Annotated in this window: 48 protein-coding genes (2 of these 48 cut by a window edge); 23 read left to right on the top strand and 25 right to left on the bottom strand. The window is 63.3% G+C overall.

Annotated elements, in window-relative coordinates; translation table 11 throughout:
- Positions 1-463 carry the 5' portion of an arylesterase gene (locus tag AC07WS_RS13135; protein ID WP_494729506.1) on the bottom strand. It extends 188 nt beyond the left edge of the window, so the window shows 463 of its 651 coding nt (coding positions 1-463); its start codon is at positions 461-463; its stop codon lies off the left edge, out of view.
- 31 nt (positions 464-494) lie between these two features.
- On the opposite strand from AC07WS_RS13135, the gene AC07WS_RS13130 reads away from it, so the two are divergent.
- Complete coding sequence (locus AC07WS_RS13130) at positions 495-1,214, top strand: ABC transporter ATP-binding protein (protein WP_494729521.1); 720 nt, start codon at positions 495-497, stop codon at positions 1,212-1,214.
- 22 nt (positions 1,215-1,236) lie between these two features.
- On the opposite strand, the gene AC07WS_RS13125 is transcribed toward AC07WS_RS13130, so the two are convergent.
- A complete protein-coding gene (locus AC07WS_RS13125; protein ID WP_494729505.1) occupies positions 1,237-2,742 on the bottom strand; it encodes an NAD(P)H-hydrate dehydratase in 1,506 nt (501 codons plus the stop codon).
- A gap of 97 nt (positions 2,743-2,839) precedes the next feature.
- Between AC07WS_RS13125 and AC07WS_RS13120 the strand changes: the two genes are divergently transcribed.
- The 3 genes from AC07WS_RS13120 to AC07WS_RS13110 all read left to right on the top strand — a co-directional run bounded on the left by AC07WS_RS13120 (position 2,840) and on the right by AC07WS_RS13110 (position 7,044).
- Positions 2,840-6,454, top strand: coding sequence for a hydantoinase B/oxoprolinase family protein (locus AC07WS_RS13120; RefSeq protein WP_494729504.1), 3,615 nt, complete (start codon positions 2,840-2,842; stop codon positions 6,452-6,454).
- Positions 6,451-6,783 carry a GNAT family N-acetyltransferase gene (locus AC07WS_RS13115; RefSeq protein ID WP_494729503.1) on the top strand — a complete coding sequence of 111 codons (333 nt, stop codon included), beginning with the start codon at positions 6,451-6,453 and terminating at the stop codon, positions 6,781-6,783. Before AC07WS_RS13120 ends, AC07WS_RS13115 begins: the two co-directional genes overlap by 4 nt.
- Before the next feature lie 117 nt (positions 6,784-6,900).
- Positions 6,901-7,044 (top strand): hypothetical protein, encoded by a 144-nt coding sequence (locus tag AC07WS_RS13110; RefSeq protein ID WP_494729502.1) that lies wholly within the window; start codon positions 6,901-6,903, stop codon positions 7,042-7,044.
- On the opposite strand, the gene AC07WS_RS13105 is transcribed toward AC07WS_RS13110, so the two are convergent.
- Positions 7,045-8,685: a response regulator gene (locus AC07WS_RS13105; protein ID WP_494729501.1), complete on the bottom strand. Its 1,641-nt coding sequence runs from the start codon at positions 8,683-8,685 to the stop codon at positions 7,045-7,047.
- A gap of 268 nt (positions 8,686-8,953) precedes the next feature.
- Between AC07WS_RS13105 and purL the strand changes: the two genes are divergently transcribed.
- The gene (gene purL, locus AC07WS_RS13100) at positions 8,954-13,003 is read left to right on the top strand and encodes a phosphoribosylformylglycinamidine synthase (RefSeq protein WP_494729500.1); all 4,050 of its coding nucleotides are present in this window, start codon (positions 8,954-8,956) and stop codon (positions 13,001-13,003) included.
- A 44-nt stretch (positions 13,004-13,047) separates the two neighbouring features.
- Here purL and AC07WS_RS13095 read toward each other — a convergent pair whose 3' ends face one another.
- The 7 genes from AC07WS_RS13095 to AC07WS_RS13065 form a co-directional block, all read right to left on the bottom strand.
- Positions 13,048-13,824 (bottom strand): DNA alkylation repair protein, encoded by a 777-nt coding sequence (locus AC07WS_RS13095; RefSeq protein WP_494729499.1) that lies wholly within the window; start codon positions 13,822-13,824, stop codon positions 13,048-13,050.
- A 60-nt stretch (positions 13,825-13,884) separates the two neighbouring features.
- Positions 13,885-14,661, bottom strand: coding sequence for a peptidylprolyl isomerase (locus AC07WS_RS13090; RefSeq protein ID WP_494729498.1), 777 nt, complete (start codon positions 14,659-14,661; stop codon positions 13,885-13,887).
- A 103-nt stretch (positions 14,662-14,764) separates the two neighbouring features.
- The gene (locus AC07WS_RS13085) at positions 14,765-15,544 is read right to left on the bottom strand and encodes a peptidylprolyl isomerase (RefSeq protein ID WP_494729497.1); all 780 of its coding nucleotides are present in this window, start codon (positions 15,542-15,544) and stop codon (positions 14,765-14,767) included.
- A gap of 122 nt (positions 15,545-15,666) precedes the next feature.
- Entirely contained in the window at positions 15,667-15,951 is a 285-nt protein-coding gene (locus AC07WS_RS13080; RefSeq protein WP_494729496.1) for a BolA family protein, read from the bottom strand.
- Complete coding sequence (locus AC07WS_RS13075; RefSeq protein ID WP_494729495.1) at positions 15,948-16,577, bottom strand: septation protein A; 630 nt, start codon at positions 16,575-16,577, stop codon at positions 15,948-15,950. Before AC07WS_RS13075 ends, AC07WS_RS13080 begins: the two co-directional genes overlap by 4 nt.
- A gap of 12 nt (positions 16,578-16,589) precedes the next feature.
- Positions 16,590-16,985 carry a peptide-methionine (R)-S-oxide reductase MsrB gene (msrB, locus tag AC07WS_RS13070; protein WP_494729494.1) on the bottom strand — a complete coding sequence of 132 codons (396 nt, stop codon included), beginning with the start codon at positions 16,983-16,985 and terminating at the stop codon, positions 16,590-16,592.
- Positions 16,986-16,999: 14 nt separating this feature from the next.
- Positions 17,000-18,397, bottom strand: a complete 1,398-nt coding sequence (locus tag AC07WS_RS13065) for a protein adenylyltransferase SelO (RefSeq protein ID WP_494729493.1) — start codon at positions 18,395-18,397, stop codon at positions 17,000-17,002.
- Positions 18,398-18,605: 208 nt separating this feature from the next.
- On the opposite strand from AC07WS_RS13065, the gene AC07WS_RS13060 reads away from it, so the two are divergent.
- Positions 18,606-20,252, top strand: coding sequence for a 3-(methylthio)propionyl-CoA ligase (locus tag AC07WS_RS13060; protein ID WP_494729492.1), 1,647 nt, complete (start codon positions 18,606-18,608; stop codon positions 20,250-20,252).
- Positions 20,253-20,259: 7 nt separating this feature from the next.
- On the opposite strand, the gene AC07WS_RS13055 is transcribed toward AC07WS_RS13060, so the two are convergent.
- The 3 genes from AC07WS_RS13055 to AC07WS_RS13045 form a co-directional block, all read right to left on the bottom strand.
- Positions 20,260-21,690 carry an MDR family MFS transporter gene (locus tag AC07WS_RS13055; protein ID WP_494729491.1) on the bottom strand — a complete coding sequence of 477 codons (1,431 nt, stop codon included), beginning with the start codon at positions 21,688-21,690 and terminating at the stop codon, positions 20,260-20,262.
- Entirely contained in the window at positions 21,687-22,136 is a 450-nt protein-coding gene (locus AC07WS_RS13050) for a MarR family winged helix-turn-helix transcriptional regulator (RefSeq protein ID WP_494729490.1), read from the bottom strand. The genes AC07WS_RS13055 and AC07WS_RS13050 overlap by 4 nt, the downstream gene beginning before the upstream one ends.
- A 104-nt stretch (positions 22,137-22,240) precedes the next feature.
- Entirely contained in the window at positions 22,241-22,933 is a 693-nt protein-coding gene (locus AC07WS_RS13045) for a DUF4197 domain-containing protein (protein WP_494729489.1), read from the bottom strand.
- Positions 22,934-23,114: 181 nt separating this feature from the next.
- Here AC07WS_RS13045 and AC07WS_RS13040 point away from each other — a divergent pair, with 181 nt between their 5' ends.
- Positions 23,115-25,202: a 3-hydroxyacyl-CoA dehydrogenase NAD-binding domain-containing protein gene (locus AC07WS_RS13040; RefSeq protein WP_494729488.1), complete on the top strand. Its 2,088-nt coding sequence runs from the start codon at positions 23,115-23,117 to the stop codon at positions 25,200-25,202.
- 143 nt (positions 25,203-25,345) lie between these two features.
- On the opposite strand, the gene AC07WS_RS13035 is transcribed toward AC07WS_RS13040, so the two are convergent.
- Positions 25,346-26,092, bottom strand: coding sequence for an ArsR/SmtB family transcription factor (locus AC07WS_RS13035; protein WP_494729487.1), 747 nt, complete (start codon positions 26,090-26,092; stop codon positions 25,346-25,348).
- A 76-nt stretch (positions 26,093-26,168) separates the two neighbouring features.
- On the opposite strand from AC07WS_RS13035, the gene AC07WS_RS13030 reads away from it, so the two are divergent.
- Complete coding sequence (locus AC07WS_RS13030; RefSeq protein ID WP_494729486.1) at positions 26,169-26,558, top strand: RidA family protein; 390 nt, start codon at positions 26,169-26,171, stop codon at positions 26,556-26,558.
- On the opposite strand, the gene AC07WS_RS13025 is transcribed toward AC07WS_RS13030, so the two are convergent.
- Both AC07WS_RS13025 and purT read right to left on the bottom strand, forming a co-directional pair.
- Positions 26,551-27,339, bottom strand: a complete 789-nt coding sequence (locus tag AC07WS_RS13025; RefSeq protein ID WP_494729485.1) for a substrate-binding periplasmic protein — start codon at positions 27,337-27,339, stop codon at positions 26,551-26,553. The genes AC07WS_RS13030 and AC07WS_RS13025 overlap by 8 nt on opposite strands.
- Positions 27,340-27,376: 37 nt before the next feature.
- A complete protein-coding gene (purT, locus tag AC07WS_RS13020; RefSeq protein ID WP_494729484.1) occupies positions 27,377-28,588 on the bottom strand; it encodes a formate-dependent phosphoribosylglycinamide formyltransferase in 1,212 nt (403 codons plus the stop codon).
- Positions 28,589-28,857: 269 nt separating this feature from the next.
- On the opposite strand from purT, the gene AC07WS_RS13015 reads away from it, so the two are divergent.
- Genes AC07WS_RS13015 through AC07WS_RS13005 form a run of 3 tightly spaced genes read left to right on the top strand, consistent with a single transcriptional unit; the run spans position 28,858 to position 31,201 of the window.
- On the top strand, positions 28,858-29,427 hold the full coding sequence (locus tag AC07WS_RS13015; protein ID WP_494729483.1) for a transcriptional regulator: 570 nt from the start codon (positions 28,858-28,860) through the stop codon (positions 29,425-29,427).
- Positions 29,424-30,458, top strand: coding sequence for a sensor histidine kinase (locus tag AC07WS_RS13010; RefSeq protein WP_494729482.1), 1,035 nt, complete (start codon positions 29,424-29,426; stop codon positions 30,456-30,458). Before AC07WS_RS13015 ends, AC07WS_RS13010 begins: the two co-directional genes overlap by 4 nt.
- A complete protein-coding gene (locus AC07WS_RS13005) occupies positions 30,455-31,201 on the top strand; it encodes a LytR/AlgR family response regulator transcription factor (RefSeq protein WP_494729481.1) in 747 nt (248 codons plus the stop codon). The genes AC07WS_RS13010 and AC07WS_RS13005 overlap by 4 nt, the downstream gene beginning before the upstream one ends.
- Positions 31,202-31,206: 5 nt before the next feature.
- Here AC07WS_RS13005 and AC07WS_RS13000 read toward each other — a convergent pair whose 3' ends face one another.
- Entirely contained in the window at positions 31,207-31,953 is a 747-nt protein-coding gene (locus AC07WS_RS13000; protein ID WP_494729480.1) for a DUF481 domain-containing protein, read from the bottom strand.
- A gap of 55 nt (positions 31,954-32,008) precedes the next feature.
- Complete coding sequence (locus tag AC07WS_RS12995) at positions 32,009-32,917, bottom strand: LysR family transcriptional regulator (RefSeq protein ID WP_494729479.1); 909 nt, start codon at positions 32,915-32,917, stop codon at positions 32,009-32,011.
- Between the two features lie 131 nt (positions 32,918-33,048).
- Between AC07WS_RS12995 and gcl the strand changes: the two genes are divergently transcribed.
- From gcl to AC07WS_RS12965, 6 genes are read left to right on the top strand one after another with little or no spacing between them, the layout of a single operon-like run.
- Positions 33,049-34,824, top strand: a complete 1,776-nt coding sequence (gene gcl, locus AC07WS_RS12990; protein WP_494729478.1) for a glyoxylate carboligase — start codon at positions 33,049-33,051, stop codon at positions 34,822-34,824.
- Between the two features lie 12 nt (positions 34,825-34,836).
- Positions 34,837-35,616: a hydroxypyruvate isomerase gene (gene hyi / locus AC07WS_RS12985; protein ID WP_494729477.1), complete on the top strand. Its 780-nt coding sequence runs from the start codon at positions 34,837-34,839 to the stop codon at positions 35,614-35,616.
- Positions 35,617-35,638: 22 nt separating this feature from the next.
- Entirely contained in the window at positions 35,639-36,529 is an 891-nt protein-coding gene (locus tag AC07WS_RS12980) for a 2-hydroxy-3-oxopropionate reductase (RefSeq protein WP_494729520.1), read from the top strand.
- A complete protein-coding gene (locus AC07WS_RS12975) occupies positions 36,529-37,797 on the top strand; it encodes a glycerate kinase type-2 family protein (RefSeq protein WP_494729476.1) in 1,269 nt (422 codons plus the stop codon). Before AC07WS_RS12980 ends, AC07WS_RS12975 begins: the two co-directional genes overlap by 1 nt.
- A 15-nt stretch (positions 37,798-37,812) precedes the next feature.
- On the top strand, positions 37,813-39,252 hold the full coding sequence (gene pyk, locus AC07WS_RS12970; protein WP_494729475.1) for a pyruvate kinase: 1,440 nt from the start codon (positions 37,813-37,815) through the stop codon (positions 39,250-39,252).
- A complete protein-coding gene (locus AC07WS_RS12965) occupies positions 39,249-40,103 on the top strand; it encodes an urea transporter (protein WP_494729474.1) in 855 nt (284 codons plus the stop codon). Before pyk ends, AC07WS_RS12965 begins: the two co-directional genes overlap by 4 nt.
- Here the strand turns inward: AC07WS_RS12965 and AC07WS_RS12960 are convergent.
- A complete protein-coding gene (locus AC07WS_RS12960; RefSeq protein WP_494729473.1) occupies positions 40,069-40,989 on the bottom strand; it encodes a LysR family transcriptional regulator in 921 nt (306 codons plus the stop codon). The genes AC07WS_RS12965 and AC07WS_RS12960 overlap by 35 nt on opposite strands.
- Positions 40,990-41,084: 95 nt before the next feature.
- Here AC07WS_RS12960 and AC07WS_RS12955 point away from each other — a divergent pair, with 95 nt between their 5' ends.
- Positions 41,085-42,035, top strand: coding sequence for an NAD-dependent epimerase/dehydratase family protein (locus tag AC07WS_RS12955; protein ID WP_494729472.1), 951 nt, complete (start codon positions 41,085-41,087; stop codon positions 42,033-42,035).
- Here the strand turns inward: AC07WS_RS12955 and guaD are convergent.
- The 6 genes from guaD to AC07WS_RS12925 all read right to left on the bottom strand — a co-directional run bounded on the left by guaD (position 42,032) and on the right by AC07WS_RS12925 (position 51,397).
- Positions 42,032-43,357: a guanine deaminase gene (guaD, locus tag AC07WS_RS12950; RefSeq protein ID WP_494729471.1), complete on the bottom strand. Its 1,326-nt coding sequence runs from the start codon at positions 43,355-43,357 to the stop codon at positions 42,032-42,034. The two genes, AC07WS_RS12955 and guaD, sit on opposite strands and share 4 nt — an antisense overlap.
- A 241-nt stretch (positions 43,358-43,598) precedes the next feature.
- Positions 43,599-44,699, bottom strand: a complete 1,101-nt coding sequence (gene xdhC, locus AC07WS_RS12945; protein ID WP_494729470.1) for a xanthine dehydrogenase accessory protein XdhC — start codon at positions 44,697-44,699, stop codon at positions 43,599-43,601.
- Positions 44,700-44,701: 2 nt separating this feature from the next.
- Positions 44,702-47,059: a xanthine dehydrogenase molybdopterin binding subunit gene (gene xdhB, locus AC07WS_RS12940; RefSeq protein ID WP_494729469.1), complete on the bottom strand. Its 2,358-nt coding sequence runs from the start codon at positions 47,057-47,059 to the stop codon at positions 44,702-44,704.
- Positions 47,056-48,546: a xanthine dehydrogenase small subunit gene (xdhA, locus tag AC07WS_RS12935; protein WP_494729468.1), complete on the bottom strand. Its 1,491-nt coding sequence runs from the start codon at positions 48,544-48,546 to the stop codon at positions 47,056-47,058. The genes xdhB and xdhA overlap by 4 nt, the downstream gene beginning before the upstream one ends.
- A gap of 13 nt (positions 48,547-48,559) precedes the next feature.
- Positions 48,560-50,314: an allantoate amidohydrolase gene (locus AC07WS_RS12930; protein ID WP_494729467.1), complete on the bottom strand. Its 1,755-nt coding sequence runs from the start codon at positions 50,312-50,314 to the stop codon at positions 48,560-48,562.
- A 144-nt stretch (positions 50,315-50,458) separates the two neighbouring features.
- Positions 50,459-51,397, bottom strand: coding sequence for a LysR family transcriptional regulator (locus tag AC07WS_RS12925; protein ID WP_494729466.1), 939 nt, complete (start codon positions 51,395-51,397; stop codon positions 50,459-50,461).
- Between the two features lie 222 nt (positions 51,398-51,619).
- Here AC07WS_RS12925 and AC07WS_RS12920 point away from each other — a divergent pair, with 222 nt between their 5' ends.
- The 5 genes from AC07WS_RS12920 to AC07WS_RS12900 form a co-directional block, all read left to right on the top strand.
- Positions 51,620-52,858: a urate hydroxylase PuuD gene (locus AC07WS_RS12920; RefSeq protein ID WP_494729465.1), complete on the top strand. Its 1,239-nt coding sequence runs from the start codon at positions 51,620-51,622 to the stop codon at positions 52,856-52,858.
- Between the two features lie 12 nt (positions 52,859-52,870).
- Positions 52,871-54,496: an HAL/PAL/TAL family ammonia-lyase gene (locus tag AC07WS_RS12915; protein WP_494729464.1), complete on the top strand. Its 1,626-nt coding sequence runs from the start codon at positions 52,871-52,873 to the stop codon at positions 54,494-54,496.
- Between the two features lie 212 nt (positions 54,497-54,708).
- Entirely contained in the window at positions 54,709-56,010 is a 1,302-nt protein-coding gene (locus AC07WS_RS12910; RefSeq protein ID WP_494729463.1) for an NCS2 family permease, read from the top strand.
- A gap of 88 nt (positions 56,011-56,098) precedes the next feature.
- Positions 56,099-56,959 (top strand): outer envelope protein, encoded by an 861-nt coding sequence (locus AC07WS_RS12905; RefSeq protein ID WP_494729462.1) that lies wholly within the window; start codon positions 56,099-56,101, stop codon positions 56,957-56,959.
- A gap of 136 nt (positions 56,960-57,095) precedes the next feature.
- Positions 57,096-57,671, top strand: partial view of a creatininase family protein gene (locus tag AC07WS_RS12900; RefSeq protein ID WP_494729461.1) — the 5' portion only. It continues 333 nt past the right edge of the window; only the first 576 of its 909 coding nucleotides appear in the window; its start codon is at positions 57,096-57,098; the stop codon falls past the right edge of the window.

The following is a 57,671-nucleotide window of genomic DNA, read 5'->3' as shown; positions in this document are numbered from 1 at the left end:
TGTCGGCGTAATCGCGCCCGTAGTTGGGCGGCATGCGCATGCCGATCAACATGACTTTGGCGTCGGCCTTGGCTGCGGCATCGGCCATCGCGCGCAGATTGGTCTGGGCGGCGGCCACCGGCAGGCCGCGCAGGCCGTCGTTGGCGCCCAGCTCGATCACCACCAGCGCCGGCTTATACTTCTCCAGCAGCGCCGGCAAGCGGGTGCGGCCGCCGCTGGTGGTCTCGCCGCTGACGCTGGCGTTGACCACGTTGGCGTCGATTTTCTGGTCCTTGAGCTTTTGCTCGGCCAGCGCGACCCAGCCGGCGCCGCGCGCCAGGCCGTATTCGGCGGACAAGCTGTCGCCGAGCACCAGCACGGTTTTTGGTGCAGAATAGGCGCTCGCAGCCGCCGATACCAGCAGCAGCGCGGCCAAAGCCTGTACACTCAGTTTTTTTGATAAACCATTTAACACGTTCAGCATGCCTGATTTCCCTAAAGCGTCTTCCAATTTCATGCCGGATGGACCGGGCTTGGCGTCCAGCGCCGCCGCCGCGCCGCTGGCCGGCGCGCAGCCGGCCATCGTCGTCACCGGCCTGGCCAAGCGCGTGGCCGACGCCAGCGGCGAGCTGACGATTTTGCACGAGGTGGATTTTACCGTGCAAAAAGCCGAGACGCTCGCCATTGTAGGCGCTTCCGGCTCGGGCAAGTCGACTTTGCTTGGCCTGCTGGCCGGGCTGGATACGCCCAGCGCCGGCCGCGTGATGCTCGACGGCGTCGATATCTACGCGCTGGACGAGGATGGCCGCGCCGCGCTGCGCAAGGAAAAGCTGGGCTTTGTGTTCCAGTCCTTCCAGCTGCTGGCGCATTTGACGGCGCTGGAAAACGTCATGCTGCCGCTGGAACTGCGCGGCGCCACGCATGCGCGCGAACGGGCGGAGATCATGCTGGAACGGGTGGGGCTGGCCACGCGCCTGAAGCACTATCCCAAGTACCTGTCCGGCGGCGAGCAGCAGCGCGTGGCGCTGGCGCGCGCCTTCGTCACGGAACCGCCGCTGCTGTTCGCCGACGAACCGACCGGCAGCCTGGACGCCGCCACCGGCGAAGCGGTCATCAAACTGATGTTCGACCTGAATCGCCAGCACGGCTCGACGCTGGTGCTGGTCACGCACGACCAGGCGATGGCGGCGCGCTGCGCCCGCACCATCACGATAGCTGCGGGGCGCTTGGTTTGAACGTTTGAACGGCTTCGCGCGCTCAGCGGCCGTGGTGCTGGACCATGCGGTTCAGCGCCACGCGGATCGCCGGTAGCAGTTCGCCGGCGGTCAGGCCGATAGGGCCGCATCCTTCGGTCACCAGTACGTCGGCCGCCATGCCATGCAGCCAGACGCCGGCCAGCGCGGCCTCCCACAGCGGCCAGCCTTGCGCCAGCAGGCTGCCGCACAAGCCCGACAACACGTCGCCGGTGCCGGCCGTGGCCAGCGCGGGATTGCCGGTGGTGTTGATGACGGCGTCCCCGTTCGGCGCGGCGATCACGGTGCCGGAACCTTTGAGCACGACATAGGCGTTCATGCTGGCCGCCAGCGTGCGGGCGGCGCCGATGCGGTCGGCCTGTACTTCGGCGATGGTGGAGCCCAGCAAGCGCGCGGCTTCCAGCGGATGCGGCGTCAATATGCAGGCGGCGGGCCGCTGTGCCAGCGCGGTGCGCAGCGCCGGATTGGCAGCGAGCAGATTGAGCGCGTCGGCGTCGGCCAGCAGCGCGCTGTCGCTGGCGATGGCGCGCGCCAGCAGTTCGGAGGCGTGGCGCGATGCGCCCAGGCCGGGGCCTACGACCAGCGTGGCCTCGCTCAGATCGAAATCGTCGGCGACGCGGCACATCAGCTCCGGCTGGCCGCTGTCGCAAGGCAGCGCATCTTCGACAAACAGCGCGTAGACCCGGCCCGCGCCGCTGTTGAGCGCAGCGCGCGCGGCCAACAGCGGCGCGCCGCTCATGCCGCGTGCGCCGCCGATCACCGCCACGCTGCCGTAGCTGCCCTTGTGCGTATTGTGGCGCCGCGTGCGAAGATGGCGCGAGAAGAACTTGACGTCGTTCAGATGCAGCCGCGCCGGCGCGAACAGGCTGATGTCGATGTCGAGGCGCGACACGTCCACCAATCCCGCATAATCGCGGCCGTCGCAGGTGTGCAGGCCCGGCTTGTTGCCGATGAAGGTGATGGTGTGGGTGGCGTGGATCGCCACGCCGTCCGGGCCGACGACCGCGCCGGTGTCGGCATCGAGGCCGCTCGGCAGGTCCAGCGCCAGCACCGAGCATTTGAGGCCGTTGACGGCTTCCGCCAAATCGCGCAGCGCCCCGGTCAGCGGGCGTTGCAGGCCGATGCCGAACAGGCCGTCCACCACAAGTGTCCATTCGGTGCCGGCCACCATCGCCAGATCGAGATCGGCGAAGCGGGCGTCGCTGGTCTGCGCGCGCCGCATCGCGGCTTCGCGTTCGGCCGACTGTGCCGATTGCGGCGCAAAATGCAGGATCGTCACCTGTGCGCCGGCGTAGGCCAGGTGGGCCGCCGTTTCCAGCGCGTCGCCGCCGTTGTTGCCGGGGCCGGCCAATATCAACACCTTGGCCTTGGAGGTGGAGAAGGGCAGCAGATCCAGCGCGGCGTTGGCGCCAGCCTGGCCGGCCCGCTGCATCAGCACACCGGCCGGCAGCGTGGCCGCGGCGGCTTGTTCGATGGCGCGTATCTCGGCGCTGGAATAGAGTGGATTCATGGTGTAATTTTAGCATCTAAATTATGTTGTAAGCCCGCTGTCCCGTGCGCGGCCGAGACACTACAATATACGCTTCAGTGATCGCAGCGAGGCTTGCATGGATTGGCAGTTCTGGATAGACCGGGGTGGAACGTTTACCGACATCGTGGCTCGTCCGCCCGATGGGCGGCTACGTACGCTCAAGCTGTTGTCGGAGAATCCAGAGCAGTACCCGGATGCGGCCATCGCCGGCATCCGCCAGTTGATGGGCGTCGCCAAGGGCAAGCAGATTCCGGTGGCGCAGATTGGCGCCGTCAAGATGGGTACCACCGTGGCCACCAACGCGCTGTTGGAGCGCAAGGGCGAGCCGACCGCGCTGGCCATCACGCGCGGCTTCCGCGATGCGCTGCGCATCGCTTACCAAAACCGCCCGCGCCTGTTCGACCGCCACATCCTGCTGCCCGAACTGCTATACAGCCATGTGATTGAAATCGATGAGCGCATGGGCGCGCACGGCGACACCGTGGCCGCGCTGGACATGGAAACGGCCCGCGCCGGCCTGGCGCAGGCCTACGACATGGGCCTGCGCTCGCTGGCCATCGTCTTCATGCACGGCTACCGCTATCACGCGCACGAGGTCAAGGTGGCGGAGATGGCGCGGTTAATGGGGTTCACGCAGGTCTCGGTCTCGCACGAAGTCAGCCCGATGATGAAGCTGGTCGCGCGCGGCGACACCACCGTGGTGGATGCCTATCTGTCGCCCATCCTGCGGCGCTATGTCGACCAGGTGGCGAAGGAGATGCCGGGTGTGAACCTGCAGTTCATGCAGTCCAGCGGCGGCCTGACCGACGCGCGCGCCTTCCAGGGCAAGGACAGCATCCTGAGCGGCCCGGCCGGCGGCATAGTCGGCATGGTCCGTGCCAGCAAGCTGGCCGGTTTCGACAAGGTGATCGGCTTCGACATGGGCGGCACTTCGACCGACGTCTCGCATTTCTCCGGCGAGTTCGAGCGCGTGTTCGAAACCCAGGTCGCCGGCGTGCGCATGCGCGCGCCGATGATGAGCATCCATACGGTGGCGGCGGGCGGTGGCTCCATCCTGCATTTCGACGGCAGCCGCTATCGCGTGGGGCCGGACAGCGCGGGCGCCAATCCGGGCCCGGCCAGCTATCGGCGCGGCGGCCCGCTGGCGGTCACCGACTGCAATGTCATGCTGGGCAAAATCCAGCCGAATCACTTCCCGCAGCTGTTCGGTGCGGAGGGCCGGCAGGCGCTCGACGCGCAGGCCGTGCGCGCGCAGTTCGCCGAACTGGCGGCGCGCATCCAGGCCGCCACCGGCAAGGAAACCTCGCCGGAGCAGGTGGCCGAAGGCTTTATCGAAATCGCGGTCGGCAATATGGCCAACGCGATCAAGCAGATTTCCGTGCAGCGCGGGCATGACGTGACCGAATATGCGCTCACCAGCTTTGGCGGCGCGGGCGGCCAGCATGCCTGCCTGGTGGCCGACGCGCTGGGCATGAAGACGGTGTTCGTCCATTCGCTGGCGGGCGTGATGTCGGCCTACGGCATGGGCCTGGCCGACCAGACCGCGATGCGCGAAGCCGCGGTGGAAAGGCGATTGGGCGAGGATGCACTGGAAGACCTGGAGGCGCGCCTGCACGCGCTGGGCCGCCACGCGCGCGCCGACTTGCATCACCAGGGCGTGGACGATCAGCGCATCGTGCTGATACGCCGCGTGCACCTGCGTTACGAAGGCACGGATTCGGCGCTGATCGTGTTGTTCGATACGGTCGACAGCATGAAGGCGCAGTTCGAGGCGGCCTACCGCAAGCGCTACTCCTTCCTGATGCCGTCCAAGGCGCTGATCGTGGAGGCGGTGTCGGTGGAGGCGATCGGCAAATCCGACGCGCCGTCCGAAACCGTGGAGCCGGCGCCGCGCCGCGTGTCCGGCCTGATGCCGCATGCGGTGGTGCCGATGTACACGGGCGGCAAATGGCGCCAGACCAATCTGTACCAGCGCGGTGCAACGCGTATCGGCGATATCGTCAAGGGGCCGGCCATCATCGCCGAGGCGAATGCGACCACCATCGTCGAAGCGGGCTGGCAGGCGGAGGTCACGTTGCACGACCATCTGGTGCTTAAGCGCGTCGTGGCGCTGCCGGAACGTCGCGCCATCGGCACCAGCGCCGATCCGGTGATGCTGGAAATCTTCAACAACCTGTTCATGTCGATCGCCGAGCAAATGGGGCTGCGCCTGCAGAACACCGCGTACTCGGTCAACATCAAGGAGCGGCTGGACTTCAGCTGCGCCATCTTCGACGCCGACGGCAACCTGATCGCCAACGCGCCGCACATGCCGGTGCACCTCGGTTCCATGGGCGAGAGCATCAAGACCGTGATGCGCGAGAACGCCGGCCGGATGCGCGCCGGCGATGTCTTCATGCTCAACGATCCGTACAACGGCGGCACCCATCTACCGGATGTGACGGTGATCTCGCCGGTGTTCGACGAGGCGGGCGCGGACATCCTGTTCTACGTCGGCTCGCGCGGCCACCATGCGGACATCGGCGGCACCACGCCGGGTTCTATGCCGCCGGATTCGCGCGTGATCGAGGAAGAGGGCGTGTTGATCAATAACTTCAAGCTGGTGGACGGCGCCGCCGGCGGCCAGCTGCGCGAGGCCGAGACGCGCGCCATGCTGGCAGGCGCGCGCTACCCCGCACGCAACCCCGATCAGAACATGGCGGACTTGCGGGCGCAAGTGGCCGCCAACCAGAAGGGCGTGGACGAGCTGCGCAAGATGGTGGCGCACTTCGGCCTGGACGTGGTGCAGGCCTACATGGGCCACGTGCAGGACAACGCCGAGGAATCGGTGCGGCGCGTGATCAGCGCGCTGAAGGACGGAAGCTACACGCTGCAGCTGGATAACGGCGCGCAGATACAGGTGGCGGTGCGGGTCGATCACGCCAGCCGTGGCGCGGAGATCGATTTCACCGGCACCTCGCCGCAGCTGGAGAATAACTTCAACGCGCCGTCGGCGGTGTGCATGGCGGCTGTGTTGTACGTGTTCCGCACGCTGGTGGACGACGAGATTCCGCTGAACGCCGGCTGTCTGAAACCGCTGAAGGTGCTGATACCGCAAGGCTCCATGCTCAATCCCCACTATCCGGCGTCGGTGGTGTCGGGGAACGTGGAGACCTCCACCTGCATCACCAATGCGCTGTACGGTGCGCTGGGCGTGATGGCGGCGGCCCAGGGCACGATGAACAACTTCACCTTCGGGAACGCGCAGTACCAGTACTACGAGACCATCAGCGGCGGTTCTGGCGCGGGGCCGGGCTTCGATGGCACCAGCGTCGTGCAGACCAATATGACCAACTCTCGCCTGACCGATCCGGAGATTCTGGAGTTCCGTTTCCCGGTGCGGCTGGAGAGCTATGCGATCCGCGAAGGTAGTGGCGGCGCGGGCCAGTGGCGTGGCGGGAACGGCGGCGTGCGCAAGGTGCGCTTCCTTGAGGCGATGACCGCCGCCATCCTGTCGAACAACCGCATCCAGGCGCCGTTCGGCATGGCCGGTGGTGAGCCAGGCGCATTGGGGCGCAACACCGTGGTGCGCGCCGATGGCCGTGTCGAGGAACTGGCCCATATCGGCAAGACCGGCATGCAGCCCGGCGACTTGTTCGTCATCGAAACCCCGGGCGGCGGTGGCTATGGCCCGAGCGAGGACCGCCAATGACGCAGCTGCAGGCAGGACGCTTTTTGCTGCGCTCCTTTATCGCGGCGGACGCGCCGGCGTTTGCGGCGGCCATTCGCGAGTCGATGTCCAGCGTCGGCAAATGGATGACGTGGGCGCACGCCGAGTACACGGAGGAGCAGGCGCTGTCGTGGTTCGAGTTTTGCGACGCCAGCCGCATCGACGGCAGCGCGCACGAATTCGGGATATTCCTGGGTGACGGCGCCACGCTGGTCGGTGGCGGCGGCTTGAACCAGCTGAACGCGCGCAACCGCCTCAAGCTGCGCGGCGAGCCGATGGCCGCCCATGTATTCTCGTTGATCCCGGATTAACGATCCATCATCCGATACCATCGGCATCAAAAAACGGTACCAGCGATTCCCGGCTTGTCCAGTACAGGGGGGCGGCGTAAAGTTTCGGTTCGATGAACAGATGGAGGGGAGGACCCGGTGCGTACGCTACTCAAGCTCCTGCGCGGGCGCAGCTCGGCCAACGGCGCGATCCTGTCGGCCTTCCTGCTGTGCGCCCTGTACTTCGTGACGTGGTACCTGATTTCCCACCTGTCGAACTTCCCTGGTTCCCTGATTCTGTAACTACGCCGTTGTCGCGATACCGTACTTGCGCTGGGTGTGTGAATACTGCGCCTGCAGCGCCTCCAGCGATGGATGGGACGGATCGATCTTGCGCATGCGCTCCAGCAGGAAGGCGCATTGTTCGGCCAGCGGCACCTCCCAACCCAGATCGTCCAGCTGCTTGAGTATCGCCGACGTCGCCGCCGGCAGCAGCGACATATTGGCCGGCGCCTTGCGCAGCGCCGCGTTCAGCGTATCGACCGCCGCGCGCAGGTCGCCCTGGGTGCGCTGTTCGGATGCGTGGGCAATCAGCTCGTCCACATGGATCTTGATCTGTTCCCCCATGCCCGCAGCCAGGTCGTGGCGGCCGGCCTTTTCGAACACTTGCACCGCATCGTCCATCGACACGCCGCTTTCGGTATCGTTCATCAGGTTGAGCATCAGGTCGGAGGCTTGCTGGTCCAGCTTCACATTCAGGCAGCTGTGCACCAGACCGATTTTCAGGCCGGTCGACAAGCCCCGGCTGGCGCCGACGGCGTTGACGGCGGTGGTCAGCTCCGCCGCCGCGCCGCTGATATTGCCGGTCATTTCCTGCAGCAGGCCGGCGGCGATGGCGCGGCAAGCTTCGACGTTGGCGCTGCCGCGCAATGAACGCTCCATGTCGCGTATCACACCGCTGGCCTGATTGGCATCGCCTTTCTTGACCAACGTCTTGACCAGCTTGACGTGGTCCTCGGGGTCGCGGAATTCGGAGTATTTGGCCTTGGCCACCACCTGTTTGAACGCCTTCTCGGCGACGCTGACGTCGCCCGTCTCGAACGCCACTTCGCCCAGGTGGCGCAACCGGCGCACCATGTTGGGCGAGATCGCCACGGCGTCCTCCAGTATCTTCTTGGCCGACTCCTGCTGGCCCAGCGCCTCGTGCGTGCGCGCCAGCAGATCGTAGGCGGCCATGAACTTGGGATTGTGGACCAGCAGCTCTTGCAAGGTCTCCTGCGCCTCGAGGTACTTCTGTTGACCGAACTGGCAGCGCGCCATGCCCAGGTGCGCCCAGGCGATAGGGCGGTTCATCAGGATTACCTGATACACCACCTCAGCGTCGGCCAGTTCCTCCAGCGTCACCAGCAGCTCGGCGCGCAGCCGCGCGAATTCGATCGCGTAACGGGGATTCTTTTCTTCGGCGATCCCACACTCGCCGATGGCCTTGCGGATGCTGCCCAGTTCCACCAGCTGGTGGATGGGCAGGAACACGTCGCGCCGTTCGACCGCCTTGCGCAGCCGCTGCAGCAGCGCGTCCACGGTGAAGGGCTTGAGCACGTAATCGGTCGGCGTCAGCTCGGCCGCGCCGATCACTTTGCTGTACACGCCTTCGGAGGTGAGCATGATGAAGATGGTGGACGGCGCGATCAGCTTGTGATGGCGCAGGTCTTCCAGCAGTTGCTGGCCGTCCTGGCCATTGTTCTCGCCGCTGCCATTGCCCAGGTCGTACTCGCACAGCACGATGTCGAACGGCTTCTTGGCCAGCTGGCGGATGGCCGTGCCGGAACTGACCGCGTAATCGATCTTGGTGATGCCGGACTGATTCAGCATGTTGTGCAGGCTGCCGCGCATTCCCGGATTGGGGTCGACGATCAGCACCGACAATTCACTATATTCCGCCATGTTACGCATCCTAGCTAAAGTTAAATCTAGCATACTCCATGGCAAGTCAAAATGTTATGAAAAACCGATGCCCAAGCCCGGAGAGTGGATTAATCCGGCCTCAAAACGTCAAAAATGTTGCTTCGGCAGCACTTTTTTGGCCGAATTGGCGCTGTATAGACAGCGTGGTAAAGGGTATAATGCGCGCAAAGGAAATTCTGCATTACAAGTATCTCGTGCTCCATCTACCTTTAATCCGCAGCCACGCTGCATCAACCATCCTCCAACCATGTTGATTCTGCCGGGCTCCAACGCCCTGTCCGCATTCCGTAGCCAACGCCTGTTAACTCAACTGCAAGCCGCGCTGCCTGCCGTCGCCGCCGTCCAGGCGCGCTATGTCCACTTCATCGATGCCGCCGAACCGCTGTCGGCCGACGACACCAGCCGCCTCGGCGCGTTGCTGACCTACGGTGAGCCGGCCCACGCCGACAACACCGACGGCGCGGTCGAAGAGTTCTTCGTCATTCCGCGTTTCGGCACGATCTCGCCGTGGGCCTCCAAGGCCACCGACATCGTCCACAACTGCGGCATGGCGCACATCAAGCGCGTCGAGCGGGGCATCGCGTTCCGCATCAATCTGAAGAGCGGCATCTTGGGCAGCAGCATCGGCGCCGCCAAGAAGCTGTCGGACGACGAAGTGCAGGCCGTCGCCGCGCTGCTGCATGACCGCATGACCGAGTCGGTGCTGCGCCATCCGGACGAAGCGGCGGGCTTGTTCCGCACGCTGGAAGCGAAGCCGCTGGAATCGGTGGACGTGATCGGCATGGGCAAGGCCGCGCTGGAGAAGGCCAATACGGACCTGGGCCTGGCGATGTCGGACGACGAGATCGACTACCTGGACGCCGCCTTCACCAAGGCCGGCCGCAATCCGACCGACGTCGAGCTGATGATGTTCGCGCAGGCGAACTCGGAGCACTGCCGCCACAAGATTTTCAACGCCGACTGGACCATCGACGGCGTGGCGCAACCGAAGTCGCTGTTCGGCATGATCAAGAACACCCACCAGTTGCAGCCTAAAGGCACCATCGTCGCCTACAGCGACAACTCGTCGATCATGGAAGGCGCGGAAGTGATGCGCTTCTTCCCGCAGGGCGACGCGCACCAGTACGCGCCGGCCACCGAGTTGACGCACACGCTGATGAAAGTGGAAACCCACAATCACCCGACCGCGATCTCCCCATTCCCTGGCGCCTCCACCGGCGCCGGCGGCGAGATCCGCGATGAAGGCGCGACCGGCCGTGGCGCCAAGCCCAAGGCCGGCCTGACCGGCTTCACCGTGTCGAACCTGATGCTGCCGGGCGCCGTGCAGGCCTGGGAAAACGACGGCGTCGTCACCTCGTCATCCGCTGATTACCGCAACAGCGGCAAGGCCTACGGCAAGCCAGACCGCATCGCGTCGGCGCTGCAGATCATGATCGAAGGCCCGCTGGGCGGCGCCGCGTTCAGCAATGAATTCGGCCGGCCGGTGCTGGGCGGTTACTTCCGCACCTACGAACAGAATATCGGCAAGCAGTTCGCCGGCGCGCACGACACCGTGTTCGGCTACCACAAGCCGATCATGATCGCGGGCGGTATCGGTAACATCTCCGGCCAGCACACGCACAAGAACGACATCCCGGTCGGCAGTCTGCTGGTGCAGCTGGGCGGTCCCGGCATGCGCATCGGCATGGGCGGCTCGGCTGCTTCGTCGATGGCCACCGGCACCAACACCGCGGACCTGGACTTCGACTCGGTCCAGCGCGGCAATCCGGAGATGGAGCGCCGCGCGCAGGAAGTGATCAACGGCTGCTGGCAGCTGGGCGCGAACAATCCGATCATCTCGATCCACGACGTCGGCGCAGGCGGACTGTCGAACGCCTTCCCGGAGATCACCAACGACGCCAAGCGCGGCGCGATCTTCGACCTGCGCAAGATCCCGCTGGAAGAAAGCGGAATGGCGCCGAAAGAAATCTGGTCCAACGAATCGCAGGAGCGCTATGTGCTGGCGATCTCGCCGGACAGCCTGCCGATGTTCAAGGCGCTGTGCGAGCGTGAGCGCTGCCTGTTCGCCGTGGTCGGCACCGCGACCGAAGAACGTCAACTGAAGCTGATCGATCCGGAGCTGGGCAACGAGCCGGTCGACATGCCGATGGATGTCCTGCTGGGCAAACCGCCCAAGATGCAGCGCGACGTGCATCACGTGCAGAACGAATTCCCGGCGATCGACCTGACCGGCATGGATCTGGAGGAGGCGGCCAAGCGCGTGCTGCTGCTGCCTACCGTCGGCGACAAGTCCTTCCTGATCACCATCGGCGACCGCACCGTGGGCGGCATGTCCGTGCGCGACCAGATGGTCGGCCCATGGCAGGTGCCGGTGGCCGATTGCGCCGTCACCGCGATGAGCTTCGAAGGCTACCTGGGCGAAGCGATGGCGATGGGCGAGCGTACGCCGCTGGCCGTCATCGACGCAGCGGCGTCGGGCCGCATGGCGGTCGCCGAGGCGATCACCAACATCGCCGCCGCGCCGATCAAGGATATCTCCGACATCAAACTGTCCGCCAACTGGATGGCCGCCTGCGGCCAGCCTGGCCAGGATGCGGCGCTGTTCGACACCGTCAAGGCAGTCGGCATGGAACTGTGCCCGGCACTGGGCATCAGCATCCCGGTCGGCAAGGATTCGCTGTCGATGCGCACCACCTGGAAGGACGAGGGCGATGCGAAAGCTGTCACCTCGCCTGTGTCGCTGATCGTCTCGGCCTTCGCGCCGGTGCACGACGTGCGCAAGTCGCTGACGCCTCAGATCAAGACCGATGCCGGCGACACCGCCATCATCCTGATCGATCTGGGTCGCGGCAAGAACCGTCTGGGCGCGTCGGCGCTGTCGCTGGTCATGGGCCAGCTGGGCAACGAGACGCCGGATGTGGACAGCCCTGAAGACTTGAAGGCGTTCTTCACCGCGATCCAGCAATTGAACAACGACGGCAAGCTGCTGGCCTACCACGATCGTTCCGACGGCGGCCTGTATGGCACGCTGACCGAGATGGCCTTCGCCGGCCGCGCGGGCCTGTCGATCAACCTCGACATCCTGACGCTGGAACAAGGCCACGGTGCCGACCAGGGCGACGCCAAGAACTGGGCCGGCCAGATCGCCGAACGCCGCAATGAGCAAACCCTGCGCGCGCTGTTCTCCGAGGAGCTGGGTGCGGTGATCCAGGTTCGCGCCGAAGAGAAGTCGCTGGTGATGGACGTGCTGCGCACCTTCAACCTGGGCGCGTGCAGCCATATCATCGGCAAGCCGAACGACCGTGGCGTGATCGAGTTCACCCGCGACGCCAAGACCATCTACAGCAAACCGCGCGCGGAACTGCACCGCCTGTGGAGCGAAACCAGCTGGCGCATCGCCCGTCTGCGCGACAATCCGGCTTGCGCCGACGCTGAATATGACCGCATCCTGGACGAAACCGATCCTGGCATCACGCCGAAGATCACCTTCGATCTGACCGAGAACGTCGCCGCGCCGTTCCTGGCGACCGGCGTGCGCCCGCGTGTCGCGATCCTGCGCGAGCAGGGCGTCAACTCGCACATCGAGACCGCGTACGTGATGCACCAGGCGGGCTTCAATGCCGTCGACGTCCACATGAGCGACCTGATTGCGGGCCGCGTCAAGCTGGATGACTTCCAGGGTATTATCGCTGTCGGCGGCTTCTCGTACGGCGACGTGCTGGGCGCCGGCGAGGGCTGGGCCAAGACCATCCTGTTCAACGCCGCGCTGGCCGAGCAGTTCGCCCGCTTCTTCGCGCGCACCGACAGTTTTGGCCTGGGCGTCTGCAACGGTTGCCAGATGATGAGCAACCTGAAGTCCATCATCCCTGGCGCGCATGCGTGGCCTAAGTTCACCACCAACAAATCGGAGAAGTTCGAAGCGCGCTTCGCGATGGTGGAGGTACTGGATTCGCCGTCGATCTTCTTCAACGGCATGGCCGGCACCCAGACCGCGATCGCCATCGCCCACGGCGAAGGTTATGCGGACTTCACGCAGACCGGCAATATCAACGAGGCCGTGGCAGCGATGCGCTTTGTCGATAACCGCGGTGCAGCCACCGAAGCCTATCCATATAACCCGAATGGCTCGCCGCAAGGCCTGACTTCGGTAACCACGGCGGATGGCCGCTTCACGGTAATGATGCCGCACGCGGAACGTGTATTCCGCTCGGTGCAGCAATCGTGGCATCCTGAATCGTGGGGCGAAGATTCTCCATGGATGCGCATGTTCCGCAACGCGCGCAAGTTCGTTGGGTAATAATAGTTGAATCAGAAAAGGCCGGAGCGATCCGGCCTTTTTTATTATGCTCCAAGATGTTTGTTAGCCTCGCGGTAGCTGAGCGCCGATAACCGAAGTTTTTCTCTTAGCGTGAATATCCGAACTGCTTCCGGATCGAAGCGGGCATAATCCCGCAATGCCCAGCCTATCGCTTTTTGTATGAAGAATTCCTTCTCGTGCGCCAGCGCGATGGAATAGTTGAATAGCCTGTTTGTATCGACCTTGTCGCGCCAGCCTAATTGATGCAATAGGGCGATCCGGCGCACCCACATATTATCGTGAGTTAAAGCCTGATCCATGCCGTCATGGCGGTAATGCAAAATATCGCTGATTACCGAGGCCAAGGCATCGACCGTATCCCACCACGATTTATTCTGCGCCAGTTCCAGCAATTCGGGTATGTGGCCGAGTTCCAATTCCTTGCTGTGCATGGCGAGTAAGTCTATGGCGACATATTGATATTCTCTTTGCGGCAATTCCCACAATTCGCGTGCGTAGAGGAGAATATTGTCGGCCCCTCTGCCTTTAAAAAGCTTTAGCAAAGGCTTGGTGGCCATCCGGCGCTGCGGCGTACCGACTCCTAGAAAATCAAACTGATCGCGCATATAAGCCCGCATGGCGGGCGCGCGGCCAGGCTCGGCGGCGGAGGCGAGGGCGGTGTCCAAGTTGGCACGGAATTCAGGATTCATGGGCTTTGGGGGGCTGGTGGGGGCAGCAAGAGTATAGATGATTTCGGCTTCAGCCCCGCAATCAAGCCAGAACTTGGCGTGTATTAGCCAGATTCTGGCTTTGAACGGCATACTGCAGGCGAAAAAAAAGCGCCTCGATCGAGGCGCCCTTTTTAGCGAAGTGAAAGCTGATTACTGGATCTTGGCTTTCTTGGTCAGCTCGTCGCGGAATGCCGCGATTTTGCGCTGTTGCAGAGCTTCAGCGACCTGGCCTTTAACTTCTTCCAGCGAAGGCAGCTTGGTGGCGCGGGACTCTTCCAGCTTGATCACGTGGAAGCCGAATTCGGTTTTAACCGGGGTCTGGGTAATCTCGCCGTTTTTCAGGGCAACCATCGCATCAGCGAAAGGCTTGACCAGTTTGCCAGGAGTCATCCAGCCCAGATCGCCGCCGTTATTGGCCGAACCGTCTTTCGATACTTTGGCCAATTCTTCGAATTTACCGCCGGCTTTCAGCTTGGCGATAATATCCTTGGCTTCCTGTTCGGTCGCTACCAGAATATGACGCGAGTGATATTCTTTCTCGCCCATCGCGGCTTTGTACTTGTCGTATTCGGCTTTGATTTCGGTGTCTTTAACTGGATTCTTTTTGACGTAATCGGCCAGCATCGCATTGATGATAATGCTTTGACGGGCGTTTTCGATTGCAGCCTTGACTTCGGCCTTGGTGCCGAAACCTTGTTTATCCGCTTCCTGGATCATGACTTCGCGGCCGATCAATTCTTTCTTGACCATTTCACGCAGTTGCGGGCTGTCAGGCTGTTGGCCTTGGGCGACCACTTGCTTGACCATTTGATCTACTTTGGCGGCCGGAATAGCCTTGCCATTGACGGTCGCGACGTTTTGCGCGAATACCGGTGCTGCTACAACAGCGATCAGTGCTAACAACAGGCGGGCTGGCTTCAACATCATTATTAAATCCTATAAAAAAACTAGAAATCGCACTCGGGCGGTGCATTGTACCAACGCAAAATTAAAAACGGCGCCCCGCAGGGCGCCGCCTTCATCTATAACATTACTGCACTTTTGCCTTCTTGACCAGTTCTTCTTGGTAGGCTTGCAATTTCTTCTGGGCCAGTGCTTCCGCAACTTGCGGCTTCACTTCTTCCAGGGTAGGCAGCTTGGCTGGACGGATGTCGTCCACTTTGATCACGTGGAAGCCGTTCGGGGTTTGAACTGGCTTCTCGGTGACCTGGCCTTTTTGCAGGCCGACGAAAGCTGCCGAGAACGCTGGTGGGAAGGACGATGGTACTGCCCAGTCCAGGTCGCCGCCGTTGGCTGCCGAGCCGGTGTCTTTCGACGACTTGGCCAGCTCTTCGAACTTGGCGCCGGCCTTGATCTTGGCGATTACGTCGTTGGCTTCAGCTTCGGTTGCCAGCATGATGTGGCGTACGTGGTATTCCTTGTCGCCGTTCTGGGCGACGAAGCGGTCGTACTCAGCCTTGATGTCGGCGTCCGAAACCGGATTCTTCTTGATATAGTCGCCGACCAGCGCGTTGACGATGATGGCTTGGCGGGCGTTTTCGATTTGCGTCTTGACCGCTGCATCTTTACCGAAACCTTGCTTTTCCGCTTCCTGCATCATCACTTCGCGGCCGATCAGGTCTTTCTTGATCAGTTCGCGCAGTTGTGGCGAATCAGGCTGCTGGCCTTGAGCAACAACTTGCTTGACGACAGCCTCTACGCGCGAGGTTGGGATGGCTTTGCCATTAACTACGGCAACGTTTTGTGCGAAAGCAGGCACTGCGGCAACGGCGAGAAGTGCAATCAGCAAACTGGCTGGCTTGAAAGTCATTATTAATTCCTGTAAGGGGAAAGTTTTAGCGAAATTGCCTGGGCAGGAGTTAGATCAGCTATCTGTCTTTGTGTTCAATTATTTTGAAACCGATAGCGACCGTTCGCAGACCAAGCGCTACATCATACTTCGGACGGAGCCAATGCGGTAATGGCCAATGCATGAATTTCTTTATGCATCATATCGTGCACGGAATCATACACGAGTCGATGTCTTGTGACGAGTTTGAGCCCCTCGAATTGTAACGAAACAATTCTAACGTTGTAATGACCCCCACCCGAGGCGGCGCCGGCATGGCCTGCGTGCATGGCGGAATCGTCTTCCAGCGTCATTTCCAGCGGCGACAGGGCGGCCTGGAAGCGGCTGCGCATGCGGTCTATGCGGCTGTCGTTATTGATTCCGCTCATGCTTCGTCCTTGATGTGGCGGGAAAGGTAAATAGTTTGACCGACGATAAACACAAACATGATCGCGGTCGAACCAAACGCCTTAAAGCTGACCCAGGAACTCGTGTCGCCTTTAAACAAAACGAAGGCCACATACCAGTTCAGGAAGCCCATTGCGACAAAGAAACAGATCCAGGCCAGGTTCAGGCGGCTCCAGATCAGGTCCGGCAATTGGATGATCTCCTCCATCGACTTGCGCATCAAATTCTTTTTAAAGACCAGCTCACTTACCAGCAGGCCGGATGCAAAGAACCAATAGACGATGCTCAATTTCCATTTGATGAAATCCTCATCGTGCAAGTAAATGGTCAGGCCGCCAAAGAATACAAACATGGCCAGCGAGAACCACAGCACGAAGTCCACCTTGCGCCCGCGCGCCTTGATATAGCCGATCTGCGCCATGGTTGCCAGGATGCCGACCAGGGTGGCGATCACGATCGGGGCCTGGTCCGGCGTGACCGTGCCGCCGGAAACCATGCCGCTCAGGTAGGTGTTGATGAAGTGCTGGGCCGCGTCGGCATTCCAGCCGGACAGCTTGTAGGCGGCAAAGAACAGCAGCAGCGGGATCAGGTCGAACAGAAATTTCATGTTGATTTAAAGTTATTGTGGGTCGAAGCGCAGGGAGGCTGAATTAATGCAGTAACGCAACCCGGTTGGGGGCGGGCCGTCCGGGAACACATGGCCCAGATGGGCGTCGCACACCGCGCAAATGATTTCGGTGCGCAGCATACCATGGGTGCGGTCGGTTTTTTCAATGACATTGGCGGGATCGAGCGCTTCAAAATAGCTCGGCCAGCCGCAGCCGGAATCGAATTTGGCGTCGGAGCGGAACAGGGGCGTATCGCAGCAAACGCAGGTGTAGATGCCGTGTTCGTGGTGATCCCAGAACTTGCCGGTGAAAGCGCGTTCGGTGGCGGCGTGGCGCGTGACTTGATATTCCATCGGGTCCAGCATGGCGCGCCATTCGGCGTCGGATTTCGTTATTTTATTGGTCATGGCTTATTGCTCGCTTAAGAAGAACAGCTTACTTCGAGATGGCTTGCCCAGTCTGGCGGCAAGGCGGCATATTGATCGTGCTCAGGCTGTTCGTCGTATGGGCGCCGCAAAACTGACAGCAAGCGCTCCACTTCAGTAAAGTCCTTATTCTGAGACTTTTCAATAGCAACCTGCGCTAAATAATTGCGCAGCACGTATTTGGGGTTGACCTGATTCATCGCAAGCTTGCGCGCGGCGTCGTCGCTGGCCTCGGCTTGCAGGCGGGCATGGTACTGCTTGGCCCAGGCATCGAAGGCAGGGCGGTCGATGAACAGATCGCGCAACGGTTCGTCGCCGCTGGCGTCGGCCGCTTTGAGATCGCTCAGCCGGCGGAAGAAGAGGGTGAAATCGACGCTGTTGGCCTGCATTAGCGCGAACATGGCGTCAAACAGGGCGCGATCCGCGTCGGCGTGCTGTTCCAGCATTGTCAGGCCCAGCTTGGCATGCAGCAGCTCATCCATCTTGGCGGCGAACGCGGGCTGGTAGATATCCAGCGCGGCTTGCGTCGCATCCACTTCGCCGATCAGGGGCAGAAGGGCCTGGCCGAGCGCGTAGCAATTCCAGTGGCCAACCTGTGGCTGATTTGCATACGAATAGCGGCCTTGCTGGTCGGTGTGGTTGCAGATGTGGTCGGAATCGAAAGCTTCCATGAAGCCGAACGGCCCGTAGTCCAGCGTCAGGCCGAGGATGGACATGTTGTCGGTGTTCATCACGCCATGCATGAAGCCGACCGCCTGCCAGTGGGCGATCATGTGCGCCGTGCGGCGCGTGACTTCAGCCAGGAAGGCCTGATATGGGTTGGCTTCCGTCCGCAACTCCGGGTAAAAACGGTCGATGACGTAATCCGCGAGGATTTTCAGCTCGTCGTTTTTGTTGCGGTAGAACCAGTGTTCGAAGGAGCCGAAGCGCACGAAGCTGGGTGCCAGGCGCACCACCACGGCCGAGGTTTCCACGGTTTCGCGCATCACGCCCTGATCGGAACCGGCCACTGACAATGCACGCGAGGTGGGGATGCCCAACCCGTGCATGGCCTCCGAGCACAGGAATTCCCGTATCGACGAGCGCAACACGGCACGGCCATCGCCCATGCGCGAGTAGGGCGTCAGGCCGGCCCCTTTCCATTGCAATTCCATCGGCCCCTCGGCGGTGGCGACGTCGCCGATCAGCATGGCGCGACCATCGCCCAACTGGCCGGCCCACACGCCGAACTGGTGGCCCGAGTACACGGCGGCCAGCGGTTGCGCGCGTTCCGGCGCGGCATTGCCGGCCAGGACGTCGATGCTGTCGGCCACCTGCTCGGGCGTCAACCCGATCAGCTCCGCAGCCGGCGCGCTGACGGCGACCAGGTAAGGCGCCGGCAACGGCGTCGGCATCAAGCGGGTGTAAAAGGCGGGCGGCAGGGACGCGAAGGAATTGTCTAAAGGCAGTTTGGAGGCAGTAATGGCAGTTCCCGGTTCGGAGTAAGCTTAGATTTTACCCCAGCAGACGGCTGCTGCGGTGCAGCATCGAAATGGATTGACGGTCGTCGCGTGGGCGCTCCAAACTCGTTCATATAAAACCAACTTTCCAGGAGTTCCATACATGTATCCCCAAAGTCCGCTGATGGGCCAGATGATGAACCAGCCCTTGCTTGTTTCCGGCATTCTGGACTTCGCCGCGCGTCACTACGCCAACAGCGAGATCGTTTCGCGCCGCGTGGAAGGGGACTTGCACCGCTACACCTTCCGCGATTGCCACCAGCGCGTCAAACGCCTGGCCAACGCCTTGCGCGGTCTCGGCGTCGGCATGGGGGAGCGTGTCGCCACGCTGGCATGGAACGGCTACCGCCATCTGGAAGCCTACTATGCCGTCTCCGGCTCGGGCGCCGTGCTGCACACCATGAACCCGCGCCTGCATCCCGAGCAGCTGGCCTACATCTGCAACCACGCGGAAGACCAGTACCTGATGTTCGATTTCTGCTTCCTGCCGCTGGTGGAGGCGTTCGCGCCGCTGTGCAAGACCATCAAGGGCTTCATCCTGCTGGGCGCGGCCGACCGCATGCCGGCCGAGTCGAAGATCCCCAACTTGCTGTGCTACGAGGACTTGATCAACTCTCATTCCGCCGAGTTCGAGTGGCCGCTGTTCGACGAGAATTCCGCCTGCACCTTGTGCTACACCTCCGGCACCACCGGCAATCCCAAGGGCGCGCTGTATTCGCACCGCTCGACGGTGCTGCACGCCTACGCCTCGGCGCTGCCCAACGTGCTCAACGTGTCCTCGCGCGACACGGTGATGCCGGTGGTGCCCATGTTCCACGTCAATGCCTGGGGCCTGCCGTATTCGGTGCCGCTGTCAGGCGCCAAGATGGTGTTTCCCGGCGGCGCGCTGGACGGCAAGTTGGTCTACGAGCTGATGGAGCAGGAAAAGGTCACCTTCTCGGCCGGCGTGCCGACGGTGTGGCTGGGTCTGATCAATTACGCGCTGCAGAACAAGCTCAAGTTCTCGACCTTCCGCCGCACGGTGATCGGCGGTTCGGCCTGCCCGCCGGCGATGATGAACACGCTCATCGATGAGTTCGGCGTGGAGGTCGTGCATGCGTGGGGCATGACGGAGATGTCGCCGCTGGGCACGGCCGGCGGGCTGTTGACCAAGCATCTGGACCTGAGCCAGGAAGAGCAGCGCAAGATACTGCAAAAGCAGGGCCACGGCATCTTCGGTGTCGACATGAAGATCATCGACGACGACGGCAAGGAGCTGCCGTGGGACGGCGTCAGCTACGGACATCTGATGGTCAAGGGGCCATGGATCATCTCGCGATATTTCAAGAACGAGGGCGGCGATGTGCTGGAGGACGGCTGGTTCCCGACTGGTGACGTGGCCACCATCGATGCGGACGGCTTCATGCAGATCACCGACCGCAGCAAGGACGTCATCAAGTCCGGCGGCGAATGGATAGGCACCATCGACCTGGAGAACGTCGCCATGTCGCACCCGGCGGTGATGCAGGCCGCCTGCATCGGCGTATCGCATCCGAAGTGGGACGAGCGGCCGTTGCTGGTGGTGGTGCTGCGGCCGGGGCAGGAGCTCAAGCGCGAAGACTTGCTGGCCCACTTCGAAGGCAAGGTCGCCAAATGGTGGCTGCCCGACGACGTGGTGTTTGCCGATGCGCTACCTGTCGGCGGCACCGGCAAGATCCAGAAGAACAAGCTGCGCGAACAGTACCGCGATTACCGGCTGCCCACCGCCTGAGGCGCCGCTATTTCTTGGCGGCGGCATGCTGGGCCATCGGCAGCTCGGGCAGGAACATCAGCATCAGCAAGCCCAGGCCGACCAGCACGGTGCCGGTGGTGAAGATGTCGCCGATGGCGTGGCGGTAAAGGCCGGCCGTGGCTGCTTGTCCGTGCAGGCGCTGCGCCAGGATCGCGCCGGAGCCGGTCACGCCGACCAGGCCGCCCAGCGAACGGAAGAACGTCAGCATCGCCGTGCCGACGCCGCGCCGGTTGAGGGGCAGGGCGTTTTGCACGGCCATCGTCATATTCGGCATCACCAGGCCAAGGCCCACGCCAAGCGCGAAGATGGCCGGCTCCAGCACCAGGTAGCCCGCCGAGTTGGCGATGCCCCAGGCCAGCGTGGCGAACGATAGCGTCGCCATGCCTAGGCCCAAGGTCTGGGCTGGCTTGTAGCGGCCATGGAACCTGGCCAGCACGCGGCCGTTCTGGGACGATGCGATCACCAGGCCCACCATCATCGGCATCGTCAGCAAGCCCGAGTGGGCCGGGCTGACGCCCATCACCATCTGGAACAGCAGCGGGAAGAACACGCTTGAACCCACCATGCCGACGAAGGTCAGCGCCAACACCGCGCTGGCCACGTTGAACACCCGGTTGTGGAACAGGTCCGGCGGCAGCACCGGTTCCGGCACCCGGCGCACGTGCCACATCAGGACCGCGGCCAGCGCAGCCGCCAGCAGGCTCAGATATTTCACTTCCCCGGAATTCCACGGCCACTGCGTGCCGCCCAGGGCCAGCACCAGCAGCGCCGCCGTTATCGAGCCGGTCAGCAGCACCGAGCCCAGGTAGTCGATCTTGTGTTCGCGGTGCGGGCTGATGTGGTGCAGGGATTTGGAGATCACATACAGCGCCAGCGCGCCCATCGGCAAGTTGACGTAGAAGATCCAGTGCCACGACAGCCAGTCGGTCAGCAGGCCGCCCAGCACCGGCCCCAGCACGCTGGCGACCGCGTACACAGCGGCGATGCTGCCTTGCCGTTTGCCGCGCTCGGCTGGCGGCACCAGGTCGCCGATGACGATCTGCGCCAGCGGCAGGAAGCCTCCCGCGCCCATGCCCTGGATCGCGCGGAAGGCGATCAGCTCGGTCATGTTCTGCGCCAGCCCGCACAGCGCAGAGCCGACGAGGAAGGTGACGATGGCAGTGTAGAGCAGCGGCTTGCGGCCGTACTGGTCGCTCAGCTTGCCGTACAGCGGCATGGTGGCGGTCGAGGCCAACATGTAGGCCGTCACCACCCACGACAGGTGGGCGATCCCGCCCAGGTCGCTGACGATGCGCGGCAGCGCGGTGGCGACGATGCTCTGGTCCAGCGCGGACAAGCCGATCATGATGACCAGGCCCAGATAGATGGCGCTGACTTCCTTGGCCGTGATCGGCGCGGTGTCTGGATGCATGCTCATTCGCCGATCTCGTTCAGGTATTGGATGGCCGTGCGCAATGCCTGCGCGCCTTCCGGTTGCAGTTGCGCCAGCCTGCGGGCCAGCCAGTCGCGGCGGCGGCTGCGGAGGTCTGCCATCAGCGCCTCGCCCTGCTTGGTCAGCAGCAGACCGACGCGCCGGCGGTCTTCGGGATTGGGCGTGTCGCGCCGCACCAGGCCGGCGTTTTCCAGTGTCTTGATGTGGGCGCTCATGGTCGGGCCGCGCAGCTTTTCCAGGCGCGCCAGTTCGGCCACGCCGATGCCGGGCGTCTGGTCGATGGTCGACAAAAGCAGCCTGTGTTGCAAGGACAGGCCGGACGGGTCATGGTCGCCTTCATGGCGGATGCGGCGGAACACGTGCAGCAGCGCCGCGCGCAGATCGTCCGCCAGCGCGATGGCGTCCTTGGGGACTGGGGCTTCTTTGATCATGGCGTTTAATATAGGTAGTCTATCTATCTATATTAAACGATGGGGCGCGGGACTACAAGACGAAAAAAAAGCCCGGCGAACCGGGCTGAGGGAAAAGGGCGTTGTTACTTGAGGGCGCCGAACACCTTGCCGATCAGCTTGCTGCCGGCGCCGAGCGGATCGGCGCGGATGGCTTTTTCCTCTTCGCCTATCATCGTGTACAGACCGTCCAGCGCGCGCTGCGTGACGTAGCCTTCCACCGTGGACTGTTCCTTGGCCAGCACGCCCAGCTTGGGCGCCATCGCCATCGCGGTGTTGTACTTGTTGGCCAGGTCGGAGCGGTCGGTGACCTTCTTCACGATCGGCAGGAACTGCACCGCCAGTTTCGGCGAGGTCTTGTCGCGGAAGAAGTCGGTCACCGAGGTGTCGCCGCCGGTCAGGATGTTCTTGGCGTCGGTGATGGTCATGGACTTGACGGCGTCCAGCAGCAGCGGCTTGGCCATCGGTACGGCGGCCTCGGCCGCATGGTTCATCTGCACCACCAAGTCGTCGAGCTGCTGGCTCTTGCCGGTCATCTTCAGCAGTGGCCGCGCCTGTTCCAGGATCTTCGGCAGCGGGATGCGGACCTTCTCGTTGTTGAGGAAGCCGTTCTCCGCGCCCAGCTTGGAGACCGCCAGCGTCGAGCCCTTTTCCAGCGCCGCCTTCAGTCCGCCGGTAGCGTCCTGATTGCTCAGGTCGGCCAGCGACAGCGCATAGGCGCTGGCGGCGGCCAGGGTCAGGGGAAGCAGCAGGGCGAAGGAACGGCGGGAGAGTGACATGGTTGACCTCGAAGTTTGCGTGCCGGCGGCTGCCGGCCAGCCACCACTTTACCCGAGCGCCGCACATGCTGCCAGCCCATCCTGTACCATGCCGTGAGGCGAATAAAAAAAATAATACGACCGTTCTTTTATGCGGTATAGTGAGCGGGCTGAGGTTCCCACTAAAACATAAGGAAGAGACATGACTGCAGAATATCAAGTCCACGGCACGGTTGCCGTCATCACGCTGAACAATCCGCCGGTCAACGGCCTGGGCCTGGCCACCCGCACGGCGGCTGTCAAGGGCATCCAGCAGGCGCTGGCGGACGACACCGTCAAGGCCATCGTCATCACCGGCGCCGGCAAGGCTTTCTCCGGCGGCGCCGACATCAAGGAATTCAATTCGCCCAAGGCGCTGGCCGAGCCCAGCCTGCATACGCTGATCGCCACCGCCGAAAGTTCGACCAAGCCGGTGGTGGCCGCCATCCACACCGTCTGCATGGGCGGCGGCCTGGAGCTGTCGCTGGGCTGCCACTACCGCGTGGCGATGCCGGGCGCGCAGATCGCGCTGCCGGAAGTCAAGCTGGGCCTGTTGCCGGGAGCCGGCGGCACGCAGCGCCTGCCGCGCGTGCTGGGCCTGGAAATGGCGCTGAACATGATCGTCTCCGGCACGCCGGTGGCGTCCGACAAGCTGGCCAATACCGCGCTGTTCGACGCGGTGTTCGCCGCCGACGCCGACCTGGTCGGCTCGGCCGTGGCCTTCGCCGAAAGAATCGCCGATGCGCGCCCGCTGCCGAAAGTGCGCGACCGCAAAGTCGACTACCCGAACCACGAGGCCTTCCTGCAGTTCTCGCGCAACACGGTCAAGGCCATGTCCGGCCCGTTCCCTGCGCCGCTGGAGTGCGTGGAGACCGTGGCCGCGTCGGTCACGATGAAGTTCGAGGACGGCATGAAGTTCGAGCGCGAACGCTTCCTGCACCTGATCCAGACCACCGAATCGAAAGCGCTGCGCCACGCCTTCTTCGCCGAGCGCGTCGCCAGCAAGGTGCCGGACGTGCCGGCCGATACGCCGGTGCGCGCCATCAAGCAGGCCGCCGTGATCGGCGCCGGCACCATGGGCGGCGGCATCGCCATGAACTTCCTCAACGCAGGCATCCCGGTCGTCATGCTGGAGACCAAGCAGGAAGCGCTGGACAAGGGCTTGGCCACGATCCGCAAGAACTACGAAAACACCATGAAGAAGGGCAAGCTGACGCAGGAGAAGTTCGACCAGCGTATGGCCCTGGTCAGCGGCACGCTGGCGTATGAGGATATCGGCCAGGCCGACATCGTGGTCGAAGCCGTGTTCGAGGACATGGGCGTGAAGGAAGCTGTGTTCCGCAAGCTGGACGAAGTGATGAAGCCGGGCGCCATCCTGGCCTCCAACACCTCGACCCTGGACCTGAACCAGATCGCCGGCTTCACCAAGCGCCCGCAGGACGTGATCGGCACCCACTTCTTCAGCCCCGCCAACGTGATGAAGCTGCTGGAGATCGTGCGCGGCGCGCAGACCGGCAAGGATGTGCTGGCGACCGCGCTGGCGCTGTCGAAAAAGCTCAAGAAGACCGGCGTGGTATCCGGCGTTTGCGATGGCTTCATCGGCAACCGCATGATAGAGCAATACAGCCGGCAGGCCGGCTTCCTGCTGGAGGAGGGCGCGCTGCCGGAGCAGGTCGACAAGGCGGTCGAGAAGTTTGGCTTCGCCATGGGCCCGTTCCGCATGGGCGACCTGGCCGGCAACGACATCGGCTGGGCGATCCGCAAGCGCCGCTACGTGGAGAAGCCGGAGATCAGCTACTCCAAGACCGCCGACCTGCTGTGCGAGATGGGCCGATACGGCCAGAAGACCGGCGCCGGCTGGTACGACTACAAGGCCGGCGACCGCAAAGCTTATCCGAACGAGCAGGTCAACGCGATGATCGTGCAGCACTCGGCCGACATCGGCGTCGCGCGCCGCAAGATCAGCGACCAGGAGATCGTCGAACGGTTGGTGTACTCGATGGTCAACGAGGCGGCGCATATCCTGGAAGAGGGTATCGCGCTGCGTGCCTCCGACATCGACATGGTGTACCTGACCGGCTACGGCTTCCCGCTGTTCCGCGGCGGCCCGATGTTCTACGCCGACACGGTGGGCTTGCCGAACGTGCTGGCGGCGATCAACAAATACGCCAAGGGCCACCAGGGCAGCGCCTGGAAACCGGCCCCTCTGCTGGTCAAGCTGGCGGAGGAAGGCAAGGGCTTCAATAGTTGATGTGGGGAAAAACTCACACTCCCAAATGAATTTGACGGGATGTGAGTTTTTTTCGGGAAACTTCGATATAATTGCCCCATGGAATTAAAATGCCTTGCAGCTTAGCACGACATACAAGTTCCACAAGATTACCGCTTTCTCGTTTAAGCGCTTCGGCCGCCAATTTTGGCGGCTTTCTTTTTTGCGCCGCCGGCAGGTGCGGCTGCCAGCAGGCCGGCGAACGCCGCCTGCCCCTTGGGCGTGAGGCTCACTACCCGCGATTGGCGCGCGCGCAGCAGCCAGCCGTCGCGAACGTACATGTCGAGCAGCGCCGCGCCCAGCGCGCCGGAAAGGTGGGGGCGCCGCTGGGTCAGGTCGACACAGCATCGCGTATAGGGGCGGCGGCTTCCGCGCGGGAGCCCGCCGGCCACACCCAGCGCCTCCAGCCCTTGCCTGCCTGTTTCGGTCAGTTCGTAGTCCTGGCCGGAGTTTGTCATCCAGCCGTCATCGATCATTTTTTGCAGCAGCTGTACGGCCAGCTCGCCGGCCAGGTGGTCGTAGCAGGTGCGCGCGTACAGGAATTGCGGAGGCATCGTGCGGGCCAGCGCCGGCGCGGGTGGTTTTTTCGGTTGGATAGAGATGCTGAATGAGGCCAAGCTTTCTATCAGATGCGCCGCGTCCCGATTGGCGATGCGGAAGTAGCGGTGGCGGCCCTGGGAGTCGGCGGCAAGCAGCCCGCCGCCGACCAGTTTGGCCAGGTGTGCGCTGGCCGATTGCGCCGAGACGTTGGCTGCGAACGCCAGTTCGCCCGCCGGCCGTCGCGTGCCGTCGATCAGCGTCCAGGCGATTGTGGCGCGTGCCGGATCGGCCAGCAGGGCCGCGATCTGTGCAATGTAAGGTGTATCAACCATAGTTCATCCCACGCTGAATTGTCCGGCACCTATCTTGCCCCACAATGCGAGCCATTGTCCACAACGGGGAGGGAATATGAATCAGCAGCGCAATAGCGGTATAGCGGCTCACATCGGACGGTATGCGGACGCGGTCGAGGCACCCGCCGGATCGCGATGGCTGTACAGCGCCGGCACGCCGGGCATGCGTGCGGACGGCTCGCTACCTGCCGATATCGCGGGCCAGACGGAACTGGCATGGGCGAATATCATGTCGGTATTGGATAAGGCAGGCATGGCGCTGGACGATATCGTCAAGATGACGCACTACCTGGTCAACCCGGACGATCTTGCGGGCTGCGTCGCCGTGTGCAACCGCGTCTTGGGTGAGTTACGCCCTGCGTCAATGCTGATGGTGGTGGCGGCCTTGCCGCGGGCGGACTTCCTGGTGGAAGTGGAGATTGTCGCAGCGCGCCCCGCTACCTGATCGGGACTGAACCAGGCGCGAGGTGATAGGCGTCGTAGTAATAGCGCTTGTAGATCGCCGCCAGGGCGCCGCTCTTCTGCATATCGTGCATGGCGCTTTCCAGCAGCGCCAGGCGCTCGGGCGAGACCGACGCACGCGACACCGCTATCGATTGCGGCTGACTGTCGGATGTCATGCGGAAGGGCGCCTTTTCAAGCTGGTCTTCCAGGTGCAGTTCGGCCACCAGCGCGTCGCCCTGGTCCTCGGGTATCAGCACCGCATCGATGCGCCCCAGCGCGAGCTTGCGGAAATTGGCATCCATGTCCTTGGCCGGGTCTCTCTGCACCGACCAGTCGCGATCGAAACGCCGCACGTATTCGGCGCCCCATTTGACACCGATGCGTAGCGGCGCGATGTCCGCATACTCGTTGATGGTGACGTTGCTTCCCTTGCGCACGTAGAACACGCGATCCGCACTGTGCTCGCGGTATGGCGTCTGCAGGAAGTACAGGTAGGTGCTGCGGCGCGGCGTTTCGCGCAGGCCGATCATGATATCGGCCGTGCCTTGCTCCAGCATGAACTGGCAGCGCTTGAGCGGACACGGTTTGATCTGCAAAGTCAATCCCGCGCGCCGGGCCAGGTCCCGCGCGATCTCGGTATAGGCGCCGCCATACACGCCGTCTTCCTCGGTGGTCCAGGGAAGCATCTTGTTGAAGGCCAGTACCAGCGTGTGCTCGTCGCCATCCGCTTCCGTATGGGCGAGCGCCGGCAGCGACGCCACTAGCGCCGGCAGCGACGCCACTAGCGCCGCTGCCGCGAAGAGCAGGCAGCGCAGGATTTTACTTACCCAATACCGGTTTGACCTTGGCCGCCGCTTCCTTGGCGCGGACGCGGGCGGTTTCGACGTCGTCGGCGGTGGCCAGCGCCACACCCATGCGGCGGCGCGCGAACGATTCCGGTTTGCCGAACAGGCGGATGTCGGTGCCCGGCACGCGCAGCGCTTCGGCCACGCCTTCGAAGGCGATGCCCGCCGCTTCATGCTGGCCGTAGATGACGGCCGATGCGCCCGGCGATTTCAACGCGACGTTGACCGGCAAGCCGAGGATGGCCTTGGCGTGCAGTTCGAATTCGCTTTGAACCTGGGTCGCCATGGTCACCATGCCGGTGTCGTGCGGGCGCGGACTCACTTCCGAGAACCAGACCATGTCGTCCTTGACGAACAGCTCCACGCCGAACAAGCCCAGTCCACCGAGGTCGCCGGTGACTTTTCCGGCGATATCGCGGGCGCGGGCCAGCGCCAATGGATTCATGCGGCAGGGCTGCCAGGATTCGACATAGTCGCCTTGCACCTGCACGTGGCCGATCGGATCGCAGAACTGGGTCTCGACCTGGCCGTCGGCGCCGATGGAGCGCACCGTCAGCAGGGTGATTTCGTAGTCGAAGTCGATGAAGCCTTCGACGATCACGCGGCCCGCATCCACGCGGCTGCCGGCGGCTGCGTAGTCCCAGGCGGCCTTGACTTCGGCGGCGCTGTCGATCTTGGACTGGCCCTTGCCCGACGAGGACATGACAGGCTTGATCACGCAAGGGAAGCCAATGGCCGCGGTGGCCGCTTCAAGTTCGGCCAGGCTGCTGGCGAAGCGGTATGGCGACGTCGCCAGGCCCAGAGTCTCGGCGGCCAGGCAGCGGATGCCTTCGCGGTTCATGGTCAACTGGGCCGCGCGCGCGGTCGGAATGCAGGTGATCTTGCCGGCTTTTTCCAGCGCGGCCAGCGTGTCGGTGGTGATGGCTTCGATTTCCGGCACGATCAGGTCGGGCTTCTCTTGTTCGATCAGGGCGGCCAGCGCGGCGCCGTCGGCCATGTTGATGACGTGGGCGCGGTGTGCGACCTGGTGGCCCGGCGCATTCGGATAACGGTCCACGGCAATCACTTCCACGCCCAGGCGCTGCAACGCGATGATGACTTCCTTGCCGAGTTCACCGGAGCCGAGCAGCATGACTTTGGTGGCGGTAGGGGACAGTGGGGTGCCGAAAATGCGTGGAGTGTTCATGTAGAAGTCCGGGAATGAAGGGATAACGGTTGATGGTGCACCGCCGCAGCGCTGCGCGGGCCGACTATAGCAAAATGCGGCTATTTTGGACAGCGGCTGGGGCATTATAATAAACCCAATCTTGGCATCGGGTTAATCGCGGGCGCTTATCGCGGACTGGCTGCGCTTATCCGGCAAGGGCTGCGCCGGTCGCATGGCCGCCCGCGCCGCCGCAATGTCAGGCAAAGTGTGCCCATGACATTCCGTCATGGACATGACTAAGGAAAAAAATGAAACCAATGCACGTAATCGCCGCCGCACTAGCCGCCACTTCGCTGTGGGTGGTGGCCGCCGAATCGACCGGCAAGTTGTCCGCACCCTGGTTTGTAATGGGGGGGACGCCGTCCTCCTACCAGGCCGGAATAGACAGCGTGGAAACCTCGAGCGGCAAGGGCTCCAAGTTCCTGCGCTACGTCCAGGGCGAGGGCAAGAGCTTTACGACGCTGACGCAGAGCATATCGGCAAAGCGTTATTTGGGCCAGCGCGTGCGATTCCAGGCGCGTGTCAAGTCGCGTGACGTGAACCTCTGGGCGGGCCTGTGGATGCGGGTCGATGGGCCGTCGCCGGGCAACCTGGGCTTCTACAACAGCCAGGACAAGCCGATCACCGGCACCTCGGATTGGCAGACCCGCAGCGTGACGCTGGATGTGCCGGAGGAAGCGACGTCCATTAATTTCGGGGTGATCAACACCGGTACCGGCCAGGTCTGGATGGATGAGCTTTCGTTTGAGGTGGTGGGCAAGGACGTGCCGGTCGACTCCTTCCAGCGCAACAAGCTGCCGGAGTCGCCGACGTTATGAGCACCGCAGTCGGCGGCGGTTACGCGGCGTTGACCGAAGTCGCAGCGAGCACCGTGCCGCAAAAGGCGCTCAGTGCGGCGCTGGTGGCCGGCTTCGTGGCCGTCTGCGTCGCGCTGCGGGCCTACACCTTGCTCGCCTTGTTCGGCGCCATGCTGCTGCCGGCCGGCGCCAGCGGCGCGGCCATGCTGGCGCTGCTGGAGCGCGCCGCATGGCTGCGGGATTGGCGCTTCCTGTGGCCGGCGTTGCTGTTGTCCATCGGCGTGTCCAGCTGGTTGGCCGGGTTGCTGTATCACGCGGGGCTGGGCATGGCCGGCGTGGTGACGCATAACGATCTGCTGGTGCAGTTTGCGGTGGCGGCATTGGCGCTGCTGTTGCTGACGCCCCGGCTCTGGATCGCGCAGCAGCAATCGCGCGCGCTGCAGATGTCGCGGTTGACGCAGGCCGCGCTGTCCGCCGACCTCAAGGCCCTGCAGGCCCAGATTGAACCGCACTTCCTGTACAACACGCTGGCTAATACGCGCTACCTGGCGCGCCACGATCCCGAGCGCGCGGTGGCGATGCTCGACCATCTGATCGGCTATCTGCACACGGCGCTGCCGGATCTGCGCAGCCCGATGTCCAGCCTTGGGCGGGAATGCGAACTGGCGGGGCACTACCTGGCGCTGATGGCAATACGGTTTGGCGATCGCCTGCAATACGACATCGACTGTCCGCCCGAGCTGGGTGTGGTGGAGCTGCCACCGTTGATGCTGATGCCGCTGGTGGAGAACGCGGTGCAGCACGGCGTTGAACCGCACCCCGGCAATGTCACGGTGCGCATGCAGGTGCGCCGTCGTGACGATGCGCTGGTGGTCACCGTGCGCGATAACGGCGCAGGCCCAGGCAAGGCGGTGCTGGGCAGCGGTGTCGGTTTGCGCAACTTGCGCGAGCGTCTGGCCGCCTTGCATGGCAACGCGGCGGGATTCCGCCTGCAAGTGGCGGCCGACGGCTGGACCGAGGCGGTCATCACACTGCCGTTGGAGGCGGCATGACGCACCGCCCACGCATACTGATCGCGGACGACGAGCCTCTGCTGCGCGCGGAACTGCGCCAGTCGCTGGCGGCGTTGTGGCCGGAGGCTGAACTGGTGGCCGAAGCGGCAGACGGCTACGAGGCCCTGCGCCTTGCGCGCGCAATGGAACCGGACGTCGCTTTCCTCGATATCCGCATGCCCGGCCTGAGCGGTCTGGAAGTGGCGCGTACTTTCGGCTCCCGTACGCATGTGGTGTTCGTCACGGCCTACCAGGAGCATGCGCTGGCTGCGTTCGACGAAGGCGCGATCGATTACGTGCTCAAACCCACCGATCCCGTGCGCCTGGTGCGCGCCATAGAACGGGTACGCGCCCGCCTTGGCACGCCGCCGCCCGACCTGGCACGGCTGATGCAGCAGCTGTCGCCAAAACCTGCAGCGCCGTCATGGCTGCAGGCGACCGTCGGCAACTCGATCCACTTCATCGACTTGAGCGAGGTGATTTACTTCTGTTCGGAGTTCAAATACACGCGGGTGGTGACGCCGCAGCAGGCCGAGGCCCATATCCGCACGCCGTTGAAGGAGTTGGCGGCCGAATTGGAGGACGCGGGATTCTGGCAGATCCACCGAGGGTATGTGGTGGCGGTGAAGCGGATCGCAGCGGTGAGCCGCGACGCCGACGGCGCCTTGTGGCTAAGCCTGCGCGGCCATCAGGACAAGCTGCCCGTGAGCCAGCGCTTCCAGCACCGGTTCAAGGGCATGTAGCACTTTCAGAACGAGTAGACCAGCGTCACCGACGTTTGGGTGTCGGTGTTCTTTTTATCTTCCGGCACGTTGGTGTCGTTGCGGACGCTGAACGCGGCCTTCATCTGCATGGTGCTGTTGATTTTGGTGCGCAGCGCCGTCTCGGCTAGCGAGTGCATGTTCGAAGTGCCGCGTTCCACGCTCAGGTTCTGGCTGAATTGGGCGGTGTCGCTCAGCTTCCATTTCAGGTTGGCGGCGCCGCGCACGGTCATGCCGCTTTCCATTTCACCGGTCGAACGCGTGCCGTTGAAATAGCCTGGGCCAATTTCCACGTCCATGCTGTGATCCGGTGTTTTGTAGGTCTCGGTGCCGTAGCCCACGCCCACCGTGGAGTAGCGCGTGTAGGCGCCGAATTTGTCGTTGACGTGCGTGGCCAGTGCGAACATTTTGTCGTGATCCTGCAGCAGCTTGTAGGCTGCTTTGGCGGAGAACGAATAGCGCTGCGCGGAACGCTCGCGCACTTTTTCGCCGTCGGCCTTGGAGACCTGTTCGTCCTTGAAGTATCCGGCCAGAACATACTCGTTGCTCCAGTCGGGCAGCTCCTGCTTGGCATCCAGCTTGCCGGTGACCGAAGTACCGACGGTGTTACCGGAGGTGGAGATGGCGCCCAACTCCGCGGAGTTGTTCCAGCCATGGCCAAGGACGGAGTCCGCGGCGGCATGGCCGTGGACCAGGGAGAGGGTGAGGGCGGGGATAAATAGGATCGCTTTCATGCCGATATTGTACCTTAGCCCAAAAAACAACGCATTCAACCGGATCGCGGGTAAATCAGCTGGTAAGCCAGTAGTCCGGCCGGGCGTATATCTCCTTCAGCATGTCGATGAAGAAGCGCACCTTGGCCGGCAAGTGCCGCTGCTGCGGATAGACCGCCACGATGTCGTACTGCGGCAGCGCGTAATCGTCCAGCACCGTGATCAACTCGCCGGACGCCAGCTGCGACTGGATCTCCCATGAGGAACGCCACGCCAGCCCCAATCCCTCGGTGGCCCAGCGGTGCAGCAGTTCGCCGTCGTTGCAGTTCAGGTTACCGTCCGCCCGCACCGTGACCTGCTTGCCGTGGTCCTGGAAGTACCAGCCGCGCTGCTGCCCGCCCTGCAGATTGAAGGCCAGGCAGTTGTGCAGCGCCAGGTCGTCCAGCGTGCGCGGAATGCCGTGGCGGTCGAAGTACTCCGGCGTGCCGCACACCACGCGCCGGTTGCTCGCCAGCTTGACGGCGACGAAGCTCGGATCGATCACGCCGCCGATACGGATGCCGACGTCGTAGCCATCCCGCACCAAGTCCACCACGCGGTCGGTCAGGTTGAAGGAAATCTGCACATCGGGATGGGCGCGCACAAAGCCCGCCGCGTGAGGCGCCACGTGCTTGCGGCCGAAGGCGGCCGGCGCCGAGACGATCAGGTGGCCGGTGGCGCGGTGCCGCCCCTCGGACACCATGCGGTCGGCATGCCCGAGATCCGCGAGCAATTTGCGACAATGGTCCAGATACAGCGTGCCTTGCTCGGTCAGCGTCAGGTGGCGCGTGGTGCGGTGCATCAGCTTCACACCCAGGCGTTTCTCCAGCGCGTCGATGCGCCGGCCCAGCATCACAGGCGTGATGTGCTGGCCCATCGCCGCGCGTACCAGGCTGCCCTTTTCGGCCACGTCGACGAAGGCCTCGATTTGCGTCAGTTTGTCCATGGCTCGATTATTCCACACTTATTCGGTATTTTGAGTATTGAATAAAGCGAGAGTTTGTCTTCTTATCACGGCCGGCCTTTCCCGCTACGATGATCCCATCAAGTTCAGTACTTAACCATCAGGGGACAAGCATGGCACGGATGACAGCAGCGCAGGCAGCAGCAATCGTTTTGGAAAAAGAGGGCGTGACTCAGGTGTTCGGAGTTCCGGGCGCCGCGATCAACCCGTTTTATGCGGCGTTGAAGAAGCAGGGCAGCGCAAAGCACATCCTGGCGCGTCACGTCGAAGGCGCATCGCACATGGCCGAGGGCTACACCCGCGCCAAGGCGGGCAATATCGGCGTGTGCATCGGCACCTCCGGCCCGGCCGGCACCGACATGATCACCGGCCTGTATTCGGCGCAGGCAGATTCCATACCTATCCTCTGCATTACCGGCCAGGCGCCGCGCGCCCGCTTGTACAAGGAGGATTTCCAGGCGGTCGATATCGAGTCCATCGCCAAGCCGGTGACCAAGTGGGCCGTGACCGTGCGCGAGCCGGCGCTGGTGCCGATGGTTTTCCAGCAGGCCTTCCACATCATGCGTTCCGGCCGTCCGGGTCCGGTGCTGGTGGACCTGCCGTTCGACGTGCAGATGGCCGAAATTGAATTTGACCCCGACACCTACCAGCCGCTGGAGGCCTACAAGCCGAAGGCCACCCGCGCCCAGATCGAAAAGGCGCTGACGATGCTGAACGACGCGGAGTATCCGCTGATTACCGCCGGCGGTGGCGTCATCAACGCCAACGCATCCGACCTGCTGGTGCAGTTCGCGGAGTTGACCGGCGTGCCGGTGATCCCGACCCTGATGGCATGGGGCGCGATCCCGGACGACCACAAACTGATGGTCGGCATGGTCGGTTTGCAAACCAGTCACCGGTACGGCAACGCGACCTTGCTGGCGTCGGACTTCGTGTTCGGCATCGGCAACCGTTGGGCCAACCGCCATACCGGCACCATCGAGGTGTACACCAAGGACCGTAAATTCGTCCACATCGACATCGAACCTACCCAGATTGGCCGTGTGTTCGGCCCGGACTTCGGCATCGTCTCCGACGCCGGCGCCGCGCTCAAGTTGATGATCGAAGTGGCGACCGAATGGAAGGCCGCCGGCAAGCTGAAAGACCGGTCGGCGTGGGTGGCGCAATGTAATGAACGCAAGCGCACCATGCAGCGCAAGACCCACTTCGAACAGGTGCCGGTCAAGCCGCAGCGCGTGTACGAGGAGATGAACAAGGCCCTCGGCCGCGATACCTGCTACGTCAGCACCATCGGCCTTTCGCAGATCGCCGCCGCGCAGTTCCTGCACGTGTATAACGCCCGCCACTGGATCAACTGCGGCCAGGCCGGCCCGCTGGGCTGGACCATCTCCGCCGCACTGGGCGTGGCCGCGGCCGACCCGCAGCGCAAAGTGGTCGCGATCTCCGGCGATTATGACTTCCAGTTCATGATCGAGGAGCTGGCCGTGGGCGCGCAATTCAAGCTGCCTTACCTGCATGTGGTGGTGAACAACTCCTACCTCGGCCTGATCCGCCAGTCGCAGCGCGGCTTCGACATGGACTTCTGCGTGCAGCTGTCGTTCGAGAACATCAACGCGCCGGAACTGAACGGCTACGGCGTCGACCACATCGCGGTGGTGGAAGGCCTGGGCTGCAAAGCCATTCGCGTCACCAATGCGGACGAGCTGCCGGCCGCCTTCGAGCAGGCCAACAAGTGGATGGAAGAGTTCAAAGTGCCGGTGGTGGTGGAAGTGATCCTGGAGCGCGTGACCAATATCGCGATGGGCACCGACATCGACAAGATCAACGAGTTCGAAGAGCTGGCGCTGCGCGGATCCGACGCGCCGACCGCGATCTCCCTGCTGGATTGAGAGGAAAACAACATGACCAAACTTGCTGCCAACCTCACCATGCTGTTCACCGAGGTGCCATTTATCGACCGCTTCGAAGCGGCGGCCCGCGCCGGCTTCCAGGCAGTGGAATTCCTGTTCCCGTATGCGTACAGCGCCCGCGACCTGTCCGAGCGCCTGAAGGCCAACAAGCTGGAACTGGTGCTCCACAACCTGCCGGCGGGCCACTGGGAAGCCGGTGAACGCGGCATCGCCTGCCATCCGGATCGCGTGGCGGAATTCCGTGATGGCGTGTGGACCGCTATCGCCTACGCCAAGGAACTGGGCGTCAAACAGGTGAACTGCCTGGTAGGCATCCTGCCCCAAGGCGTGACGCGGCAGGACGCACAGGTCACGCTGGTGGACAACCTGCGCTTTGCCGCCGCAGCGCTGAAGGATGAGGGGATACGCCTGCTGATTGAACCGATCAACAGCTACGATATTCCCGGCTTCTTCCTGACCAATACGGCGCAGGCGGCGTCCCTGATCGCTGCCACCGGGTCGGACAACCTGTTCATCCAGTACGACATCTATCACATGCAGCGCATGGAAGGTGAGCTGACCAACACCATCAAGAAGCACCTGGCGCTGATTGGACACGTGCAGCTGGCGGATAACCCCGGCCGCAACGAGCCGGGAACCGGCGAAATCAACTACCGCTACCTGTTCGAGCAGCTGGACGCCGCCGGCTACGACGGCTGGATTGGTTGCGAATACAAGCCGCGCACCACCACGGAAGCAGGCCTGGGCTGGCGCGCAGCGCACGGCGTTTAATTCACATCTTTACAAGGAAAATATCATGTCTCGAGTTGGATTTATTGGTCTGGGTATCATGGGCGCACCGATGGCGCAGCATCTGCTGAACGGCGGCCACAAACTGTACCTGCACGACATCAAGAACCCGCCGTTCCCGCTGATCGAAGCCGGCGCCACGGTCTGCACCTCGGCCGCCGAAGTGGCTGCGCGCGCCGACATCATCATCGTCATGGTGCCGGATACGCCGCACGTCGAGGCGGCGCTGTTCGGCGAGGAGGGCGTGGCCAAGGGCCTGCGTCCGAACACCATCGTGGTCGATATGAGCTCGATCTCGCCCATCGAAACCAAGAAGTTTGCCAAGAAGATCAATGCGCTCGGTTGCGAATACCTCGACGCGCCGGTCTCCGGCGGCGAAGTCGGTGCCAAGGCCGGCTCGCTGACGATCATGGTCGGCGGCTCGGAAGCGGCGTTCGACATCGTCAAGCCGCTGTTTGAACTGATGGGCAAGAACATCACGCTGGTCGGCGGCAACGGCGACGGCCAGACCACCAAGGTCGCCAACCAGATCATCGTCGCCCTGAACATCCAGGCCGTGGCCGAGGCGCTGCTGTTCGCGTCCAAGGCCGGCGCCGATCCAGCCAAGGTGCGCTCTGCGCTGATGGGCGGCTTCGCCAACTCGCGCATCCTGGAAGTGCACGGCGAACGCATGGTCAAGCGTACCTTCAATCCGGGCTTCCGCATCGAACTGCACCAGAAGGATCTGAACCTTGCGCTGCAAGGCGCCAAGGCGATGGGCGTGTCGCTGCCGAATACCGCGATGGCGCAGGAGCTGATGAATGCCTGCGCGGCCAATGGCCTGGGCGGCATGGACCACTCGGCACTGTGCCGCGCGATCGAACTGATGTCCAACCACCAGATCGCCGAGGCGTAATGGGCACCTTGAATCCACGCCAATTCCTGCTCGATCTTTACGGCAGCGCGGTGGACGCTGTCAGCGCGGAGAAGTGCCTTCCGGCCTACTTGCCGGAACCGCCGAAGAATGGCCGCACGCTGGTGATCGGCGCGGGCAAGGGCGCCGCCGCGATGGCGCGTGTCGTAGAGCGTCACTGGAAGGGTGATATTTCGGGGCTGGTCGTCACGCGCTACGAGCATGGCGTGGACTGCGAGCGCATCGAAGTGATCGAGGCCGCCCATCCTGTGCCGGACGAGGCGGGCCGCGCCGCCGCCGGCCGCATGATGGAGATGGTGCAGGGGCTGAGCGAGAACGATCTGGTGCTTTGCCTGATCTCCGGCGGCGGCTCGTCGCTGCTGGCGTTGCCGGCACCCGGCATCACTCTTGAGCAGAAGCAGGCGCTGAACAAGGCTTTGCTTAAGAGCGGCGCCGCCATCTCTGAGATGAACTGCGTGCGCAAGCACCTGTCGGCCATCAAGGGCGGCCGGTTGGCGCTGGCCTGTGCGCCGGCGCGTGTGGTCACGCTGCTGATTTCGGACGTACCCGGCGACGATCCGGGCATCATTGCCAGCGGCCCGACGCTGCCCGATCCAACCACCTGCGCCGATGCGCTGGCGGTGCTGCGCAAGTACGACATCGCGGTCCCGGACAGTATTCGCGGGCATCTTGAATCCGGCGCTGGCGAGACGCCGAAGCCGGGCGATCCACGCTTCGCACGCAACACCCATCACGTCATCGCCATTGCGCAGGATGCGCTGGAAGCGGCGGCCGCGCATGCGCATGCGGTGGGCATTACGCCTTACATCCTGTCCGACGGCATCGAGGGCGAGTCGCGTGATGTCGCCATCGTCCACGCGGCGATGGCCAGGCAGGTGGCCATGCGCGGCCAGCCGTTCCAGCGGCCGTGCGTCATCATCTCCGGCGGTGAGACAACGGTGACGGTGCGTGGCTCAGGGCGCGGCGGGCGGAACGCGGAATTCCTGCTCAGCCTTGCGGTGGCGCTGGACGGCCATCCCGGCATCCACGCCGTGGCCTGCGACACCGACGGCATCGACGGCTCGGAGGACAACGCCGGCGCGCTCTACGGGCCGGACTCGCTGGAGCGCGGCCTGACGCAAAAGCTGCGGGCCAAGACGCTCTTGGAAAACAACGACGGCTACGGCTATTTCAGCGCGTTGAACGATCTGGTGGTCAGCGGCCCGACCCGCACCAACGTCAACGACTTCCGTGCCGTCTTAATTCTGTAAAAAAAGGAACACCCAATGCGACGTCAACGTCAGGCCAAAATCGTGGCCACGCTCGGCCCGGCCAGCAGCACCAAGGAAGCCATCCAGGCATTGTTCGAAGCGGGCGCCGATGTGTTCCGCTTTAACTTCAGCCACGGCACGCATCAGGATCATCAGGCGCGCTGCAACATCGTGCGTGAGATCGAACGTAGTGTGGGCCGGCCCATCGCCATTCTGGCCGATCTGCAGGGCCCCAAACTGCGCGTGGGCCAGTTCGCAGAAGGCAAAGTGACGCTGGTGGCGGGGCAGGAGTTCGCGCTGGATCGCGATACGTCGCCCGGCAATACGCAGCGCGTATGCCTGCCGCATCCCGAGTTGTTCGACGTGATCGACGCCGGCCAGTCCTTGTTGCTGGATGACGGCAAGCTGCGGCTTGCGGTGGTGGCCAATGAGGGCCGCGTGATACGCACCCGTGTCGTCAACGGCGGCGTGCTTTCGGATCGCAAAGGCGTCAACGTGCCGGACGTGGTGCTGCCTATCCCGGCGCTGACGGAAAAGGATCTGCGCGACCTGGACTTCGCGCTGGAGATGGGGGCTGACTGGATTGCGCTGTCGTTTGTACAACGGCCGGAGGACTTGGTTCAGGCTCGCGCCATTGTCGGCACCCGAGCGGCGCTATTGGCCAAGCTTGAGAAACCAGCGGCGCTGGATGCGCTGGACGCCATCGTCGCGGTATCGGATGCGATCATGGTGGCGCGCGGCGATTTGGGCGTGGAGGTGCCGCCGGAGCGGGTTCCGGGCGTGCAGAAGCGCATCCTGCGCGCTTGCCGTTTGCAGGGGAAGCCAATCGTCATCGCTACGCAGATGCTGGAGTCGATGATATCGGCGCCGGTGCCGACGCGGGCGGAAGCATCTGACGTGGCCAGCGCGATCTATGACGGCGCCGATGCGGTGATGCTGTCGGCGGAATCGGCAAGCGGTGCTTATCCGACCGAGGCGGTGTCCATCATGGATCGCATCATCTGCGAGGTGGAGAAAGATCCGTTGTACCGCCAGATGATCGACGCACAGAACCAGGCGCCGATGCCCAACAGCGGCGATGCGATCTGCTCGGCGTTGCGCGATGTGACGCAGATCGTGGGTGCGGTAGCCACGGTCACGTACACCAGCTCCGGCCACACCAGCCTGCGCGCGGCGCGCGAACGGCCGATGGCGCCTATCCTGAGCATCACGCCGAACCTGTCGACAGCGCGCCGTTTGGCGCTGGCGTGGGGCGTCCATTCGACCGTAAGCGCGGACGTGCGCAATGTGGACCGCATGGTGGCTGCGGCTTGCCAGGCCGCGCTGAGGGAAGGCTTCGGCCGGCCCGGTGACCAGATCGCGATCACGGCGGGCGTGCCGTTCGGACAGCCGGGCAGCACCAATTTGCTGCGCATCGCGCAAATCTGGCCGACCGACGAGCCGGCGGCGGCGTGATTCTCTCGCCGGCGTCTCGCGTTGCGGTGCCGGTGGTGCTGCAACGCCAGTTGACGGCGGTCGGACAGATATACTTCCAGGATTCGCCGGTCTTTGGCGCCGTGCTGCTTCTTTGCCTGTTCTTGAGCGGGCCACCGCTGGCGCTGGGGTGTGTGCTGGGCGTCAGCTGCGCGTCGTTTGCGGCATGGGCGCTCAAGCTTCAGGAAGAGCGCCGGCATAATGGTTTATATGGTTTTAATGGTGCATTGGCGGGCGTAGGGCTGTGCGCTGTCTACCAGTTGGACGGCCCGCTGCTATTCATGGTCGCCGTCGCCGGAGCATTGACGGCGGTGTTGACTTACGCTGCTGATCGCGTCCGCATTCCAGCACTGACGCTGCCGTTTGTGATGGCGATGTGGCTGGCCGGTGCCGCCGCGGAAAGCATCGGCTTACGGGGGCTGCTTCCGTCGCCCGGCGGTTGCTGCACGGCCGTCACCAGCTATCTCTTTTGTTCGATGGGGCAGGCAGTATTCATCGGCGCCGCGCCACTCGGCATGCTGCTATGGGCCGCGCTGGCACGACGTCATTGGCACCAGGCGATGTGGGGACTATCAGGCGCGCTGCTTTCCTGGCTGGCGCTTACATTGGCGAGTCAGCTGTGGCCTGGCGTCGGTATCGAATCTCATGCAACTGGAGCAGGCATCAACAGTACACTTGCGATGCTGGCTCTCGGCGCCCGCGAATGCCGCTGGTCTTCGCGCCTTGTCGGCGCCATGTTCAGCATCGCGCTATCTATTGGCTTGGGCGCCGCCGGCATCCACTACTTCACGCTGCCGTTCATTCTGGCGACTTGGTTGATCCGTCGCTGTTGACGTAATCGGTCAATCCTTCGGCGAGGGCGGCGAAGGTGGTGGCGCAGGCGGGGTTGCTGCGCAGGTTTTCATGCATCGCCAGCCAGGTGTCCAGCGGTATGGTGAGCAGATCGGGCAGCACGCGCACCAACCGCGCGTCGCGCTTTGCCAGTCCGACCTGGCAGATGCCTATCCCCAGTCCGGCGCGGATCGAGGCCAGGTGGACCAGGTCACTGTCGCTGCGCAGTGCGAACGCTGCATTCTGAAGACCGCCCAACAGATGCTGCAGCTTGCGCGTGAAGGCCGTCTCGCGGTCGATGCCGATGAGGGCGTGGCTGGCCATATCATCCCAGGTATGCGGCGTTCCCCGTCGTTTCAGGTAGTCGCGCCGGGCGTGGAAGCCCAGATCGATATTGCCGATGCGGCGCGCAACCAGCACGTCCTGCTCTGGCCGCGCCATGCGTACGGCGATGTCGGCGTCGCGCCGCAGCAGATTCTCGATGCGGTTCGAGGTCGCGAGCTCGATGGCGATGCCGGGATGCGCGCGCGTCAACCGCGCCAGTATCGGCGGCAGCACCTCCACGCTGATGACTTCACTGGCCGTTATCCTGACCGTTCCCTTGATCTCTCCATGACCCAGGCCGGACGCAGCACGCAGCAGCGCGGAGGAGGTGGCCGCCAAGGTCTCCGCGTACGGCTGCAGCTCATATGCCGCATCGGTCGGGATGAACCCCGCTTGTGACCGCGTGAACAGCGATAGCGAGAGCGATTGCTCCAGCGCGTCGATATGGCGGCCCACCGTCGGCTGCGTCAGGCCCAGTGCGCGGGCAGCGCCCGACAACGAGCCTTCTGTCAGCACGGACAGGAAGGATCGGTACAAGTCCCAATTTGGTTCGTTCATGGTCATACGAAATTGTATAGCTACTATGCTGTTTTGGCTAATTTTCTTTTGACTATGTTTGCGCGACACTGGCTCCATCAACTCACCAAACGGAGATAAACATGAAACAAACAGCATTGGTACTGGGCGCAACTGGCGGAATCGGCGGCGAAGTGGCGCGGCTTCTGGTGGCTCGTGGATGGAACGTCAAGGCGCTGCACCGCGCTCCGGAACGCGCCGCAAAACCCACTGACGGGATCCAATGGCTGGCGGGCGACGCGATGAATCGCGACGAGGTGGTCAACGCCGCACGCGGTGTTCAACTGATCGTCCATGCCGTCAACCCGCCCGGCTACCGCAACTGGGGCGCGCTGGTGCTGCCGATGATCGACAACAGCATCGCAGCGGCCCGCGCCAGCGGCGCCCGCATCCTGCTGCCGGGGACCGTCTACAACTATGGCCCCGATGCGTTTCCGGTCATCGACGAGGAATCGCCGCAGCAGCCGGTTACCCGTAAAGGCGCGATCCGCGTCGAGCTGGAGGCGCGTTTGCAGGCTGCGGCGGCCGATGGCGTACGGACGCTGATCGTGCGGGCCGGCGACTTTTTCGGCCCCAAGGCTGGCAACAGCTGGTTCGCACAAGGCCTGGTCAAGCCGGGCAAGCCGCTGACGGCCATCAGCTATCCGGGTAGCGCGGGCGTCGGCCATCAATGGGCCTACCTGCCGGACGTCGCCGAGACGATGGTGCGGCTGGTGGAGAAGGAGGATCAACTGGCGACCTTCGCCCGGTTCCAGATGGAAGGCCACTGGGATGCGGACGGCACTCAAATGGTCGCGGCAATCGCCCGCGCGGCGCGTAAGCCGGACCTGAAGGCTAGTGCTTTTCCATGGTGGCTGCTGGCGTTGGCATCACCGTTCGTGACGGTGTTCCGTGAACTGCGCGAGATGCGCTACCTTTGGCAGCAGCCGGTTCAGATGTCGAACAAGCGCCTGGTGCAGATGCTTGGCGCGGAACCGCGCACTCAGTTGGACGTCGCCGTGCATCGCACCTTGGAGGGATTAGGGAATCTCTAGGCGGCCGTGCGGTGTTGCACCACATTACCGGCGGCGTAGGTGGCGGAGATTGTGCGGTCGTCGCCCAGCATGGCGATGGCGAACAACAGCTCTTCGACTGATTCCGTGCGCTCCGTGCGGCGGGCCAGCAATGGCGTGGCCTTCGGGTCCAGTACGATGAAGTCCGCTTCCGTGCCCGGTACGAAATTGCCGATGGTGCCTTCCAGCTGCATGGCGCGAGCGCCGCCCAGCGTGGCCAGGTAGAACATGCGCATCGCCTGCAGGTAGGTGCCGCCCATGCGCGCCACCTTGTAGGCTTCGTTCATCGTTTGCAGCATCGAGAACGAGGTGCCGCCGCCAACGTCCGTCGCCAGCGAGAGCGGCACTCTCCTGGCATCCGCGCGTTCGAAGTCGAACAGCCCACTGCCCAGGAACAGATTGGAGGTAGGGCAGATGGAGATGGCCGATTGTGTCTCGCTCATGCGCGCGCGGTCGGTGTCGTCCAGCCAGATGCAGTGCGCGTACATCGATCGCGGACGCATCATGCCGAAATGATCGTAGACGTCCATGTAGCTGCGCGCGTTCGGAAACAGCGATTTGACCCACGCTACTTCGTCGGTGTTCTCCGCGACGTGGGTTTGCAGGAAGGTGTCCGGGTAGGCTTTGGCCAGCGCACCGGCCAGTTCCAGCTGGGCCTCGGTGGATGTCGGCGCGAAGCGCGGGGTGATCGCGTACAGTTGGCGGCCGCGCTTGTGCCACTTCTTGATCAGCGCTTCGCTCTCACGGGTGCCGCTTTCGGCGGTGTCTTGCAGGAAGTCCGGGCAGTTACGGTCCATCAGCACTTTGCCGGCCACCATGCGCAGGTTGCGCTTTTCGCTTTCGGTGAAGAAGGCGTCCACCGATTGCGGATGCACGGTGCAGTAGACCATGGCGGTGGTGGTGCCGCAGCGGGTCAGTTCATCAAGGAAGAAGCTGGCGACGTTGGCCGCGTGTTCGGGGTCTGCGAATTTGCGCTCGGTGGGGAAGGTGTACTTCTCCAGCCAGGGCAGCAGGCCGGGCGCCGGCGACGCGATCATGTCGGTCTGCGGGTAGTGCACGTGTGTGTCGATAAAGCCCGGCATGATGATCTTGCCGCGGTAGTCGTGCAGCGGCGTCCCTGGCGGCAGGAAGCCGATCAACTGGCTGAAATCGCCCGCCAGATGGACCTTGCCGTCGTTGACGATCAACAGGCCGTCCTCGTGCCACCAGCAGGCGTTGTCGGCGAAGGCCGGGTCGTCGCTGAAGTGCAGAAGGCTTGCGCGGTAAGCCTGGTAAGTGCCGCTTGGTGTGATGATGCTTGCCATGATATCGATTCCTCGTTCCGTAATGCGGACGCCAGTTGACGCGCGCGGCGATGCGGCGCGACTGACATGGTCGTCGGCGATGAAGGCGGGCGCGTGGCGCCACACCGGTCTATGTGCTTTGGGGTGCTGCTAGCGCGGTGGCTAGATTAATGAGGTGCGCGCTCTAGATGGCGATAGCGCGCTCCCGCCCCGGCGCTGCCGGAGAGTGAGAGCGCCCGGCTTGCAGGCAGTTGGAAGGACATCAATTGGTACATACGGTTTGCTGTTCCGATAAGACGGCAGGTGCGGATGCGCTCATTTTAGCACCGTTTTCCAACGGCGCGGGGAGCGCGGCGGCTTCCCATACCTGCATCAGCTGCGCCGCCACCGAGATGGCGATCACCGCCGGCGCCTTGTCGCGGATGCCGGGCAGGCCGATAGGGCAGGTCATCTCGGCCATGCGCGCGGCCGGTATGCCGCGTTCCTGCAGCCGGCGTTCGAAGGAGACGCGCTTGGTCCTGGAGCCGATCAAGCCAAACCAGGTGAAGTCTGTGCGACGCAGTATGTGTTCGGACAGCTGCTGATCAAGCGCGTGGCTGTGCGTCAGCACCAGGAAGGAGGCGCCCGGCGGCGCTTCCTCCACCACCGCTTCCGGCGTGTCGGTCGCTTCGATGCGGACGTTGGCCGGCAGGACGGAGGGGAACATGTCGTCGCGTTCATCGATCCACACCACCTGGCAAGGCAGCTCCGCCAATGCGCGCACGATGGCCGCGCCCACGTGGCCGGCGCCGAACAGGTACAGGCGCGGACGATACGGCAGGCAGGAGTCGATCAGCCAGCGCTTGCCATGGTCGTCGATACGCACCTTGCAGTCGATGCCTGGGCCAGGTCGGGCCAGGGCTGCAGGTCCGGGGCCGCTCAGGAGTGCGCCCGTCGTGTCGTAGATGCTTGCCGGTCCCACGCTATCCAATGGCACCAGGCGCCAGCTGTCCTGGCCTTCGCGCCAACGGCGGGCCAGGGAGCCGAAATGCTCGCCGGCTTCCGGCATGATGCGTTCGAACGCCAGATGTACCACGCCGCCGCAGCACTGCCCCAGGCTGGGGCCGAGCGGGAAGCGCTCCAGGCGCCGCTCGGCGCGCAGCTCGCCCGCCGGCATGGACAGCATCTCGCGGGCTATGTCGGTGGCGACCATCTCCAAGTGGCCGCCGCCGATGGTATCGAAGGCGTGATACTGGGTGATCAGCATCTTGGCGCCCGGCTCGCGTGGTGCGGAGCCTGCGACCTGCGCGACGGTGACCAGTACGCGCGGCACGGCCTTGCTGGCCGCTGCCGTCAGCGCGCTGAGGTTAAAGGGCGTCGGCATGTTCAATTCGCCGTTTCCGCAGCCGCTTGCACGGCGCTGATTGCATCGAGGATTGCCTCGCTGGTTGCGGGCGCGCGCAGCGGAGGATTGTAGCGATGGCCGCCCACGCTGGAGCAGGCATCGCGGATCGCCAAGAACACCGAGAACGGCAGCAACAGTGGCGGTTCGCCGACCGCCTTGGAGCGGTGGATGCTGTCCATGACGTTGCGGTTCTTGAACAGGCGGACGTTGAAGTTCTCCGGGCAGTCCGATACGCCGGGGATCTTGTAGGTGGACGGCGCATGCGTCATCAGCTTGCCGGATGCGTTCCACCATAGTTCTTCGGTGGTCAGCCAGCCCATGCCCTGTATGAATGCGCCTTCGACTTGGCCGATGTCGATGGCGGGGTTCAGCGAATTGCCGGCGTCGTACAGCGCGTCGGCCTTCAACAGTTTCCATTCGCCGGTCAGCGTATCGACCACCACTTCCGACACCGAGGCGCCGTAAGCGTAGTACGAGAACGGATTGCCGCTCATGGTTTTTGGATCCCAGTGCAGGCCCGGCGTGGCGTAAAAGCCGTCGGACCACAGCTGGATACGCGCCATGTAGGCCTTCTGCACCAGCTCCGCGAACGGAATCGCGATCTCGCCGACGTGGACGAAGTTGGAATCGAAGCGCACCGTTGCGGGATCGCCGTCGTGGCGTTTGGCGGCGAATTCGGCGAGGCGCATACGTATGGTGTTGGCCGCGTCCTGCGCCGCCTTGCCGTTCAGGTCCGCGCCGGTGGACGCGGCGGTGGCCGAGGTGTTGGCGACCTTGCTGGTGTCGGTTGCGCTTGCGCGCACCATGGCGAGGTCGATGCCCAGTTCATGCGCCACCACCTGGCATACCTTGGTGTTGATGCCCTGGCCCATTTCGGTGCCGCCGTGGTTGACCAGCACCGAACCGTCCGTGTACACATGCACCAGCGCGCCGGCCTGGTTGAAGTGCGTGACATTGAAGGCGATGCCGAATTTGACCGGCGTAAGCGCCAGGCCGCGCTTGAGCACTTTGCTCTGTGCGTTGAAGGCGTTGATCTCCTCGCGGCGCTGACGGTATTCGCTTTCGTCTTCCAGCTGGGCGACCAGGTCGTGAATAACGTTGTCGACGACCTTCTGGTTGTACTGGGTGACGTTGCGGCCTTCCTCGTCGTTGCGCCCGTAGAAGTTGATCTTGCGGACGTCCAGCGCATCCATGCCGAGATTGCGGGCGATTTCATCGACGATGTACTCAATGGCGATGGCGCCTTGCGGGCCGCCGAAACCGCGGAACGCGGTGTTGGACTGCGTGTTGGTCTTGCCGGCCATGGCCCGGATATCGACATCGCCCAGATAATAGGCGTTGTCGAAGTGGCAGACGGCGCGCGTGGCGACCGGCGCCGACAGGTCGGCCGAGAAGCCGGCGCGCGACACCATCTCAACCTTGGCGGCGATGATACGGCCGTCGTCGCCGTAGCCCATCTCGTACTCGTAGTAGAAGCAGTGGCGCTTACCGGTGACCATCATGTCGTCGTCGCGGTCGGCGCGCAGCTTGACCGGGCGGCGCAAATGCCCGGCCGAGATGGCGGCGCAGGCGGCCCACAGCGCGGACTGCGATTCCTTGCCGCCGAAGCCACCGCCCATGCGGCGGCATTCGACCACGATGTCGTGCGAATGGCGGTGCAGGGCGTGGGCGACCACGTGCTGCATCTCGGTCGGGTGCTGGGTGGAGCAGTAAATCAGCATTCCCTTGCCTTCCTTGGGAATGGCGTAGGAAATCTGGCCTTCAAGATAAAACTGTTCCTGCCCGCCGACGTGCAGCGAGCCTTTCAGCTTGTGTTTGGAACGATCGAACGCGGCCTGCGCATCGCCGCGCGCCAGGTGCATCGGCGGCACGACGAAGGACTTGGCATCGCGCGCTGCTTGCGGTGTCAGGATCGCTGGCAGCTCTTCATATTCGATGACCGCCTTCTTGACGGCGCGGCGGGCGTTGTCATGCGAGTCCGCCACCACGATGAAGATGGGTTGGCCGACATATTCCACCAGGCCTTCCGACAAGATCGGATCGTCGTGGATGATAGGGCCGCAATCGTTGGTGCCGGGGATGTCCTTGTGCGTGTACACGGCCACCACGCCGGGCATGGCTTTGACGGCGTCGAAGTTCATCGACAGGATGTTGGCGTGCGCCTTGGACGAGATGCCCAGTGCCGCATGCAGTGTGCCGGCGGCTTCGGGAATGTCGTCGGTGTAGGTGGCTTCGCCGAGGACGTGCAGCACCGCCGATTCATGCGGGTGCGACTTGCCGACTTCCGCCCACGCCATGGGGACGGCCTGCGTCAGGAATGGTTCCGATTTGCTGTTCATGCTGTGACGGCTCCCTCTGCGTAGTGGTATGCATTGATCGATTGCAGCGGCTGGGCGGAATCCGGATTGGTCTCCAGCCAATAGCGGCGCAGCAGGTTCTGCGCGGTTTTCATGCGGTAGCCGGCGGTGGCGCGCATGTCGCTCAGCGGAGTGTAGTCCTTCGCCAGTTCGGACATCGCCTGCTTCAGCGTGGCTTCGTCCCAGCGCTTGCCGTTGACGGCCGCTTCCGCCAGCGGTGCGCGGCGCGAGGTCGCTGCCATGCCGCCGTAGGCGATATGGGCGTCGCTGATCACGCCGTCCTTCAGCGTGAAGGCGAAGGCTGCGCAGACGGCGGAGATGTCCTGGTCGTAGCGCTTGGCCAGTTTGTAGGTGCGGAAGTGGATGTCCTGGCGTGGCAGCGGTATGCGCACGGCTTCGACAAATTCGCCCGGTTGCCAGTCCTTCTTCATGTAATCGAGGTAAAACTTCTCCAGCAGCATGGAGCGCTGGCCTTTATCGCTGCGGATGACGATTTCCGCGCCCAGCGCGATCATCCACGGCGCCGAGTCGCCGATCGGCGAGCCATTGGCGACGCTGCCGCCCAGCGTGCCGGTATTGCGGATCGGCTGCGAGGCGAAGCGCTGCCACATTTCGTGCAGCTCTTCCTTGTAGTGCTTGCAGACCGCCTCGTACGCGTCGTTGAGGGAGACCGCGGCGCCGATGTACAGCATGCCGTCTTCCTCTTCCATGCGGTACAGCTCCTGTACCTGGCGGACGTAGATCATGTCGCCCAGGTTGCGCATTTGCTTGGTCACCCACAGACCGACGTCGGTGGAGCCGGCGACGATGGTGGCGGTGGGCTTTGCGGCGCGCAGCACGGCCAGTTCGGCCAGCGTGCGCGGAGCGTAGAAGGTTTGGCCGTCGTGGGTGTAGCTGTACATTTCGGTGCGCTGGATGGATTGCAGCGTGGCTTTCAGTGCCTCGCGGTCGAAGCTAACGTGCGGCAGCTCGCCCATGCGGCGGGCCGCGTCGATGATGGGGCGGTAGCCGGTGCAGCGGCACAGATTACCGGACAGGGTTTCGTCCACGGTCTTGCGGCATGGCGGCGCGGTCTGCCCCTCTTGTTTCAGGTAGAGGCTCCACAGCGACATGGCGAAGCCCGGCGTGCAGAATCCGCACTGCGATCCGTGGCATTCGACCAGCGCCTCCTGCACCGGGTGCATTTTGCCGTCGGCCTGCTTCAGGTCTTCGATGGTGAAGACTGCCTTGCCGTCCAGCGTGGGCACGAACTGGATGCAGGAGTTGACCGACTTCATGGCCACTTCGCCGTCCGGCTGCAGCTCGGCCACCACCACGGTGCAGGCGCCGCAATCGCCCTCGGCGCAGCCTTCCTTGGTGCCGGTGCAGTGCAGGTCTTCGCGCAGGTGCTGGAGCAGGGTGCGGGTCGGCGCGCCAGCGTCAACTGAGCGGACTTCGCCGCGATAGAAGAATCGAATAGGTTCAGACATGATTGCTCCGCAATTACTTGGTTTGGAACTGGTGCAGGAAGTCCAGGAAGATCTGTGCCGATACTTCGGCGTCGTCCGCCGTCATTGTCTCAAGCGGATTGTGGCTGATGCCGCCATTGCCGCACCGGGTGAACAGCATGGCGACATCGGTCATGCGGGCCAGCGCCATGGCGTCGTGGCCGGCGCCGGACGGCAGCTCGAACACCTCGATGCCGGCGCGTTCGGTGGCGGCGGCGAACTGCTTTACCAGCCATGGCGCGCACGGTGCGGCGGGGGCTTGCATGATCTTGGTGATTTTGAGGCCGATCTGGCGGCGCGCGCAGACTGCTTCGGCCAGATTCAGGATATCGGTGACGGCGGCGTCGCGCGTGGCATCATCGGCGGCACGGATGTCCAGCGACAGCTTGCAGGCGCCGGGGATCACGTTGACCGAGCCATCCGGCACTTGCAGCTGGCCGACGGTGCCGACCAGCGAACGTTCGCGCCCGCAGCGGTCTTCCACGTACAGCACGATTTCGGCGGCTGCCGCTGCCGCGTCCTTGCGCATGATCATCGGCGTGGTGCCGGCGTGGCTGGCCAGGCCGGTCAGCTCGACCTGGTAGCGGCAGCTGCCGGCGATGGAAGTGACGACGCCGGTCGGTAGGCCTTTGCCCAGCAATACCGGGCCTTGTTCGATATGGACTTCGACGAAGGCCAGCACGTCCTCCGGCTTGCGGGCGACCGACGCGATCTTGCTCACATCGTGGCCGGCGGCGGTCAGCGCTTCGCGCATGGTGACGCCTTGGGCGTCGGCCTTGTCCAGCAGCGCCATGTCGAACTGACCGATGACGGCGTTCGAGCCGAGGAAGGTGCTTTGATAGCGCACGCCTTCTTCTTCCGAGAAGCCGATAATCTCAAGGTCGAACGGCAGGCGTTCGCCGCGCTCATTCAGGTGCTTGACCACGGCGATAGGCAGCAGGATGCCTTCGCGGCCGTCGTACTTGCCGCCGTTGCGGACGGTGTCGTAGTGGGAGCCGGTCAGCAGCGCCTTGGCGCCCGGCTTGTCGGACTTGTAGCGGCCGACGACGTTGCCGACCGGGTCGATGGAGACTTCCATGCCGGCTTCCTTCATCCACGCCGCCAGCTGTGCTGCGGTCTTGCGGTGGGCGTCGGTCATGTAGGCGCAGGTGAGGTTGTCGGCGTCGTCGCTCCAGGCGCCGATCGTTTCCGACCACTCCATGATGGTGGCGCCGAACTGCAGTTCCACTTGCAGCAGCTGGTTGAGGCGCATCTCGGCGATGCGGCCGATCTGGCGCAGGCATTCGGCCAGTTCGTCGTCGCGCTGCGAGCGCAGGCGGCGGCTGAAGGCGGCGATGATCTCCTGCCGCGACAGGCCGTTGCCGGTTGGTCCTTTGACGGCCAGGATAAAGGGGAAGCCGAATTTGGCGTTGTAGTCGGCGTTCAGTTTGTGCAGCGTCGCCAGTTCGTCGGTGGAGCAGTGGGTCAGGCCGGCCTGCGCCTGTTCGCCGGTCGATTCGGCGGTCAGCTCGCCGGCGAGTGCCGCTTTGCCGGCCAGCTCGGGGTGTGCGCGCACCAGGCCCAGTTGTTCTTCTTCCGTGGCTTGCCGCACCACGCTTTGCAGCGATTGTTTGAGCGCGGCGATGGTCGCGAACGGGCGCTGCGCGGCGGCGCGCTCCGGTATCCATGGCGAGTGTTCGTAGAGGCCATGCAGCAGCTGCGTGAACTCTTCGGCGCCGCAGCGGTTCAGGTGATCTAGTGTGATTGTCATTGTTGTGCAGGCAGTCGCCCGTCTCCTCTTGGTATAAGAGGAATGATATATGGCGGGGGAGGCTGTTATATACGCCCGGAGCCATAACCGCATTCAGCCCGGGCTTATGGGGAGTGTTGTGGGCGTGCCACGCCCACGGCGTGATTATTTGGCGGTGAGGGCTTGCGCGGCCTGCGTGACCTGGTCGCGCAGCCACTTGTGTTCCGGCGCCTGGTGTACGCGCTCGTGCCACAGCTGGTAGAAGCGCATCGTCGGGAAGCGCACCGGCACGGTGAAGGTCTTGATCGGCAGATTACGTTCGTAGAAGCGAAGGTATTGGCGCCCGGTGGTGAGCACCATGTCGGTCTGCGTCAGCATGTAGGGGATCAGGCTGAAATACGCCGATTCCACGACCACGTTGCGCTGGTAGCCCTGCTGGGCCAGGAAGCTGTCGATCACCCCGTGGAAGCCGGGCAGCGTGGGCGAGGGCGCCACGTGGGGCAGGCTCAGATAATCGTCCAGCGTCATGTCGTTGGAGTCGGTGCGCTTGGCATATGGGGCGTCGGCGCGCATGGCGCAGATGATCGGGTCTTCGAAGAGGCGCGACAGGTGCAGGTGCTCCGGCGGCTGTTCCCAGTTACCGATCAACAGATCTAGGTCGCCGTCGGACAGCATGCGGATCGCGTCCACCTCCGCGCCCAGGCTGTGGATGATGACACGGCTCTTGGGCGACTCGCGTCGCAAACGCGCCACAACGTTGGGCAGGAATTGAATGTCGAGGTAATCCGGTGCGCCGATGCGGAAGGTGCGGCCTTCCTCCTTGGAGGCGAAGGGCGTCTTGTGCAGGAACAGCTGTCCCACCTCGTCGAGGATGCGTTTGGCGGGCGCCTTCAGGCTCTCGCCGTGCTGCGTCGGCACCATGCCGCGGCCACCGCGCACCAGCAGCGGATCGCCTGTGAGCTCGCGCAGTTTCTGCAGCGAGGCCGAGATGGAGGGCTGCGTTTGATCCAGTTTCATCGCGACGCGCGAAACGTTTTTCTCGCAGAGGAGCATGTACAGAATGCGTATGAGGTGCAGGTCCAGGTGGTCGGGAAGTTGTGCCATGGTGATCGATCTATAACGGTGAGCCTATTTTTAATATACGGCTACTGCCATACGAAAAGCCAGAATTAGTTTTATCGTTCGTTCCACACCATGCGCGGTCTGCGTGTGGTTTTCAATCGGTCGCAGCGGAGCTTTCAACAGTTCGCGGCCAAAAGGGAAATCATCCCAATCGTCTGGAGCGCCCGCGGTGGCAGACGAGCTAAATCCAAACATGGAGACAACATGGAATTGCTCGCTTACGGCGTGGACTGGCTCAATCTATTGGTGCGCTGGCTGCACCTCATCACGGGGATCGCGTGGATCGGCGCATCCTTTTACTTCGTCTGGCTCGACAACAGCATACGCCCGCCGAAGCCCGGCTCCGAGCTGGCGAAGAAGGGCGTCTCCGGCGAATTGTGGGCCGTGCATGGCGGCGGTTTCTACAACCCGCAGAAATACCTGGTGTCGCCGGCCGAGCTGCCTTCGGACCTGCACTGGTTTAAATGGGAAGCTTACGCGACCTGGATCTCGGGCTTCTCGCTGCTGTTCATCGTCTACTACTTCAACGCTTCGGCGATGATGATCGATAAGTCGGTCGCGGACCTGACGCAGTTACAGGCTATCGGCGTGGGTGTCGGCTCGCTGTTGGTGGGCTGGGTGTTCTACGATGCCTTGTGCCGTTCGCCGTTGGGCAAGAAGGATGGCCTGCTGGGCGTGATCATGTTCGTGTTCATCGTCGCCATGGCATATGTGCTGACCAAGTTCCTGAGCGGCCGCGCCGCCTACATCCACGTCGGCGCCATGATCGGCACCATGATGGTCGGGAATGTGCTGATGCTGATCATTCCTGGACAGCGCAAGCTGGTGGAGGCGATGGAGCAGGGGAAGTCGCCCGATCCCATCCACGGCAAGAAGGCCAAGCAGCGTTCCGTCCATAACAACTACTTCACGCTGCCGGTGCTGCTCATCATGATCAGCAATCACTATGCGATGACCTACAGCCATGCCTATAGCTGGGCGCTGCTGGGCGCGATCATCGCGGCCGGTGTGCTGATTCGCCACTTCTTCAACCTGCGCCATCATGGCAAGACCGCGTGGCAGTTCCCTGCGGCCGGCGTGGCGATCCTGGCTGCTGTCGCGGTGGTGATCGCGCCGCGTCCCGCTGCGGCTCCACTGCCTGCGGCTGCCGGCGATGTGGCCGATGCCGCCCACGCCAGCGTCGCGGCGCCGGACTTCAACCGAGTGCAGGCCATCGTCAACCAGCGCTGCGTCAGCTGCCATGCTGCGCAACCCACGCAGCCCGGGTTCGCCACCGCTCCCGCCGGCATCATGCTGCACACGCCGGAGCTGATTCACCAGAACGCCGCCAAGATCAACCAGCAGGCCGTTGTGCTGAAGGCTATGCCGATCGGGAATATGACCAACATCACGCCTGAAGAACGCTCCGAAATCGGCGCGTGGTTCGCCGCCGGCGCCAACTGAGAGATAACGATTATGACTACCACCACCATCAACGGCTTCAACCTGACCGCCGCGCAAGTCGTCGCCGTCGCCCGCGACCATTCCATCGAAGTGAACCTGGCCGCATCGTCGCGCGCCGCGCTGAAGGAATCGCGCGACTACATCGAATCGACCTGGATGCATGACGAAGCGCCGATGATGTACAGCTTTAACACCGGCGTCGGCATGCTGAAGGACACCCGCGTCAAGGTGCAGGACATCGTGCTGTTTCAGACGCAGCTGATCAAGGCCCACGCCTGCGGCATGGGCGAACCCTTCTCCGAAGAGGTCAGCCGCGCCACCATGCTGTTGCGGGCCAATGCCTTCGCCAGCAACTACTCCGCGCCGCGCGTGGAGGTGGTCGACCGCCTGCTGGCCTTCGTCAACGCCGGCATCCATCCGATCATGCCGCAGAAGGGTTCCGTCGGCGCTTCGGGCGACCTGGCGCCGCTGGCCTACCTGGCCGCCGCCATCGCCGGCTTCGAGGAAGCGGAAGTGATGTACAAGGGCCAGCGCATGTCGGCCCCGGACGCGATCCGCGCTTCCAATGTCGGCCCGGTCGTCTTCGAGCTGAAGGCCAAAGATGCCTCTGCGCTGATCAACGGCTGCACCGTGTCGCTGGCCGTGGCGCTGCTGGCCGCCGCCGATGCCCGCAACATGCTGTCCGACGCCTGCCTGTCGCTGGGATTGACGCTGGAGGCGATGCGTGCGGAGATGTCGGCCTTCGATCCGCGCATCCACGAGGCGCGTCCGCACGCTGGCCAGATCAAGACTGCCGCCATCATCCGCGATCTGCTGGACGGCTCCACGCGCACCACGCACGAAGCGCGCGCCGTGCAGTTCCCTGAAGAGCTGCGCCGCACCGACATCCCGTACACCGCGCGCATCCAGGACGTGTATTCGCTGCGCTGCGCGCCGCAGGTCTACGGGCCGGTGTTCGATGCGCTGGACTACATCGACACCATCCTCGATAAAGAGGTCAACTCCGCCACCGACAACCCGCTCATCTTCGGCAAGGACGGCGGCGGCTTCGAGATCATCTCGGGCGGTAACTTCCACGGCCAGTACCTGGCGCAGGCGATGGACCTGCTGGCGATGGCCGTCGCGGACCTGGGCAGCATCGTCGAGCGCCGCGTGGCGCGCCTGATCGATCCGACGCTGTCGTGGGGCCTGCCGCGCAACCTGATGTCCGGTGTGCGCGGCGTGAACACGGGCTATCCGGTGATGCAATGCTCGCTCAGCTCCCTGGTGATGGAGAACCGCACGCTGTGCATGCCGGGCAGCGTGGACTCGATTCCGGCCAAGGGCAACAGCGAAGACCACGTCTCCAACTCCACCTGGTGCGCGCGCAAGGCCGCCACTGTGGTATCGAACACACAATACATTGTTGGCGTTGAAATGTTATTGGCCTCGCAGGCATTGACGATGACGGAAAACCTGCTGCCCGGTTTTGTGCTCGGCAAGGGTACGCAAGCGGCCTATGAATCGGTGCGCAGCCAGATCCCCGCGTGCCTCGACGGCGACCGCTGGCTGCATAACGACCTTGAAGTGGCGCGCTCCTTCATTGTGAGCGGTTCGGTGCGCGAGGCGGTGATCGCGAAGATCGGTGAATTCGTTTAAACCCTGCGGCATGCAAATCATAGGAGGGTAAGCAAGGGGCTACGCCGTAAAAAATACGGCGCGTCCCGACTGTTATAGGCCATAGCAGATAGCAGGTATGCCACCAGACCAATTACATACAGTGGCCCCTGAGATAAGGTCTAAGCCGATTGTTCCCATGTTTAATCGGCGGATGACACAAGAAGCAGTTAAAAATAGAACACGGAGACGTTATGTTAATTCTAGAGAAGTACTTCAAGCTGAAAGAAAATGGGACCGATGTGCGTACCGAATTGGTCGCGGGTCTGACCACCTTTTTGACGATGGCTTACATCATCTTCGTCAATCCCTCCATCCTGGGCGACGCCGGCATGCCCAAGGGCGCGGTCTTCGTCGCCACCTGTATCGCGGCCGCATTGGGCTGTCTGATCATGGGCCTGTACGCGAACTATCCGATCGCCATGGCGCCGGGCATGGGGCTGAACGCTTACTTCGCGTACGTAGTGGTCAAGGGCATGGGCATGCCTTGGGAGATGGCGCTGGGCGCGGTGTTCATCTCCGGCTGCCTGTTCCTGTTCGTCAGCGTGTTCAAGCTGCGGGAGATGATCGTCAACGGCATCCCGCATTCGATACGCACCGCCATCACGGTCGGCATCGGCCTGTTCCTGGGCTTGATCTCGCTGAAGAGCGCAGGCATCGTGGTCAGCAGCCCTGAGACGCTGGTCCGCGTGGGCGACCTGCATTCGGCGCCCACGCTGCTGGCCATCGTCGGTTTCTTCGTCATCGTCGCGCTGGACCGCCTGAAGGTAAAGGGCGCGATCCTGATCGGCATCCTGGCCGTCACCGTGATGAGCTTCTTCGTCGCCGGGAACAAGTTCAATGGCGTGGTCGACATGCCGCCATCGCTGGCGCCTACATTGTTCAAGCTCGATCTGATGGGCGCGATCTCGGTCGGCCTGCTGAACGTGGTGCTGGTGTTCTTCCTGGTCGAACTGTTCGACGCCACCGGCACGCTGATGGGCGTGGCCAACCGCGCCGGCCTGCTCGTCAACGGCAAGATGGAGCGCCTGAACAAGGCGCTGATGGCCGACAGCACCGCCATCCTTACCGGTTCGCTGCTGGGCACTTCCAGCACCACGGCCTACATCGAAAGCGCGGCCGGCGTGCAAGCGGGCGGCCGCACCGGATTGACCGCCGTCGCCGTCGGCGTGCTGTTCCTGGCCTGCCTGTTCATCTCGCCGCTGGCCGGCGTGGTGCCCAGCTACGCCACGGCGCCTGCGCTGCTGTACGTCTCCTGCCTGATGCTGCGCGAACTGGTCGACATCGACTGGTCCGACACCACCGAAAGCGTGCCAGCCGCCATCGCGGCGCTGACCATGCCGTTCACGTACTCGATCGCGCTTGGCGTGGCGTTCGGCTTCATCTCCTACGCGGTGTTGAAGCTGTTGACCGGCCGTGTGCGCGAAGTGCGTCCAGTGATCTGGGCGATCGCTTGCGTGTTCACCTTCAAGTTCGTCTACCTCGGCGCGGGCTGAGGATATAAACCACACGACTGCATCCTCACCGGCGCGCCGCATGGCGCCGGCGGGGACGGTCGCGTCCAAAATAATATGGAAAACTAAAATGAAAACGAGACAAATTCCTCAGCTGTTGTGCATCGCCCTGATGGGCATGGGCGCGGCCCACGCCGCCGACTGGAGCGACACCTCCGTCAGCTGGCGTTACGGGAACGACTACCGCGAGCCGTTCAACCCGAACGATATTTCAAAGAATATTCTTGCGCTGACCCATGTCAGCGGCTACAAGTACGGCACCAACTTCTTCAACGTGGACTTCTTGATGTCGGACAAAAATGATCCGGCCTCGCTGACGCAGAAGTCCGGCGCCAATGAAGCCTACATCCTGTACCGAAATACGGTGGACCTGAGCAAAGTCACCGGACGCGAATACAAGTTTGGTCCGGTGCGCGGCCTGGGCATCACCGGTGGATTCGACGTCAACACCAAGAACGACGTGGGCTACAACTCGCGCAAACGCATGTTCGTGCTGGGGCCGACTTTCATGTGGGACGTGCCGGCCGGGCACTTCAATACCAGCCTGTTCCTGCTCAACGAAAGCAACGCTCCGAGCGGCGCCTTCCCGCCGATATCCACCGTGACTGGCCGTTATACCTACAAGACTCATGCAATGCTGTCGTCGGAATGGGGTATCCCCGTGGGTTCGCTGTGGGCCTTCGAAGGTTTTGCGAACTTCATCGCGGCCAAGGGCAAGGACGAAGTGGGCAACGATACCGGCGCCGAGACCAATATCGACATGCAGCTGATGTTTGACGCGGGCGCCGCGATGGGTTACGTCAAGAATACCTTCCGAGTCGGCGTCGAATATCAATACTGGCGCAACAAGTTTGGCAACACCTCGGCCACCACCGGCGGGCAGGGCTATGTGGCCAAGACGCCGATGATACGGGCTGAGTATCACTTCTGAGTGATAGCGGTCGGATAGAAAAAGGGCAGCCAAGGCTGCCCTTTTTCTATGCCGCGTCCTGCCGGATCGCATAGAATTGCCATCTGCCGCTATACTTGCACGGCAGAGACAGGTCCACTTCGCAGAATGAGGTATCGTGAGGAACAAGTTCGATGATGTAAATACGCGGCGCTGGCTGTTGATGGGTGTCGGCAATTTTGCCTGCCTCGTCATGGCCGCGCTTTCATTGCTGACGCCGCCGGTAATGGCGGCCGCCTCCGGCGAGCGTGGCGATGGCGCGGGCCGCGCGGCCCAGGGCAACGCCAGCGTGATGCTGGAGGAACTCACCAGCACTGAATTGCGCAGTCGCATCGAGCACGGCGCGACCACGATCCTGGTTCCCATCGGCGGCGTGGAGCAGAGCGGCCCTTACATCGCGCTCGGCAAGCACAATGTCCGCGCCGGTGTGATCGCGGCCATGATCGCCCAGAAACTCGGCAATACCATGGTCGCACCGGTGGTATCCTATGTGCCGGAAGGTGCGGTCGCTCCACCGGCCGGCCACATGCGATTTAGCGGCACCATTTCGATCCCGCCGGCCGCCTTCGAAGCGCTGCTCGAGGGAGCGGCTGCAAGTTTTCGTCAGCACGGTTTCCGCGACATCATCTTCATCGGCGACCACGGGGGCTATCAGCAAAACGAAGTGAACGTGGCGCAAAAGCTGAACCGCGCC

The sequence above is a fragment of the Duganella sp. GW821-FHT01E12 genome (assembly GCF_059422325.1).
The sequence above is the reverse complement of the archived record's forward strand: the minus strand, read 5'-3'. Positions and strand labels throughout refer to the sequence as shown.

Bases quoted from the DNA above. Each gene is read 5' to 3' on its own strand.
- AC07WS_RS13130 (WP_494729521.1), top strand. From the start codon at position 495: ATGCCGGATGGACCGGGCTTGGCGTCCAGCGCCGCCGCCGCGCCGCTG.
- AC07WS_RS13125 (WP_494729505.1), bottom strand. From the start codon at position 2,742: ATGAATCCACTCTATTCCAGCGCCGAGATACGCGCCATCGAACAAGCC.
- AC07WS_RS13120 (WP_494729504.1), top strand. From the start codon at position 2,840: ATGGATTGGCAGTTCTGGATAGACCGGGGTGGAACGTTTACCGACATC.
- AC07WS_RS13115 (WP_494729503.1), top strand. From the start codon at position 6,451: ATGACGCAGCTGCAGGCAGGACGCTTTTTGCTGCGCTCCTTTATCGCG.
- AC07WS_RS13105 (WP_494729501.1), bottom strand. From the start codon at position 8,685: ATGGCGGAATATAGTGAATTGTCGGTGCTGATCGTCGACCCCAATCCG.
- purL (WP_494729500.1), top strand. From the start codon at position 8,954: ATGTTGATTCTGCCGGGCTCCAACGCCCTGTCCGCATTCCGTAGCCAA.
- AC07WS_RS13095 (WP_494729499.1), bottom strand. From the start codon at position 13,824: ATGCCGTTCAAAGCCAGAATCTGGCTAATACACGCCAAGTTCTGGCTT.
- AC07WS_RS13090 (WP_494729498.1), bottom strand. From the start codon at position 14,661: ATGATGTTGAAGCCAGCCCGCCTGTTGTTAGCACTGATCGCTGTTGTA.
- AC07WS_RS13085 (WP_494729497.1), bottom strand. From the start codon at position 15,544: ATGACTTTCAAGCCAGCCAGTTTGCTGATTGCACTTCTCGCCGTTGCC.
- AC07WS_RS13080 (WP_494729496.1), bottom strand. From the start codon at position 15,951: ATGAGCGGAATCAATAACGACAGCCGCATAGACCGCATGCGCAGCCGC.
- AC07WS_RS13075 (WP_494729495.1), bottom strand. From the start codon at position 16,577: ATGAAATTTCTGTTCGACCTGATCCCGCTGCTGCTGTTCTTTGCCGCC.
- msrB (WP_494729494.1), bottom strand. From the start codon at position 16,985: ATGACCAATAAAATAACGAAATCCGACGCCGAATGGCGCGCCATGCTG.
- AC07WS_RS13065 (WP_494729493.1), bottom strand. From the start codon at position 18,397: ATGCCGACGCCGTTGCCGGCGCCTTACCTGGTCGCCGTCAGCGCGCCG.
- AC07WS_RS13060 (WP_494729492.1), top strand. From the start codon at position 18,606: ATGTATCCCCAAAGTCCGCTGATGGGCCAGATGATGAACCAGCCCTTG.
- AC07WS_RS13055 (WP_494729491.1), bottom strand. From the start codon at position 21,690: ATGAGCATGCATCCAGACACCGCGCCGATCACGGCCAAGGAAGTCAGC.
- AC07WS_RS13050 (WP_494729490.1), bottom strand. From the start codon at position 22,136: ATGATCAAAGAAGCCCCAGTCCCCAAGGACGCCATCGCGCTGGCGGAC.
- AC07WS_RS13045 (WP_494729489.1), bottom strand. From the start codon at position 22,933: ATGTCACTCTCCCGCCGTTCCTTCGCCCTGCTGCTTCCCCTGACCCTG.
- AC07WS_RS13040 (WP_494729488.1), top strand. From the start codon at position 23,115: ATGACTGCAGAATATCAAGTCCACGGCACGGTTGCCGTCATCACGCTG.
- AC07WS_RS13035 (WP_494729487.1), bottom strand. From the start codon at position 26,092: ATGGTTGATACACCTTACATTGCACAGATCGCGGCCCTGCTGGCCGAT.
- AC07WS_RS13030 (WP_494729486.1), top strand. From the start codon at position 26,169: ATGAATCAGCAGCGCAATAGCGGTATAGCGGCTCACATCGGACGGTAT.
- purT (WP_494729484.1), bottom strand. From the start codon at position 28,588: ATGAACACTCCACGCATTTTCGGCACCCCACTGTCCCCTACCGCCACC.
- AC07WS_RS13015 (WP_494729483.1), top strand. From the start codon at position 28,858: ATGAAACCAATGCACGTAATCGCCGCCGCACTAGCCGCCACTTCGCTG.
- AC07WS_RS13010 (WP_494729482.1), top strand. From the start codon at position 29,424: ATGAGCACCGCAGTCGGCGGCGGTTACGCGGCGTTGACCGAAGTCGCA.
- AC07WS_RS13005 (WP_494729481.1), top strand. From the start codon at position 30,455: ATGACGCACCGCCCACGCATACTGATCGCGGACGACGAGCCTCTGCTG.
- AC07WS_RS13000 (WP_494729480.1), bottom strand. From the start codon at position 31,953: ATGAAAGCGATCCTATTTATCCCCGCCCTCACCCTCTCCCTGGTCCAC.
- AC07WS_RS12995 (WP_494729479.1), bottom strand. From the start codon at position 32,917: ATGGACAAACTGACGCAAATCGAGGCCTTCGTCGACGTGGCCGAAAAG.
- gcl (WP_494729478.1), top strand. From the start codon at position 33,049: ATGGCACGGATGACAGCAGCGCAGGCAGCAGCAATCGTTTTGGAAAAA.
- hyi (WP_494729477.1), top strand. From the start codon at position 34,837: ATGACCAAACTTGCTGCCAACCTCACCATGCTGTTCACCGAGGTGCCA.
- AC07WS_RS12975 (WP_494729476.1), top strand. From the start codon at position 36,529: ATGGGCACCTTGAATCCACGCCAATTCCTGCTCGATCTTTACGGCAGC.
- pyk (WP_494729475.1), top strand. From the start codon at position 37,813: ATGCGACGTCAACGTCAGGCCAAAATCGTGGCCACGCTCGGCCCGGCC.
- AC07WS_RS12960 (WP_494729473.1), bottom strand. From the start codon at position 40,989: ATGACCATGAACGAACCAAATTGGGACTTGTACCGATCCTTCCTGTCC.
- AC07WS_RS12955 (WP_494729472.1), top strand. From the start codon at position 41,085: ATGAAACAAACAGCATTGGTACTGGGCGCAACTGGCGGAATCGGCGGC.
- guaD (WP_494729471.1), bottom strand. From the start codon at position 43,357: ATGGCAAGCATCATCACACCAAGCGGCACTTACCAGGCTTACCGCGCA.
- xdhC (WP_494729470.1), bottom strand. From the start codon at position 44,699: ATGCCGACGCCCTTTAACCTCAGCGCGCTGACGGCAGCGGCCAGCAAG.
- xdhB (WP_494729469.1), bottom strand. From the start codon at position 47,059: ATGAACAGCAAATCGGAACCATTCCTGACGCAGGCCGTCCCCATGGCG.
- xdhA (WP_494729468.1), bottom strand. From the start codon at position 48,546: ATGTCTGAACCTATTCGATTCTTCTATCGCGGCGAAGTCCGCTCAGTT.
- AC07WS_RS12930 (WP_494729467.1), bottom strand. From the start codon at position 50,314: ATGACAATCACACTAGATCACCTGAACCGCTGCGGCGCCGAAGAGTTC.
- AC07WS_RS12925 (WP_494729466.1), bottom strand. From the start codon at position 51,397: ATGGCACAACTTCCCGACCACCTGGACCTGCACCTCATACGCATTCTG.
- AC07WS_RS12920 (WP_494729465.1), top strand. From the start codon at position 51,620: ATGGAATTGCTCGCTTACGGCGTGGACTGGCTCAATCTATTGGTGCGC.
- AC07WS_RS12915 (WP_494729464.1), top strand. From the start codon at position 52,871: ATGACTACCACCACCATCAACGGCTTCAACCTGACCGCCGCGCAAGTC.
- AC07WS_RS12910 (WP_494729463.1), top strand. From the start codon at position 54,709: ATGTTAATTCTAGAGAAGTACTTCAAGCTGAAAGAAAATGGGACCGAT.
- AC07WS_RS12905 (WP_494729462.1), top strand. From the start codon at position 56,099: ATGAAAACGAGACAAATTCCTCAGCTGTTGTGCATCGCCCTGATGGGC.